41 protein-coding genes and 1 pseudogene are annotated in these 44,490 nt (G+C 68.4%); 22 read left to right on the top strand and 20 right to left on the bottom strand.

The features are described from left to right. The first annotated feature begins 233 nt into the window (after positions 1-233). The 5 genes from purL to AB5S17_RS21975 all read left to right on the top strand — a co-directional run bounded on the left by purL (position 234) and on the right by AB5S17_RS21975 (position 5,109). A complete protein-coding gene (gene purL / locus AB5S17_RS21995) occupies positions 234-2,459 on the top strand; it encodes a phosphoribosylformylglycinamidine synthase subunit PurL (RefSeq protein WP_369243340.1) in 2,226 nt (741 codons plus the stop codon). Between the two features lie 93 nt (positions 2,460-2,552). Further along, complete coding sequence (locus tag AB5S17_RS21990; RefSeq protein ID WP_369243339.1) at positions 2,553-2,786, top strand: BolA family protein; 234 nt, start codon at positions 2,553-2,555, stop codon at positions 2,784-2,786. Between the two features lie 9 nt (positions 2,787-2,795). Then, positions 2,796-3,065, top strand: coding sequence for a hypothetical protein (locus tag AB5S17_RS21985; protein ID WP_369243338.1), 270 nt, complete (start codon positions 2,796-2,798; stop codon positions 3,063-3,065). 245 nt (positions 3,066-3,310) lie between these two features. Continuing rightward, a complete protein-coding gene (grxD, locus tag AB5S17_RS21980) occupies positions 3,311-3,658 on the top strand; it encodes a Grx4 family monothiol glutaredoxin (protein WP_369243337.1) in 348 nt (115 codons plus the stop codon). A 173-nt stretch (positions 3,659-3,831) separates the two neighbouring features. Next, positions 3,832-5,109 carry a multidrug effflux MFS transporter gene (locus AB5S17_RS21975; RefSeq protein ID WP_369243336.1) on the top strand — a complete coding sequence of 426 codons (1,278 nt, stop codon included), beginning with the start codon at positions 3,832-3,834 and terminating at the stop codon, positions 5,107-5,109. 114 nt (positions 5,110-5,223) lie between these two features. On the opposite strand, the gene AB5S17_RS21970 is transcribed toward AB5S17_RS21975, so the two are convergent. The 6 genes and pseudogenes from AB5S17_RS21970 to AB5S17_RS21945 all read right to left on the bottom strand — a co-directional run bounded on the left by AB5S17_RS21970 (position 5,224) and on the right by AB5S17_RS21945 (position 9,376). Continuing rightward, a complete protein-coding gene (locus AB5S17_RS21970; RefSeq protein WP_369243335.1) occupies positions 5,224-5,976 on the bottom strand; it encodes a TOBE domain-containing protein in 753 nt (250 codons plus the stop codon). Positions 5,977-5,986: 10 nt separating this feature from the next. After that, positions 5,987-6,427 (bottom strand): annotated as a pseudogene (locus AB5S17_RS21965) (ATP-binding cassette domain-containing protein); the annotation flags it as partial. Between the two features lie 44 nt (positions 6,428-6,471). Next, positions 6,472-7,143, bottom strand: coding sequence for a molybdate ABC transporter permease subunit (gene modB / locus AB5S17_RS21960; protein ID WP_369243334.1), 672 nt, complete (start codon positions 7,141-7,143; stop codon positions 6,472-6,474). 7 nt (positions 7,144-7,150) lie between these two features. Continuing rightward, the gene (gene modA / locus AB5S17_RS21955) at positions 7,151-7,939 is read right to left on the bottom strand and encodes a molybdate ABC transporter substrate-binding protein (RefSeq protein ID WP_369243333.1); all 789 of its coding nucleotides are present in this window, start codon (positions 7,937-7,939) and stop codon (positions 7,151-7,153) included. Between the two features lie 41 nt (positions 7,940-7,980). After that, entirely contained in the window at positions 7,981-8,370 is a 390-nt protein-coding gene (locus tag AB5S17_RS21950; RefSeq protein ID WP_369243332.1) for a winged helix-turn-helix domain-containing protein, read from the bottom strand. Between the two features lie 34 nt (positions 8,371-8,404). Next, positions 8,405-9,376, bottom strand: a complete 972-nt coding sequence (locus tag AB5S17_RS21945) for a ribokinase (RefSeq protein WP_369243331.1) — start codon at positions 9,374-9,376, stop codon at positions 8,405-8,407. A 499-nt stretch (positions 9,377-9,875) separates the two neighbouring features. Here AB5S17_RS21945 and AB5S17_RS21940 point away from each other — a divergent pair, with 499 nt between their 5' ends. The 10 genes from AB5S17_RS21940 to AB5S17_RS21895 all read left to right on the top strand — a co-directional run bounded on the left by AB5S17_RS21940 (position 9,876) and on the right by AB5S17_RS21895 (position 19,090). Continuing rightward, positions 9,876-11,819, top strand: coding sequence for a methyl-accepting chemotaxis protein (locus tag AB5S17_RS21940; protein ID WP_369243330.1), 1,944 nt, complete (start codon positions 9,876-9,878; stop codon positions 11,817-11,819). A 17-nt stretch (positions 11,820-11,836) separates the two neighbouring features. Then, on the top strand, positions 11,837-12,121 hold the full coding sequence (locus AB5S17_RS21935) for an STAS domain-containing protein (RefSeq protein ID WP_369243329.1): 285 nt from the start codon (positions 11,837-11,839) through the stop codon (positions 12,119-12,121). After that, entirely contained in the window at positions 12,118-12,489 is a 372-nt protein-coding gene (locus AB5S17_RS21930) for a response regulator (protein ID WP_369243328.1), read from the top strand. Before AB5S17_RS21935 ends, AB5S17_RS21930 begins: the two co-directional genes overlap by 4 nt. Before the next feature lie 86 nt (positions 12,490-12,575). Continuing rightward, the gene (locus tag AB5S17_RS21925; protein ID WP_369243327.1) at positions 12,576-14,864 is read left to right on the top strand and encodes a chemotaxis protein CheA; all 2,289 of its coding nucleotides are present in this window, start codon (positions 12,576-12,578) and stop codon (positions 14,862-14,864) included. Between the two features lie 7 nt (positions 14,865-14,871). Beyond that, positions 14,872-15,363, top strand: a complete 492-nt coding sequence (locus AB5S17_RS21920; RefSeq protein WP_369243326.1) for a chemotaxis protein CheW — start codon at positions 14,872-14,874, stop codon at positions 15,361-15,363. Between the two features lie 101 nt (positions 15,364-15,464). Beyond that, on the top strand, positions 15,465-16,394 hold the full coding sequence (locus AB5S17_RS21915; protein WP_369243325.1) for a protein-glutamate O-methyltransferase CheR: 930 nt from the start codon (positions 15,465-15,467) through the stop codon (positions 16,392-16,394). 163 nt (positions 16,395-16,557) lie between these two features. Next, on the top strand, positions 16,558-17,598 hold the full coding sequence (locus tag AB5S17_RS21910; RefSeq protein WP_369243342.1) for a chemotaxis response regulator protein-glutamate methylesterase: 1,041 nt from the start codon (positions 16,558-16,560) through the stop codon (positions 17,596-17,598). Between the two features lie 94 nt (positions 17,599-17,692). Then, a complete protein-coding gene (locus AB5S17_RS21905) occupies positions 17,693-18,082 on the top strand; it encodes a response regulator (protein WP_369243324.1) in 390 nt (129 codons plus the stop codon). 5 nt (positions 18,083-18,087) lie between these two features. Next, positions 18,088-18,624 (top strand): chemotaxis protein CheD, encoded by a 537-nt coding sequence (locus AB5S17_RS21900; protein WP_369243341.1) that lies wholly within the window; start codon positions 18,088-18,090, stop codon positions 18,622-18,624. A gap of 106 nt (positions 18,625-18,730) precedes the next feature. Next, positions 18,731-19,090, top strand: a complete 360-nt coding sequence (locus AB5S17_RS21895; protein ID WP_369243323.1) for a hypothetical protein — start codon at positions 18,731-18,733, stop codon at positions 19,088-19,090. Positions 19,091-19,150: 60 nt separating this feature from the next. Here the strand turns inward: AB5S17_RS21895 and AB5S17_RS21890 are convergent, their stop codons facing one another. Then, positions 19,151-20,068 (bottom strand): LD-carboxypeptidase, encoded by a 918-nt coding sequence (locus tag AB5S17_RS21890; RefSeq protein ID WP_369243322.1) that lies wholly within the window; start codon positions 20,066-20,068, stop codon positions 19,151-19,153. 220 nt (positions 20,069-20,288) lie between these two features. After that, on the bottom strand, positions 20,289-20,771 hold the full coding sequence (locus AB5S17_RS21885; RefSeq protein WP_369243321.1) for a chemotaxis protein CheW: 483 nt from the start codon (positions 20,769-20,771) through the stop codon (positions 20,289-20,291). Positions 20,772-21,131: 360 nt separating this feature from the next. Between AB5S17_RS21885 and AB5S17_RS21880 the strand changes: the two genes are divergently transcribed. Both AB5S17_RS21880 and AB5S17_RS21875 read left to right on the top strand, forming a co-directional pair. Further along, the gene (locus AB5S17_RS21880) at positions 21,132-22,304 is read left to right on the top strand and encodes a GNAT family N-acetyltransferase/peptidase C39 family protein (RefSeq protein ID WP_369243320.1); all 1,173 of its coding nucleotides are present in this window, start codon (positions 21,132-21,134) and stop codon (positions 22,302-22,304) included. Between the two features lie 10 nt (positions 22,305-22,314). Then, entirely contained in the window at positions 22,315-23,769 is a 1,455-nt protein-coding gene (locus AB5S17_RS21875) for a RimK family protein (protein ID WP_369243319.1), read from the top strand. Between the two features lie 82 nt (positions 23,770-23,851). Here AB5S17_RS21875 and AB5S17_RS21870 read toward each other — a convergent pair whose 3' ends face one another. The 5 genes from AB5S17_RS21870 to AB5S17_RS21850 all read right to left on the bottom strand — a co-directional run bounded on the left by AB5S17_RS21870 (position 23,852) and on the right by AB5S17_RS21850 (position 27,210). Then, a complete protein-coding gene (locus AB5S17_RS21870; protein ID WP_369243318.1) occupies positions 23,852-24,679 on the bottom strand; it encodes an inositol monophosphatase family protein in 828 nt (275 codons plus the stop codon). Beyond that, on the bottom strand, positions 24,676-25,572 hold the full coding sequence (gene ttcA / locus AB5S17_RS21865; protein WP_369243317.1) for a tRNA 2-thiocytidine(32) synthetase TtcA: 897 nt from the start codon (positions 25,570-25,572) through the stop codon (positions 24,676-24,678). Before ttcA ends, AB5S17_RS21870 begins: the two co-directional genes overlap by 4 nt. Positions 25,573-25,795: 223 nt before the next feature. Next, positions 25,796-26,062, bottom strand: a complete 267-nt coding sequence (locus AB5S17_RS21860) for a hypothetical protein (RefSeq protein WP_369243316.1) — start codon at positions 26,060-26,062, stop codon at positions 25,796-25,798. Between the two features lie 150 nt (positions 26,063-26,212). Beyond that, complete coding sequence (gene rpsD / locus AB5S17_RS21855) at positions 26,213-26,830, bottom strand: 30S ribosomal protein S4 (protein ID WP_369243315.1); 618 nt, start codon at positions 26,828-26,830, stop codon at positions 26,213-26,215. Positions 26,831-27,051: 221 nt separating this feature from the next. Then, positions 27,052-27,210, bottom strand: coding sequence for a YqaE/Pmp3 family membrane protein (locus AB5S17_RS21850; RefSeq protein ID WP_369243314.1), 159 nt, complete (start codon positions 27,208-27,210; stop codon positions 27,052-27,054). 175 nt (positions 27,211-27,385) lie between these two features. Here AB5S17_RS21850 and AB5S17_RS21845 point away from each other — a divergent pair, with 175 nt between their 5' ends. Continuing rightward, the gene (locus AB5S17_RS21845) at positions 27,386-27,856 is read left to right on the top strand and encodes a hypothetical protein (RefSeq protein WP_369243313.1); all 471 of its coding nucleotides are present in this window, start codon (positions 27,386-27,388) and stop codon (positions 27,854-27,856) included. Between the two features lie 39 nt (positions 27,857-27,895). Here the strand turns inward: AB5S17_RS21845 and murI are convergent, their stop codons facing one another. The 3 genes from murI to AB5S17_RS21830 all read right to left on the bottom strand — a co-directional run bounded on the left by murI (position 27,896) and on the right by AB5S17_RS21830 (position 31,081). Continuing rightward, a complete protein-coding gene (gene murI, locus AB5S17_RS21840; protein ID WP_369243312.1) occupies positions 27,896-28,705 on the bottom strand; it encodes a glutamate racemase in 810 nt (269 codons plus the stop codon). Further along, positions 28,702-29,505, bottom strand: a complete 804-nt coding sequence (locus AB5S17_RS21835) for an RNA methyltransferase (RefSeq protein WP_369243311.1) — start codon at positions 29,503-29,505, stop codon at positions 28,702-28,704. Before AB5S17_RS21835 ends, murI begins: the two co-directional genes overlap by 4 nt. A gap of 94 nt (positions 29,506-29,599) precedes the next feature. Continuing rightward, positions 29,600-31,081 (bottom strand): carboxylesterase/lipase family protein, encoded by a 1,482-nt coding sequence (locus AB5S17_RS21830; RefSeq protein WP_369243310.1) that lies wholly within the window; start codon positions 31,079-31,081, stop codon positions 29,600-29,602. Positions 31,082-31,259: 178 nt separating this feature from the next. Here AB5S17_RS21830 and AB5S17_RS21825 point away from each other — a divergent pair, with 178 nt between their 5' ends. Next, positions 31,260-32,471: an NADP-dependent isocitrate dehydrogenase gene (locus AB5S17_RS21825; protein ID WP_369243309.1), complete on the top strand. Its 1,212-nt coding sequence runs from the start codon at positions 31,260-31,262 to the stop codon at positions 32,469-32,471. A 275-nt stretch (positions 32,472-32,746) separates the two neighbouring features. Here AB5S17_RS21825 and alaS read toward each other — a convergent pair whose 3' ends face one another. Beyond that, positions 32,747-35,407, bottom strand: a complete 2,661-nt coding sequence (gene alaS, locus AB5S17_RS21820) for an alanine--tRNA ligase (protein WP_369243308.1) — start codon at positions 35,405-35,407, stop codon at positions 32,747-32,749. 154 nt (positions 35,408-35,561) lie between these two features. Further along, positions 35,562-36,638, bottom strand: coding sequence for a recombinase RecA (gene recA / locus AB5S17_RS21815; protein WP_369243307.1), 1,077 nt, complete (start codon positions 36,636-36,638; stop codon positions 35,562-35,564). A gap of 163 nt (positions 36,639-36,801) precedes the next feature. On the opposite strand from recA, the gene AB5S17_RS21810 reads away from it, so the two are divergent. Continuing rightward, a complete protein-coding gene (locus tag AB5S17_RS21810; protein WP_369243306.1) occupies positions 36,802-37,770 on the top strand; it encodes a PfkB family carbohydrate kinase in 969 nt (322 codons plus the stop codon). After that, the gene (locus tag AB5S17_RS21805; RefSeq protein WP_369243305.1) at positions 37,767-38,690 is read left to right on the top strand and encodes a pseudouridine-5'-phosphate glycosidase; all 924 of its coding nucleotides are present in this window, start codon (positions 37,767-37,769) and stop codon (positions 38,688-38,690) included. Before AB5S17_RS21810 ends, AB5S17_RS21805 begins: the two co-directional genes overlap by 4 nt. A gap of 11 nt (positions 38,691-38,701) precedes the next feature. Here the strand turns inward: AB5S17_RS21805 and cckA are convergent, their stop codons facing one another. Then, on the bottom strand, positions 38,702-41,239 hold the full coding sequence (gene cckA / locus AB5S17_RS21800) for a cell cycle histidine kinase CckA (RefSeq protein WP_369243304.1): 2,538 nt from the start codon (positions 41,237-41,239) through the stop codon (positions 38,702-38,704). A gap of 168 nt (positions 41,240-41,407) precedes the next feature. Between cckA and AB5S17_RS21795 the strand changes: the two genes are divergently transcribed. After that, positions 41,408-43,432 (top strand): hypothetical protein, encoded by a 2,025-nt coding sequence (locus AB5S17_RS21795; RefSeq protein WP_369243303.1) that lies wholly within the window; start codon positions 41,408-41,410, stop codon positions 43,430-43,432. A 247-nt stretch (positions 43,433-43,679) separates the two neighbouring features. Here AB5S17_RS21795 and dksA read toward each other — a convergent pair whose 3' ends face one another. After that, entirely contained in the window at positions 43,680-44,096 is a 417-nt protein-coding gene (gene dksA, locus AB5S17_RS21790) for an RNA polymerase-binding protein DksA (RefSeq protein ID WP_369243302.1), read from the bottom strand. Positions 44,097-44,490 lie beyond the last annotated feature (394 nt).

The following is a 44,490-nucleotide window of genomic DNA, read 5'->3' as shown; positions in this document are numbered from 1 at the left end:
GCCTGGCTCGTCCACTACAACACCGAACGCCCGCACCTCGGCTACCGCAACATGGGCCGCAGGCCGGTCGAAACCGTCATGTCATTCGTTAGTCAAGAAGCTTAAGAGGACACGCAATGCCAATTCCAGCGGCCTTATCCACATCGATTGGCGCACGTGCCGGGCTTTGTCCCGCCGCGCGGCGGTGCTAACAGGCTCTGAAACCGCCCCGCTTGCCAGCAGGAAGCCCTTCCATGACCGCCGAGCCCGCCATCACCCCCGACCTCGTCGCGGCCCACGGCCTGAAGCCGGACGAATACGAGCGCGTGAAGGCGCTGATCGGCCGTGAGCCGACGCTGACCGAGCTCGGCATCTTCTCCGCCATGTGGAACGAGCACTGTTCCTACAAGTCGTCGAAGCGCTGGCTGCGGACGCTGCCGACCAAGGGCGAGCGGGTCATCCAGGGGCCGGGCGAAAACGCCGGCGTCGTCGACATCGGCGACGGGCTCTGTGTGGTCTTCAAGATGGAGAGCCACAACCACCCCTCCTATATCGAGCCCTATCAGGGCGCGGCGACCGGCGTCGGCGGCATCCTGCGCGACGTCTTCACCATGGGCGCCCGGCCGATCGCGGCGATGAACGCGCTGCGCTTCGGCGATCCGAGCCACCCGAAGACCAAGCACCTCGTTGCCGGCGTCGTCGCCGGCGTCGGCGGCTACGGCAATTCCTTCGGCGTGCCAACCGTCGGCGGCGAGGTGAACTTCCACAAGCGCTACAACGGCAACTGCCTCGTCAACGCCTTTGCCGCCGGTCTCGCGAAGACCGACGCGATCTTCTATTCCGAGGCGAAGGGCGTCGGCCTGCCGGTCGTCTATCTCGGCGCCAAGACCGGCCGCGACGGCGTCGGCGGCGCCAGCATGGCCTCGGCCGAGTTCGACGAGACGATCGAGGAGAAGCGGCCGACCGTGCAGGTCGGCGATCCGTTCACCGAAAAGTGCCTGCTGGAAGCCTGCCTCGAACTCATGCAGACGGGCGCGGTCATCGCGATCCAGGACATGGGCGCCGCCGGCCTCACCTGCTCGGCCGTCGAGATGGGCGCCAAGGGCGATCTCGGCATCGAGCTCGACCTCGACACCGTGCCGGTGCGCGAGGCCGCGATGACGGCCTACGAGTTGATGCTGTCGGAGAGCCAGGAGCGCATGCTCATGGTGCTCAACCCCGACAAGCGCGACGAGGCCGAGGCGATCTTCGTCAAGTGGGGCCTCGATTTCGCCGTCGTCGGCAGGACGACCGACGACAAGCGGTTCCGAGTCCTGTGGGAGGGCCGCGAGGTCGCCAACCTGCCGATCAAGGAGCTCGGCGACGAGGCGCCGGAATACGACCGGCCCTGGCTGGAGCCGAAGCCGGCGCGCGTTATCCACGCGAGCGAGATCGCCGAGCCGCGCGACTACGGCGCGGCGCTCCTTTCCCTCCTCGGCTCGCCGGACCTGTGCTCCCGGCGCTGGGTGTTCGAGCAGTACGACACGCTGATCCAGGGCAATTCGCTGCAGCGGCCGGGCGGCGACGCCGGGGTCGTGCGCGTCGACGGCCATGCGACCAAGGCGCTCGCCTTCTCCTCGGACGTGACGCCGCGCTATTGCGAGGCCGACCCCTTCCAGGGCGGCGCGCAGGCCGTCGCCGAGTGCTGGCGCAACCTCACCGCGGTCGGCGCCGAGCCGCTGGCGGCGACCGACAATCTCAATTTCGGGAATCCGGAGAAGCCGGAGCTGATGGGCCAGTTCGTCAAGGCCGTCGAGGGCATCGGCGCGGCGTGTTCGGCGCTCGCCTTCCCGATCGTCTCCGGCAATGTCTCGCTCTACAACGAGACGCAAGGGCAGGCGATCCTGCCGACCCCGACGATCGGCGGCGTCGGGCTGATCGAGGACCGCACCAGGACCGCGCGCGTCGACAATATGAGGCAAGGCGACGTTCTCTTCCTCGTCGGCCGCGACGGCACGCATCTCGGCGCCTCGGCCTATCTCGCGACGATCGAGGAGCGGGAGGACGGCGCGCCGCCGACGGTCGATCTTGCCGAGGAGAAGCGCCATGGCGACTTCGTCCGCGGCCTGATCCGGACCGGGCACGTTCGCACCTGCCACGACATCTCCGATGGCGGCCTCGGCGTCGCCGTGGCGGAACTCTGCATCGCGTCCGGCGTCGGCGCCAGCATCAGCGTCGGTGACGGCGCGGGGCACGCCCTCCTCTTCGGCGAGGACCAGGCGCGCTACGTGATCGCGGCCGAAGCTGCCGACGCCGATGCCGTCGTCTCCGAAGCGGCCGCGGCGGGTGTTCCGCTACGCCGGCTCGGCGTAGCCGGCGACGACCGGCTCGTGATCCTGAAACGGCTCGACCTGTCGATCCAGGCCTTGGCCGTCGCGCACGAGTCCTGGTTCCCGGCCTATATGTCGGGCAGCGTCATAGAGCCGTCCGCCGCCGCCTGACCGGCCGATCGTCGCCAATCGTTGATCGAGCCTGCTCCGGCGCCTATCATCCCGGCAATTCGGCGCGGATCGCCGGACGAAGGAGTGCTGCCCATGCCCATGAGTGCCCGTGACATCGAGAAGATGATCAAGGACGCCCTGCCCGACGCCACCGTCACCATTCGCGATCTCGCCGGCGACGGCGACCACTATGCGGCGGAAATCGTCTCGGAAAGTTTCCGCGGCAAGTCCCGCGTGCAACAGCATCAAATCGTGTATAAAGCGTTGCAGGGAAACATGGGCGGCGAGCTGCACGCGCTGGCATTGCAGACGAGCGCGCCGAAATAGGAGTCGGTCATGCTCGAGGATGCCGTCGAAAAGGCGATCGAGGATGTTCTGAGCGGCGCGGCGGGCGCCGAATTCGAGGACGGACTACCCTTCGCCGTCGCGACCAGCCGGCATTCGCGCAGGCTGACGAAGCGCCGGGCCTTGCGGCTCGCCAAGCGCCCCTCGACGATCGCCTGGACCGGGCGCCACCGGGGGAAGTGGACGCGCCGCATCCCCCGCACCAGCGCCGCCGCCAAGCTGCGGCTCAAATGGACCGGCCGCCGCGGCGGCGAGCGCTGAGAAGCGCCTGGCGCTCCGTCCTGCCGCTCCTTCAAATGCCGCTACCCAAGTGCTATCTAACGGCGGACGCGGCCGATCGGATGATGACGGGGCCTGTTCCCGTCCCGGTCTTGGCTGCTTGCGCGAGGCAAGGCGGTACCGAAAATCCTGGAGCCGCTGTGGTCGACGGTCGAATTCGCGGCGGCCGACCCCACGCACGGATTTGCAACCCCGGGCTTTGAACCCGGCGAGGAAAGGATAAGATCATGGCCGGCATCAACGACTGGATCGACAACGAGGTGAAGTCCAACGACGTCGTCCTCTTCATGAAGGGCACGCCGTCCTTCCCGCAGTGCGGCTTCTCGGGCCAGGTCGTGCAGATCCTCGACTACCTCGGCGTCGACTACAAGGGCGTCAACGTCCTCACCTCGGACGAACTGCGCCAGGGCATCAAGGAATATGCCCAGTGGCCGACGATCCCGCAGCTCTACGTCAAGGGTGAGTTCGTCGGCGGCTGCGACATCCTGCGCGAGATGTTCCAGGCCGGGGAGCTGAAGTCGCTGTTCGAGGAGAAGGGCGTCGCCACCACGGCGCCGGAAGCGGCCGCGGGCTGACCCCGGCGCCGGCTCCGCCGGCCGCGCTTCCACGGATTTCCATGAGGCTCGCGCTCGGCGCGGGCCTCGCCATTTTCAGCGAATATCGTTGAACCGTCCGTCTTCGCTCGAGGGCGGACTTGTTTTTGTTGCATCGCAAGATAAGTCTCGCGCCGACACCCGAAAGGCTCCAGATGTCGAACGCGTCCCAGAACAGCGAAACGCGCGGGCTCCCCTATTGGGAGCTGGTGACCATGGTCGCCTGCCTGATGGCGCTCAATTCGGCGGCGATCGACATCTTCATTCCCGCCCTGCAGGACATCGGCAAGGCGCTGGACGTCTCGGACGTCAACCAGCGACAGTTCGTCCTGACCGCCTACCTTCTCGGCTTCGGCGGCGCGCAGATCATCTACGGGCCGCTGTCGGACCGGTTCGGCCGCCGGCCGATCCTCCTGTTCGGCCTCGCCGTCTACGTCCTCGCCGACGCGTCCGCGACGTTCTCGCCGAGCTTCGACCTCCTGCTCGCGGCGCGCTTCGTGCAGGGAATCGGCGCGGCGGCGACACGCGTGATCGCGATCTCGGTGGTGCGCGACTGTTTCGGCGGCCGCCGGATGGCGAGCGTCATGTCGCTGGTGATGATGGTGTTCATGGTGATCCCGGTGATCGCCCCCAATCTCGGCCAGGGGATCATGCTGTTCGGCTCCTGGCGGGAGATCTTCGTGGCGGTCGCCATCTTCGGTCTGCTGGTGACGCTCTGGACCGGCTTCCGGCTTCCCGAAACGCTGCATCCCGAAGACCGGCGGGAACTGACCGGCCGGCGTGTCGCGCAGGCCTTCAAGATCGTCCTCACCAATCGCGTGGCCTTTGGCTACACCGTCGCGACGGCGCTGATCTTCGGCGTCCTGTTCGGCTTCATCAACCAGGCGCAGCAGCTCTATACCGAGGTCTACGGCATCGGTCCGATCTTCACCGTGCTGTTCTCGATCACCGCGATCTTCATGGCCGCCTCCTCCTTCCTGAATTCGCGGCTGGTCGAGCGGCTCGGCATGCGGCGGCTGTCGCACGGCGCGCTGATCGGCTTCCTGTCGCTCGCCGCGATCCACCTGGCGGTGGCGGTCGCGATGGGTGGGGCGGCGCCGATCTGGTTCTTCGTGCCGATCATGACGCTGAACTTCTGCCTGTTCGGCTTCATCGGCACGAATTTCAACGCCCTCGCGATGGATCCGCTCGGACATGTCGCCGGCACGGCCTCTTCGGTGCTGGGCTTCATGCAGACCTTCGGCGGCGGGCTGCTCGGGGCAGTGCTCGGCTATTTCTACAACGGCACCGTGCTGCCGCTGCTGCTCGGCTTCATCGCCCTGTCGGTCGCCTCGATCACCTGCGTCTTCCTGGCGGAAGGCCGGCTGTTCGAAGCAAAATACGATCCGCCGGAGCGGATCAGCCCGCGACTGGAGCGAAATCCGGCGGAATAGTCTCGCTGACAGGAGGCTATCGCCGCGACAGAACCGGACGGCAGCAAAGCGCGAAGCCGGCGGCCTGACGAGACTGCAATTGCTTCCCTGACGTCCTCTTGGAGTCTGACGGCTTCATCGGCTGATCGGCGGCGCCGTCGCGAGCGAGACGGACTTGATCTGCGCGAAAAGCTCGTCGCCCGGCTGCAGCGCCAGCCGGTTCGCCGAGCGTCGCGTGACCTTGGCCATGAAGGTGAACGCCCCCGCCGCGTCCAGAGCGAGCAGGACCGCGAGATTGGCCGACGCCGCGGGCTCGATCCGCAGGATGCGTACCCGCAGCGTGTTGAGGATGGTCGACAGGCCCGGCGTCTCGCGCGTCAGGCTGACGTCGCTCGCCTCGATCCTCAGGCGCCGCGCGTGGCCGATCTCCTCCGGCCCGCTGCCGTCCACGAAGACGCGCTGGCCGGCAAGCTCCAGCTCGGCGAGGCCGTCCGTCGCGTCGAAGGCGACCACCGTCGCCGGCAGCACGGAAGCGGCATGGGGATCGCGCACGAAGCCGAGGCCGACGTCGGTCAGCGCGGCGTTCAGCGGCCCCGCCGCCCGCACGCGCCCGGCTTCGAGGATGACGATGCGGTCGGCGAGCCGCTCGACCTCGGCGATGTCGTGGCTGACATAGAGGATCGGAACGTCGAGGACGCCGGTCAACCGCTCCAGATAGGGCAGGATCGCGTCCTTCGCGGCGCGGTCGAGGGCCGACAGCGGCTCGTCCATCAGGAGCAGTTTCGGCCGCGACAGGATCGCCCGGCCGAGCGCGACGCGCTGGCGCTCGCCGCCGGACAGCGCCACCGGCGCACGCTCGAGGAGCGGCCCGATGCCGAGCAGCGCCACCACCTCGTCNCAGTTTCGGCCGCGACAGGATCGCCCGGCCGAGCGCGACGCGCTGGCGCTCGCCGCCGGACAGCGCCACCGGCGCACGCTCGAGGAGCGGCCCGATGCCGAGCAGCGCCACCACCTCGTCGCGTCTCCCGGCGTCGACGCCGCCGGGCGAACGGCGGGCGCCATAGGTGAGGTTCCGCTCGACCGAGAGATGCGGAAAGAGGCTCGCCTCCTGAAAGACGTAGCCCAGCGCCCGCCGGTGCGGCGGGACGAAGCGGCTCCCGTCCTGCCAGACCTCGCCGCCGACCGAGACGCTGCCCCGCAGCCGGGTGAGGCCGGCGATGGCGCGCAGGACCGTCGTCTTGCCGGAGCCGGACGGGCCGAACAGTGCCGTGACCCCGCGCGCGGGGGCGTCGAAGGCGACATCGAGCGCGAAGGCGCCGACCTCTCCGGCCAGCGCCACCCCGACGCCGTCGCCGGGCGCCGTCGTCTCGTCCGCAGCGTCCCTCAAGGCTGCAACTGCCCCAGCCGCCGGCCGATCAGCGTCATCGCCAGGATGACGACGAAGGAGAACAGCACCATGCCGGCGGACAGGACATGCGCCGCGTCATACTGCAGCTGCTCGACATAGTCGTAGATCGCCACCGACAGCACCTTGGTCTCGCCGGGCACGTTGCCGCCGATCATCAGGACCACGCCGAACTCGCCGACGGTATGGGCGAAGCCGAGGATGCCGCCGGTGAGAAATCCCGTGCGCGCCAGCGGCAGCGCCACCGTCAGGAAGCGGTCGAGCGGCGAGGCCCGCAGCGTCGCCGCGACCTCCAGCGACCGCGGACCGATCGCCTCGAAGGCGGTGCGGATCGGCTGGACGACGAAGGGCAGCGAGTAGATCGCCGAGCCGATCACCAGTCCCTCGAAGGAAAACGCAAGGGTGCGCACGCCGAGGAGGCCGCCGATCCCCTGCGGGCCCAGCGCGATCAGCAGGTAGAAGCCGAGGACGGTCGGCGGCAGCACCAGCGGCAGCGCGACCAGCGCGCCGACGGCCTCCTTCCACCAGCGCGTCGAGCGCGCCAGCCACCAGGCGAGCGGCGTGCCGAGGACGATGAGGATCAGCGTCGTCACGCTGGCGAGTTCCAGCGTCAGCCGGACCGGTGTGATGATGTCCCCGAACTGGAGCACGCGCGCGTCAGCTTCCCGTGGCGTAGCCGTATCTGGCGATGATCTTGGCAGCCTCCGGGCCCTTCAGGAAGTCGACGAACGCCTTCGCCGCCTCGCTGCCTTCGCCCTTCTTCAGGAGGACCGCGTCCTGTCGGATCGGCTGGTAGAGATCGGCCGGAACTTCCCAGCGCGATCCGGCATCGGTCCCGATCACTTGCGACAGGGCGACGAAGCCGAGCTCGGCATTGCCGGTCATGACGAACTGGTGCGTCTGCGCGATGTTCTCGCCCTCTACGATCTTCGGCTTCAGCGTGTCGTAGACCTTCAGCGCCTTCATCGCCTGGACGGCCGCCGTCCCGTAGGGCGCGGTCTTCGGATTGGCGATCGCCAGCTTCTCGAAAGTCGCGTTCTTCAGCGTCTCGGGCCCCTTCACCAAAGCCGGATCGGTCGAATAGAGCACGATCTTGCCGACCGCATAGGTGAAGGTCGTCCCCTTCACGCCGAAGCCGTCCTTCACCGCCTTCTCCGGCCGCACGTCGTCCGCCGCGAGAAAGACTTCGAACGGGGCGTCCTGCGAGATCTGGGTGTAGAGCGTGCCGGTCGAGCCGAAGCTGAGCTGGGCCGTGTCGCCGGTCTTCTCATGGAACGCCGCGGCGATGTCCTTGGCCGCCCCGGTGAAGTTCGCCGCGACCGCCACGGACGTCGTCGTGGCATGAGCGGACAGAGACGCGAGGGCGGCGGCGAGCGCGATGCCGCAGGTCAGGGCGAAGCGGAATGAAACGGGCACGGCGGTCCTCCTGATGGCGATATGTCTCATCGAACATATCGCAGCATGACCGGGGGGCAAGGCCGCAAGCGTTATTTTTCATCGGACATATCGCCGAAGCCCGGCTCCGCCAGCAGACCGCGCAGCTCCGCAACTTCGGCGGCGATCGCCGCTTCGGCCGAGGCCTGCATCGCCCGGTAGGCGACGAGAACGCGTTCGCCCGTCGGCGTCAGCGCCGCGCCGCCGCCGGCGCTGCCGCCACGCGAGGACGCGACCAGCGGCTCCCGGAAGGCGGCGTTGAGGTCTTCGACCAGGCTCCAGGCGCGCTTGTAGCTCATCTTCATCCGCCGGCCGGCGGCGGCAATCGAACCGGTCTCGCCGATGGCTTCCAGAAGGTTCGCCTTGCCCGGGCCGAGGCTGGTGCCGGAGTCGAGTCTGATGCGCAGATGGCCGAGCGCCGGGCCGTGCCGTTCGCCCGTCAACCGGCCGTCCCTTGCAAAGGCTGCGCCGGGTGCCTCATCGGCCTGCATCGGCGAGCGCCGCGTCGATTTCCGCCGCGCGCGGCATGGCGGTCTGGGCGCCGACCTTACGGCAGGCAAGCGATGCGGCGACGGCGGCGCGCACGGCCGCCTCGCCTTCGGCCAGGCCTTCCGCAAGGCCGGCGGCGAGGACGCCGACGAAGGTGTCGCCGGCGCCGGTCGTGTCGACCACCTCCACCGGAAAGACCGGGATCGTCTGCGACCCGCGGTCGCTCGCCGCGAGGACGGCCCCCCTCGCGCCGAGCGTGGCGACGACGGTGAGGCCGGCATGGCGGGCGAGGTTCTCCGCGCTCGCCTCGGCCGTCTCCCCGCCCGCGCCGAGCAGCATTGCCGCAGCGGCAAGTTCGCTTTCGTTGACGACGAGGACCGTGGCGACGGCGAGGAGCCGGCGCAATTCCGCTTCGTCGAGATCGGCGGGAACCGGCGCGAGGTTCACCACGACCTTCGCGCCACCGGCCTGCGCCCGCTCGGCTGCGGAAAGGGTTTCGGCAAAGGGTGTCTCCATCTGCAGGACGAGGACCTTCGCCTGGAACAGCGCGGCCGGCGCATCCGCCGCCCGCACGTGAAGATTGGCGCCGCTCGCGACCGTGATGGCGTTCTCGCCCGTTCGGTCGATGCTGATGAAGGCGCAGCCCGTGCGCTCTGCCACCGTCTGCAGGGCGGAGACGTCGACGCCCTCGGCCCGGAGCGCGCTCCCGATGCCGGCACCGAAGGCATCGTCGCCGACGGCGGCGATCAGCGCGACGCGGCCGGTCCCGCCCATCGCGCGCGCTGCGGCCACGGCCTGGTTGGCGCCCTTGCCGCCGAACAGCTGCTCATAGCTCGGCGCGAGCGTCGTCTCGCCGGGCCGGGCGATCGAGCGCACCCGGCAGACCAGGTCGACATTCGCCGATCCGAAGACGAGGACGGCGGGTTCCTGTGGGGAGGGCGCAGTCGAATTGTCGCTCATGCCGTGTCGTCGCTCCTCCCCTGGCGCCGGATGAACCTGCCGATGCCCAGAACGTCAGGGCGAGCGGTCGCAAGGTTCACCGGGCGATCCTTCGATCCGTGCTGTCTTGTCGGGCAAAGCCCGCCGGTACTCAAGCCCGCCGGTCCGCTTCGCCGGCGAATTCGTCGCGGCGGGCGGGAAACGGCCGCGTCAGCCGGTTCGCTGCCGCACTCCGTGCGGTCCGCGGCTTTGACCCAGCACGAGAAACTTCCCCGCGGCCCTGCTGCATCGCGCACCGCATCGCCGGCCTTCGCCACGGCGACGCGGAGGTGTCGAGCCATTCCGGGCTCGTCTTCTGCGGCGTGATGTAAGCCGGGTTTATATTCATGCGCAAAGGGGATTCCTTCAAGAGAATCCGGGGCTTGATCTTCGGTCGCTAACCAACGGTTAGGAGGTTGGCATTAGGTGTGGACGAGAAGACCTGCATCTCCCCCCGAATCGCAAGAAGGACACTCGACCGATGCGCCTGTCCGACCTGAAACTGTCGCGCAAGATCACCGCCGCCTTCCTCGTCATGACGGTGGGCGCAGCCGGCATGGGCGGGGTGATGTTCTGGTCGATGGAGCGCCTGCAGGTGGCGGCGCAGGAGAAGGACCGGCATGTCGATCTCGGCAATGCCGCGGTGGCAGCCCGCTTCAAGCTGGCGCGCCAGGAAAACTCCATGCGCGGCTTCATGATCACCAAGGACGACTACTTCGCCAAGCGGGTGAAGGAGCACTACGCCGGTTTCGAGAAGGCGATGCAGGAGGTCCGCGACCTCGCGGGGCCGTCCTTCGCCGGGAAGTCCGCGGCCGCCGAGACCGCGATGAAGGCCTGGCAGGACGAGGTCGCCGATCCGGTCATCAAATTCGCTCGCACCGACGCGACCTATCCGAAGGCGCTGGACATCTTCAAGTCGGGCAAGGCGGACACCTTCATCTCGCCGATCGAGGACACGCTCGACGCGCTGCGCGACGGCGAGATGGCGGCGATCAAGGCGACGGCCGCCGAGGAGGCGTCCGCCATCCGGACGGCCAAGTGGGCGATGGGCCTCGGCATGGGCTTCCTCGTCCTCGCCGCGATGGGCCTCGGCTGGGCGCTGAGCCGCGGCATCGCCCGGCCGATCACCGCCATGTCGTCGGTGATGCGCCGACTCGCCTCCGGCGACAAGACGGTGGCCGTTCCGGGCGCCGACCGCGCCGACGAGGTCGGCGAGATGGCCGCGGCGGTCGAGACCTTCAAGCAGGCGGCGATCGAACGTGAGCGCCTGCAGGCGGAAGCGGAAGCCGCCCGCATCGACCAGGACGAGGCCAAGAAGCGGCAGGCGACTCTCGACAAGTCCAAGGCGGAGGACCTTCGGGCCTTCGTCGGTCTGGTCGAGGCCGGCTTCGAGCGGCTGTCGGACGGCGACCTCAGGGTGCGCATGACGGACAAGGTCGCGCCCGAGTTCGAGCCGATCCGCGCGAAGTTCAATGTCAGCGTCGAGAAGCTGGAAGCGGCGATCGGCCATGTCCTGCGGGCGATCGGCTCGATCCGCGGCGGCCTTGCCGAGATCAACACCGCGTCGAACGACCTCGCTCATCGCACCGAACAGCAGGCCGCGAGCCTGGAGGAGACCGTCGCTGCGCTCGGCGAGGTGGCCGGGGCGGTGAACCAGACCGCCGACGGGGCCGGCCACGCCCAGGATGTCGCGACGAATGCGCGCCGCAAGGCCGAGACCGGCGGCACGATCGTCGCCAGGGCGGTCGAGGCGATGGGGCAGATCGAGGCCTCTTCGCAGCAGATCAACCAGATCATCTCCGTCATCGACGAGATCGCCTTCCAGACCAACCTCCTCGCCCTGAACGCCGGGGTCGAGGCCGCCAGGGCCGGCGAGGCCGGCAAGGGCTTCGCGGTGGTCGCCCAGGAAGTGCGGGCGCTGGCCCAGCGTTCGGCCGATGCGGCCAAGGAGATCAAGGGGCTGATCCAGGCCTCGGGGCATCACGTGGCCGAAGGCGTCGAACTCGTCACGGCCTCCGGCAAGTCGCTGGAGGAGATCGTCGCGGAAGTGTCGGCGATGACCGAGGTGATCAGCACCATCGCGTCCTCCGCCCGCGAACAGGCGACGAGCCTGCGCGAGGTCTCCGGCGCCGCGGACCAGATGGACAAGGTGACGCAGCAGAACGCCGCCATGGTCGAACAGGCGACGGCCGCCAGCCAGACGCTCTCCCGCGAAACCGACGACCTGGCTCTCGCGATGGAGAAGTTCAGGACCACGGCCGCGAACGATGCCGGTGCAGCGGGCCTGAACCCGCGCCCGGCGCCGACACCACGCTCTGCAGGCCCGGCGCAGCGGCCTGTCGTGCAAATGCGCAACACCGGCAGGGGCAGTCTCGCCACCGCCGTGGTCGGCGAGAATTCCGAAGAAAGCTGGGAAGAATTTTAATGGCTAGGAGTGCAAGCATGGAAGGCACCGCATTCGTGCTACCCGCCGTTCTCGACCTGAAGGCGGCGGGTCCGCTGGCCGAGAAGTTTCTCGCCCTGCGCGGGCAGAACGTGGTGATCGACGCATCGAAGGTCGAACGCGTCGGCACCCAGTGCGTCCAGATCCTTCTGTCGGCAGCTGCCACCTGGAAGGACGACATGGCGCCGCTGGCGATCGCCGAGCCGTCCGACGCCTTTTGCGCCGGGCTGAGACTTTTGGGGCTGTCGCCCGAAACCGTGATGGAAAAGGACATCGCACAATGAGCCGCACCATTCTGACGATCGATGACTCGCGCACTATGCGCGAGATGCTTCGCGCCACTCTGTCGACGTCAGGCTTCACCGTCGTCCAGGCCGAGGACGGCCGGCACGGCATCGAAGTCCTGGAGGGCATGGCCGTCGAGCCGGACGTGATCATCACCGACATCAACATGCCGCGCATGGACGGCTTCCAGTTCATCGAGGAAGTCCGGGGCAATCCCGACCGTCGCGCCATCCCGATCCTGGTGCTGACCACCGAGAGCGACTCGGAGAAGAAGCAGCGAGCCCGGCTCGCGGGAGCGACCGGCTGGATCGTCAAGCCGTTCGATCCGACCAAGCTGGTAGACGCGATCAACCGCGTCGCCGCGTGATGGGCAGCCCACCGCAAGGGTGGGCAAGCTCAGGGCAACTTACCGGCCGTCATATGCCGGGCCGAGGGTGGGGATAGGATTGCATCATGGACGCGATGGCAGAGATTCGGCAGACCTTCTTCGAGGAATGCTCCGAACAGCTCGCAGAACTTGAGGCCGGGCTGCTTGCCATCGAGAATGGCGAGGCGGATTCGGACACCGTCAACGCGGTGTTCCGTGCCGTGCATTCGATCAAGGGCGGGGCCGGTGCCTTCTCGCTCGACGAGCTGGTGCACTTCGCCCACATCTTCGAGACGACGCTCGACGAACTGCGGTCCGACCGCCTGCCGGCGACCGACCGCGTCATCAAGATCATGCTGCGCTCGGCAGACGCGCTCGCCGATCTCGTCTCGGCCGCCCGCGACGGGGGCAAGGCGGATGCGGAGAAGAACGCAGGTCTTGCCGACGAGCTGAAGGCGCTCGTCGCCGAGGCCAAGGGCGAGGCGCCCCCCGCCGCCGGTTCGGGTGCCCCGTCCGGCCCGGAATACGACGACGGGATGGGCGATCTCGACTTCACCCCGATCGCCGTCGATCTCGACGACCTGCTCGGCGGCGTCGCCGGCGACAACCACTTCAGGATCGTCTTCAAGCCGCAGGCGCGCATGTACGCCAAGGCCAACGAGGCGACCCGCGTCCTGCGCGACGTGATCGACCTCGGCGAGGCGACGATCACCTGCCACAGCGGCGAGGTGCCGCTCCTGACCAGCCTCGACCCCGAGGGCGCCTATCTCACCTTCGAGATCGAGCTGAAGACCGAGCATGACGAGGACAAGGTCCGCGAGGTCTTCGAGTTCGTCGAGTTCGACAGCGAGCTGACGATTGAGCGCGTCATGGCCGAGAGCGGCCCGCTGGAGTTCGACCTCGACGGCGTCGATCCGGACATCGCCGAGCTCCTGGCGCGGATGAAGAGCACCGAGGATGCCGCTCCGCAGGAGGCGGAGACGCAGGACGCCGGAGCGAGCGACGACGCGCCGGCCGCGGCAGCGCCGGCCGAAGCCGTCGCCAAGCCGGCTGCGGCAGCACCGAAGCCGGCCGCCAAACCCGCCGCGCCGGCCAAGGCCGCGGCTCCCGCGGAGGCCAAGGCCGAGGCGGGCGACGCCAAGGGCGGCCCCGCCGCCGGCAGCCCGTCGCAGACGATCCGCGTCGATCTCGAGCGCGTCGACCGGCTGATCGATCTCGTCGGCGAGCTGGTGATCCACCAGGTCATGCTGTCGCAGCGCGCCTATCAGGCGGGCCTCGCCCGCGCCTCGGAGGTCGCCGTCGGCCTCGACGAGCTGGAGCAGCTGACCCGCGAGATCCAGGACAGCGTGATGGCGATCCGCGCGCAGCCGGTGAAGTCGGTGTTCCAACGCCTGCCGCGCCTGGTGCGCGAGGTCGCCGACATTTCCGGCAAGTCGGTGCGGCTGGTGACGGAAGGCGAGTGGACCGAGGTCGACAAGACCGTCATCGAACGCCTCGCCGATCCGCTGACGCACATGATCCGCAACGCGATCGACCATGGCGTCGAGAAGCCGGAGAAGCGGCTCGAATCCGGCAAGCCGGAAGAAGGCACGGTCAAGGTCGCGGCGATGCACCGCTCGGGACGCATCGTGATCGAGATCTCCGACGACGGCGCCGGCATCAACCGCAAGCGCGTCAAGGAGATCGCGATCAACAAGGGGCTGGTCCCCGCCGATGCGAACCTTTCGGACGACGAGATCGACAACCTGATCTTCCTGCCCGGCTTCTCGACCGCCGAGAAGATCTCCGAACTCTCCGGTCGCGGCGTCGGCATGGACGTCGTCAAGCGCTCGATCCAGGCGCTCGGCGGCCGCGTCTCGATCTCCTCCAGGCCCGGCAAGGGCTCGACCTTCACCATGAGCCTGCCGCTGACGCTGGCGGTGCTCGACGGCATGATCGTCTCGGTCGGCCAGCAGACGGTGGTCGTGCCGCTGACGGCGATCATCGAGACGCTGCAGCCGAAGCCGGGCGAGGTGAAGAACTTCGGCGGCGACGCGCGGCTGATCCAGGTCCGCGACGCCTTCCTGCCGCTCGTCGATGTCGGCCGCGAACTCGGCTATTCCTACGAGCCGGCCTCCGCGACGGCGGGCGTGGCGATCCTGGTCGAAGCCGAGAACGGTGCCCGCTCGGCGCTCCTCGTCGATGCGATCCAGGGCCAGCGGCAGGTCGTCATCAAGAGCCTGGAAGCCAATTACGGTCGGGTTCCCGGCATCGCGGCGGCCACCATCCTCGGCGACGGCCGGGTCGCCCTGATCCTCGACGTCGATGCGGTCGTCGCGACCTCCCGGGTCGAGGGCAATTTCTTCAACAGCGGTATGCAGCACGCAGCGGAGTAACCGGATCATGACGACGCCTCAGCCGACCTCGGCTCCCCAGAACGACAACCGTCACGACAGCGGCTTCGCCCGGGAACTGATCGCCTTCCGCATCGGCGAGCAGGAGTTCTGCGTCGACATCATGTCGGTGCGCGAGATCCGCGGCTGGGCGGCGGCGACGCCGCTGCCGCATGCGCCGTCCTACGTGAACGGCGTGATCAACCTGCGCGGCGCGGTCCTGCCGATCGTCGACCTCGCCGCCCGGCTCGGCTTCCCGCGCACCGAGCCGACCGCGCGCAGCGTCATCATCGTCGTCCGGGTCGATCAGCAGCTCTTCGGCCTCTTGGTCGACGCGGTGTCCGACATCCTGACGGTGACCGACGATCTCCTGCAGCCGACGCCCGATCTCGCCTCTGACCTCGCCAAGACCTTCGTGCGCGGCGTCATGGCGATCGAGGGCCGGATGATCTCGCTGATCGCCACCGACAACGTCCTGCCGCAGCTCCAGTCGGCGGCCTGACATCACCAGCCGGCAGCCGGTCCATCGACCGGCGCGCCGACGACCAGACTGCCTCGACGGGCCGCCATCCGCACAGCGCGGGCGAAGTGGGAGAAGACGACGTGAATGCTTCGCGCGAACAGGTGAAGCGGGACGCGACGACGGCGCGGCCGGCAGCGAAGACGCCGGTGGTCTCCGGCGAGTTCCCGATGACCGATGCCGATTTCACCGCCATCGCGCGGATGCTCTACGAGGACGCCGGGATCTTCCTCGCGGAGACCAAGGCGACCTTCGTCTATTCCCGCCTGTCGAAGCGGCTGCGCAGCCTCGGCCTGCAGAGCTTCAAGGAGTACTGTTCGCTGGTCGGCGAGACGCGGGGCGGGAGCGAGCGCATGGCGATGCTCGCCGCGCTGACGACCAACGTCACGCACTTCTTCCGCGAGCAGCACCACTTCGATCACCTGCGCCAGCATCTGCTGCCGCCGCTGCTCGCGAGCGCCAAGAAGGGCGGCCGGGTGCGCCTCTGGTCGGCCGGCTGCTCGATCGGCCACGAGCCCTATTCGATCGCCATGACGATCCTGTCGATGATGCCGGACGCGGCCGATCACGACGTGCGGATCCTGGCGAGCGACATCGATCCCAACGTCGTCGCCACCGGGCGGGCCGGCGTCTACGGCGCGAGCGCGCTGGAAAGCGTGCCGGCGGAGTTCCGCCGCAAGTATTTCCGCCCGAGCCTCGACGACGCCGCGGCCCGCGGCGCCGGCGGGGCGGCGGAGATGCAGTACGAGGTGGTGGACGCGATGCGCGACCTCGTCGCCTTCCGCGAGCTCAACCTCGTCGGCGAGTGGCCGATGCGCGGCATGTTCGATGCGATCTTCTGCCGCAACGTGACGATCTATTTCGACCAGCCGACGCGGGAGAAGGTCTGGAAGCGGTTCGCCGAGCGGATCGAACCGGACGGCTTCCTCTATGTCGGGCATTCCGAGCGGATTTCGGGGCCGGCGCTGCAGGTGCTGCGGTTCGAGGTCAATACGTCGTACCGCAAGGTATGACGATGCGGGACCCGCTCCACGCCTCTTCCCGGACACCATCGCCGATCCGCACCGCCCTCCCCGCTCCGGCCGGCCGGCGCCGTCTTTCGGCCGTCGTCACCTGCCTTGGGCGCGACGACGGGGCAGTCGGCGACCGCGTTCGCAGCGCAAGCAAGGAGACGTGCTGATGCCGCAGGCAAGCGTACTGGTCGTCGACGACTCCGTGACCATGCGGGCGCTGATCCGCCACGCCCTGAGCCGCGACCCCGAGATCAACGTGGTCGGCGAGGCCTCGAATCCGTACGAGGCGCGCGACAAGATGAAGGCGCTCGACCCGGACGTGGTCACGCTCGACGTCGAGATGCCGAACATGAACGGCATCGAGTTCCTGGAAAAGATCATGACGCTGCGCCCGACGCCGGTGATCATGGTCTCCAACCTGACCGCGCCCGGCGCTGCGGCGACGCTCGCGGCGCTGGAGATCGGCGCCTTCGACTGCATCGCCAAACCGAGCGCCCGCGAAACCATGTTCGAGACCCTGCCGGGCCTGATCAAGGAAGCGGCGCGGGCGAAGGCGGGTCTCGTGAAGCGCCGTAAGACCGCGCCCCAGCGCCGCGCCGACTCCGCCGAAGCTGCGCCTCAGCCCGCCGACCACGGCAGCGCCGCCTGGCCGGAACTCGTCGCCATCGGCTCCTCCACCGGCGGGGTCGAGGCACTGATGCAGGTGCTGGCGGACTTCCCGCGCAACTGTCCGCCGACGGTGATCGTGCAGCATCTGCCCGCCGCCTTCACCGCCTCCTTCGCGGCGCGCCTCGATCGGGCGTGCCCGGCGACAGTGACGGAGGCCAAGGACGGCGAGCCGCTGCAGCGCGGCCATGTCTATCTGGCGCCGGGCGGCGAACGTCACATGATGATCCGGCCGGGGACGCGGCCGTTCATCTCGCTCGTCGCCGACGCTCCGGTCTCGGGACACCGTCCCTCCGTGGACGTGCTGTTCGCCTCCGTCGCCAAGAACTTCAAGGGCCGCTCGACCGGCGTGATCCTGACGGGGATGGGCCGCGACGGCGCGCAGGGGCTTCTGGAAATGCGCCAGGCCGGGGCGCACACGCTGGGCCAGGACGAGGAGACGTCTCTCGTCTACGGCATGCCGAGGGTGGCCTACGAGATCGGCGCGGTGGAAAAGCGCCTGCCCCTCTCGCGGGTCGCCCGGCAGATCTTCACATGAACCGCCCGAAGCAGATGTCGCTCAAAGACACCAATGAAATGAGAGACTTCGTTCATCAAATTCGTGTCTATTGGGCCTCGGAAGGAACGACGCCATGAGTATCAAAGATCAACTGAAAGTCATGATCGTGGACGATCATCGGACCAGCCGCATGCTGATTCGCGATGCTCTGGAACAGTTGGGCATCAAGCAGATCGTCTTTGCGGTCGACGGCGAGGAAGCGCTGAAGGCGATGATGGCGACGCCCTGTCACATCATCATCTCGGACTTCAACATGCCGAAGCTCGACGGCATCCAGCTGCTCAAGGCGATCCGGACCTATCCGCCGACCAAGAAGACGCCGTTCATCATCCTGACCTCGAAGGGCGACCGCGAGCTGGTGCAGAAGGCGGCACAGCTCGGCGTCAACAACTTCCTGGCGAAGCCGATCACGGTTCCCGTCCTCAAGAAGACGATCGAAGCGGTCGTCGGGCGACTGCAGTAATGTCCCTGTTGCAGGCGCGCTCGTCGCGCATCCACGTCATGCAGGGAGAGGCGAAGGTCGACAGCGGCCCCGACACGACCCTGACGACGCTGCTCGGCTCCTGCGTCGCGGCCTGCATCCGTGATCCGGGCGCCGGCGTCGGCGGCATGAACCACTTCCTGCTGCCGGGCTCGAGCGGCCAGGAGGGCGGCCGGGCCGAAAGCTTCGGCCTCTACCTGATGGAGCTGCTGGTCAACGGCCTCTTGCAGAAGGGCGCCCGGCGCGGCCATCTCGAGGCCAAGCTGTTCGGCGGCGCGCGCACGGTCGACGGCCTGTCGGACGTCGGCGCCAAGAACGCCGCCTTCGCCGAGCGCTTCCTGCAGATGGAGGGCATCCGCTATCTCGGCGGCAGCCTCGGCGGCGACCGCGGCCGGCGAATCGAATACTGGCCGCATTCGGGCCGGGCCCGCCAGATCTTCTTCGAGCAGACGACGATGCCGCAGATCCCGGTCGCCAAGCCGACGCGCGCGCCGCAGTCGATCGGCGACGTCGACCTGTTCTGACGTCCGTCGAAGCGGTGCCGAGCCTCGCGATGATCGTCTCCCTCTTTCTCCTCCGCGGTCCCCGATCCCGGGGCTCAGGCCGCACCAGCACAGCAACGGGTGACGCATGAGCGCACGGTCCCTCTCCGATCTGATCCATTCCGTGGCGCAGGAGCTTCGGGTTCTGGCCGATTCCACCGAGGATCTGCACCGGGTCGTCTGCCACGACCATCTCGCGCACGACACCGACTACATCCAGACGGTGCAGAGCATCGACCGCACCACGCAGATCCTCGACAATCTCGCCACCTTCCTCGCCGTCGTCGGCCAGGAGGCCAACGAGGAATGGGCGGTGGCGCTGGAGACCGCTCTCGATACGGTCCGCCTGTCCGAGCTGAAGCACCGCCTGCATCCGAACCTCGCGGCGAACGCGCCGGCGCAGATCGCGCCGCCGACGGACGACGGGGATCTGGAGCTGTTCGGCTGAGGCCCTCCCCGACAGCTTGACGCGGGATGCGCTCGGCGGGCTTTGCCCGCCGGTTTCACGTCACGCTGAGGTCCCTTTCGTGCCGTCGATCGAGGCGCGCCGGCCGGTACGCACGGCGACCGGCGCCCGGCCATGGCCGATCGGCGGTCCGCCGAGGACAGGCACGTCCATCTCGGACAGATGGTCCGCCAGGATGGCGAGGATCGTGTCCGTCTGCCGCGGCGCGGGGCCCTCCAGCTGCCCGACGGCGACTCCCGCCAGCCCGTCCAGATGCCCCGCCTTGCGCAGCATGGTCAGCGGCCGGTCGATCTGCCCGGGATGAGCCTGAGGCTGTTCGATCAGCAGGATCGCGCCGGCGAGATCCGGAAGGGCCCACCCCGCAGCCGTCGCGATCATCTCCAGATTGCCGCCGACAAGCGGCCCCTCGGCGACGCCACCTGTCGTCAGCCGGGCCGTCGGCTCCTCCGGACGGGACAGAACGACCTGCGGCTCGCCCGAGAAGAGGGCGTGGCGGAGCGAGGCGGTCGTCTCCTCTGCAGGCCGGCCCTCCCCGCCGGGATAGAGCGCGCCGTGGACGGAGGCGATGCCGCCGTGCCGGAAGAGAGCGAGCTGCAGGATGGTGATGTCGGAAAAGCCGACCAGCCACTTCGGATCACGGACGGCCGCAGCGAAGTCGAGGCTGTCGGCGATGCGGTAGGAGCCCTTGCCGCCGCGCGTCGCGACGATCGCGCGCACAGTCGGATCGCGCAGCGCGGCGTTCAGGTCCGCGAGGCGGTTGTCGTCGGTCCCTGCGAGGAAGCCGTAACGGTCGAACACGTGGTCGCCGAGCGTGACGACGAGGCCCCAACTCCGCAGGATGTCCGCGGCTTGTTCGACCGCCTCGCGCTCGGGCGGGCTCGCCGGCGAGACGAGCCGGACCGTGTCGCCGGGAGCGAGCGGTCGCGGCGTTCGAAGGGGACGCGTGTCGCAGGTCTGCATGGTCCGCCCCCCCAAGGTGTGGGCCGACCATATCGATCCTCTGGCCCTGCCGCCATCCGCCGCCGACCGTCCGCAAAGCGTCAACGGTTCACCGCCGGCCGCCATGGGCGCATCGTCAGGGGGCGGCCCCGCCGGTCGACGCCGTATTCACCTGATGCAGGCGAAGCCCGACGGGGCGTCTCCCGTTGTCGCCGGCGAGGTTGCGCCACAGGCCCGAGCCTCAGGCGGCGAAGTCCTGCCAGACGGTCTGGGCGAACATGCGTTCGAGGTTCAGGAAGCAGACCATGTCGCCGGAATGGGCGATGATCCCTTCGACATAGGCGCGGTCGAAGCCTGCGGTCATTTCCGGCACCGGCTGCACCATCGTCTGGTCGATGGTCAGGATGTCGGAAACCTTGTCGACGAGCAGGCCGAACACCGAGCCGCCGATCTCGGCGACGACGATGGCGCTGCGCACGTTCGGCTCCGACCAGCCGAGGCCGAGCTTGCGGGCGAGGTTGATGACCGGAATGATCGCGCCGCGCAGGTTGATCATGCCCATCACCTCCGGCGAGGCGTGCGGCAGGGGGGTCGAGCGCGACCAGCCGCGGATCTCGCGGATCGAGGTCGTGCGCACGCAGAACTGCTGCTCGCCGAGGCAGAAGGCGATGATCTCGATCGGCGAGCCGACCGGCATCGGATTGGGCTGGACCTGGCCTGACATCTCGTTGCGTCCCAATGGTGATGAGTGACGGCGGTCGCGCCGCCGGTTGCGCCTGCCTTCGGCCGGCCTCCGCCACCCGGGGTGCGACGGCTCGTCGCCATCGCATGGCCGCCGCGCCGCCGGGACGATGGGTCGTCGGGGAAGGTTTCGCAGTATTGCGCCGGGCCGATTAAAAATCCGTCGCTGGCGACGCTGCGCGACTGCCATTCCGGGCCGAAGGGGCGTCCCCTACCCGCAGGTTTTCGCGCCCCTTCGGCGCGATTGCGGTCGCTTCCGGCGAGACGCTGTTGCATAAGAAGGTCTGCGGCCGCGCACGGCCGCCCGGGGCCCGGCGGGTCCCGCGAACGCAGGCATTTTCCGATGCGACACGCGACTGCCCGACTGCCCGATCCGATCGGCTCCGCCCCGCCGGTCGAAGAGCTGACCATCCGGCCTGCGGAGCCCGGCGATCTCGACCGGCTGGTGGCGCTGGAAACCGAAGTCTTCGAAGCCGACCGGATTTCGCGGCGCTCCTTCCGAAACCTCATCGGCGCGCCGAGCGCCGCGGTCATCGTCGCCGTGGGACCGGGCGAGGGCTCCGGGCGCCCCCTGCTCGGCTATGCCGCGCTCCTGGTGCGTCGGGGCACGGGCCTTGCCCGCCTCTACTCGCTCGCGGTCTCGCATGCAGCCGCCGGGCGCGGCGTCGGCCGTGCCCTCCTGAAGGCGGCGGAGGCGGCGTCCTTCGAGCGCGACCGCATCGCCATCCGGCTCGAAGTGCGCGAGGACAACGAGCGGGCGATCCGCCTCTACCGCTCCGAGGGTTACCGGCCGATCGGCCGCTATCTCGACTACTATGCCGACCACATGCCGGCGCTGCGCTTCGAGAAGACGCTGCGCGGCGACAAGCCGATCGAGACGGGCGTGCCCTATTACGAGCAGACGACCGACTTCACCTGCGGCGCCTGCTGCCTGATGATGGCGATGGCGCGGGACGTGCCGGGCTTCACGCTCGACCCGGTGATGGAGATCCGGCTGTGGCGCGAGGCGACCACGATCTTCATGATGTCCGGGCCGGGCGGCTGCGACCCCTACGGCCTTGCGGTGACGGCGCACGAGTTCGGCCTGAGGTCGGAAATCCACGTCTCGCAGGCCGGCGACCTGTTCCTCGAAGGCGTGCGCAGCGCCGAGAAGCAGAAGGTGATGGCGCTGGCGCAGGAGGATTTTCGCCGCCGGGCCGCACAATACGACATTCCCGTCGTGATCCGGCCCTTCGCGCTGTCCGACGTGCGCGGGGCGATCGCGTCCGGGCAGACGGTGGTGGTCCTGATCTCCGGCTACCACATGTTCGCCAAGAAAGTCCCTCACTGGGTACTCGCACATGGCGACGACGGACGGCACATCATCATTCACGATCCGTGGGTCGCCGACGAACGCGGCGAGACCATCGCCGACGCCGCCAGCCTGCCGATCCCGTACGACACCTTCGACCGCATCGCCCGTTTCGGAAAAGTCGGCCTGAGGGCCGCCGTCTTCCTGTCCCAACGCAAGGACTAAAGCGCTCTCAATGTCCCAGTGGGTCGTGCTCGTCGGACGCGCGTCCGATCTCGACAATGGCGCAACGCCGCACAAGATCATGACGAGCCGCGACTATCTCGCGCGGCCGAACCTGTTCCGGGGGCAGCGGCCGAAGATCATCAATCTGTCGCGCTCCTACGCCTATCAGAGCCGCGGCTACTACGCCTCGCTTCTCGCCGAGGCGCGCGGCCACCGCATCATCCCCTCGGTCGAGACGATGATCGACCTGTCGGAGAAGAAGCTCTACGAGAACGCCCTGCCGGAGCTCGACGCGGCGCTGCGCAAGGCGATCGACAAGGGCGAGCGGCCGGCTTCGCCGATCCGAATCTATTTCGGCTATGCCGACGATCCGCGGCTGGAGCGCTTCGCCAAGCTGGTGTTCGACTGGTTCCGCGCTCCTGCGCTGGAGGTCCATCTCGACCCGCATGCCGAAGTGCCGACGATCCGGCGCATCGCCTTTGCCGCGATCGGCAAGCCGGGCGCGCCGGACACGCAGCGCCTGCTCGCGGCGATGGAGCGCTACACCGCGCGCGAATGGCGGGCGGCGAAGAGCAAGACGCCGGCGAAGTATTCCTTCGCAACGCTCTACGACCCGAAGGAGGAACTGCCGCCGTCCTCGGTCGACACGCTGAAGCACTGGGCGCGCGTCGCCGCTCGGCTCGGCGTCGACGTCGAGCCGATCACCCGCAAGGACCTGCCGCGGCTCGCCAATTTCGACGCGCTGTTCATCCGCGAGACGACCTCGATCTCCAACCACACCTATCGCTTCGCAAGGCGCGCGATGCAGGAGGGCATGCCGGTCATCGACGACCCGATCTCGATGATCCGCTGCACCAACAAGGTCTATCTCGACGAGCTGATGACCGGCAACGGCGTGCCGACGCCGCCCTCGGTGATGGTCGGCGGCAAGGAGGACCTGCAGCGCGCCGCCGATGTTCTCGGCTTCCCGATGGTGCTGAAGATCCCCGACGGCTCGTTTTCGCGCGGCGTGAAGAAGGTCGAGACCGCCGCCCAGCTGACGGCGCTCGCCACCGCCTGGCTGGAGGACACCGACCTCCTGATCGCCCAGAAGTTCATGCCGACGAACTTCGACTGGCGGATCGGCGTGCTCGGCGGCGAGCCGCTCTTCGCCGTCCAGTATCTGATGGCCAAGAGTCACTGGCAGATCATCAACCACGAGACAGGGGGACGCCCGATGGAGGGCGGCTTCAAGGGCTTCTCGCTGGGCGATGCGCCGCCGCAGGTCCTGGACGCGGGGCTGCGCGCCGCCCGCTGCATCGGCGACGGGCTCTACGGCGTCGACCTGAAGGAGACCGACGACGGCGTCTTCGTCATCGAGGTCAACGACAATCCGAACCTGGAGCACGGCGTCGAGGATTCGATCGAGAAGGACGAGGTCTGGACGCGCCTGACCCGCTGGTTCATCGACCGCATCGAACGCTGAACGGTCCGCCGGGCGGCCGGCCGCGCCAGCGCGCGCGCCGGCTTTCTCGCCGCTGACGCGACCCCAGTCCCCGCGCCCTCGCCTACTGCGGGAACAGCGCGTTGCGCGCGTCCGTCCAGAACTCGGCGGAACAGGCGGCGATCACGATGCCGCCACGGTCGCGCGCGGTGTAGGGAGTGCCGTCCGCCTTCGCGACGTGGCCGCCTGCCTCCTGCGTGATCAGGCAGCCCGGCAGATGATCCCAGGGCATCAGCTTGGAATAGGCCGCGAACTGCGCGCCGCCGGATGCGACGAGCCGGTACTCGTGACCGGCACAGCGATAGTTGCCGAAGATCTTGACCGCGGCGAGGCGCGGCAGCAGCGCCGCCTTCTCCTGCGGCGGAAAATAGGTCGCGCTGACGCAGCCGACGGATTCGGACAGTGGCAGCGAGGCCGCGACGTTGAGCTTTGCCTCCGCGCCGGCCGGCGTGCGGCGGACGGCGCCGGCCCCCTTCTCGGCCAGCATGAAGTCGTCGCCGAGCGGGTCGTAGATGATCCCGCCGACCGTCTCGCCGCGCCGCACCACCGCCGCCATGACCGCAAACAGCGGCACGCCGGCGGCGAAGTTCGCCGTGCCGTCCACCGGGTCGACGACGACGGCGAGATCGGCGTCGTCGAGGCGCCCGAGCAGCGACGGGTCGGCAGCGACGGATTCTTCACCGACGAACAGCGCATCCGGCGCGATCATGCGGACCTCGCGCGCGACGAACCGTTCGGCCGCCTCGTCGGCTTCGGTGACGAGATCGGTCGCGGAGGTCTTTTCCCGGATGTCGCCGGCCGACAGATTGCGAAAGCGCGGCATGATCTCGGCAAGCGCCGCCTCGCGCAGGATTTCGGCAAGGCGAAGGATGTCGATGGAAGAACTGGTCACGCGGTAGACGTCCTGTTGGTTGCAAGGGCGGCGAAGTCGAAGACGCCGGGGTCGAGGAGGTGGCCGGGCCGCACGTTCGACAGCGCCCGCATCATCACGTTCTTGCGGCCGGGGAAGCGGCGCTCCAGATCGTCCAGCATCTGCTTCATCAGATTGCGCTGCAGCCCGTCCTGGCTGCCGCAGAGATCGCAGGGGATGATCGGGAAGGCCATCGCGGCCGAGAACTTCGCGATGTCCTCCTCGGCCGAGCGGATCAGCGGGCGCAGCACCATCAGGTCGCCCTCGTCGTTGACGAGCTTGGCCGGCATCGCCGACAGGCGGCCGCCGTGAAACAGGTTCATGAAGAACGTCTCGAGGCAGTCCTCGCGGTGATGGCCAAGCACCAGCGCCTCGCAGCCCTCCTCCCGCGCGACCCGGTAGAGATGGCCACGGCGCAGGCGCGAGCAGAGCGCGCAATAGGTGGCGTTCTCCGGCACCTTCTCGGTGACGACCGAATAGGTGTCGCGATACTCGATCCGGTGCGGGATGCCGTATCGCGTCAGGAAGTCCGGCAGGACGTGCTTGGGGAAGTTCGGCTGGCCCTGGTCGAGATTGCAGGCGAGGAGATCCACCGGCAGGAGGCCGCGCCACTTCAGGTCGTGCAGCAGCGCCAGCAGCGCATAGGAGTCCTTGCCGCCGGAAATGCCGACCAGCCAGCGCGCGCCCGGCCGCACCATGGCGAAGTCGGAAAGCGCCTCGCGCATCTCGCGCAGCAGACGCTTGCGCAGCTTCTTGAACCCGACGCTCGACGGCACGTCGCGGAACAGCGGGTGCGCGCCTTCGCACGCCTCCTGGTTATCCGGGCCGATGGCCTCGTCCGAAAGGGATGATGTCGCGTCCGCCGCGTCGAGCATGCCGGCCTCTTCTCGCTCGTTCGCGGCGAGGTTTAGCGGCTGGGCAGGCAAAACAAAAGGGCGCGCGCGGGGCGTCCGATCGGTGGCTCCAACCGCAGGGATGATCCCTATCTGCGAACCGGACGTCGCTTGGGCGGATGGCGTTTGTCGTCCCAGTAGGACAGGGCCAGAAGCCCCAGGGCACTCAGCGGAAGAACCGACAGCAGGACGATCTGATAGAAGTTCATCGATCCAGCTCCCTCAATTTCGCTGCTGCGCGGATATGTAAGACCCAGGAAATCGAAAAACAAATAACCCCGACGGCGAATGATCCGATGAATGAAGTGAACGTCGGGACGGGATCGAGCACCGCGCGCGTCGTTGATGACAGCGTTCCCACAGCGAAGGTGGCGACGGACAGGCCGTTGAGCCAGTTCGCCCGAAGCTTGACCTGTTCCCTTGCCGCTTCGGTCAACTTCGTCGGCACAGGTCGCTCAGCCTCAGCCTCCATAGCCCACCCGTGTCTCCTGCAACGCCTCGGCTCAGTCTATTCAGCACGAGAGAGGCATGACGGCTTGCGCCTATAGCCTCCGTTGCACCCAAACAAAAAGGCCGCCCCGAGGGACGGCCTTCCGAATGTCTTGCGGTCGTCTCGACCCGATCAGCGCGAGTAGAACTCGACGACGAGGTTCGGCTCCATCTGAACGGGATAGGGCACGTCGTGCAGGCCCGGCACGCGGGTGTAGGTCGCGACCATCTTCTGGTGATCGACCTCGAGATAGTCCGGCACGTCGCGCTCGGCGAGCTGGACCGACTCCAGGACGATCGTCAGCTGCTTCGACTTCTCGCGCACCTCGATGACGTCACCCGGCTTGCAGGTGTAGGACTGGATGTTCGTGCGCCGGCCATTGACGTTGACATGGCCGTGGTTGACGAACTGCCGCGCCGCCCAGATCGTCGGCACGAACTTCGCCCGATAAACGACCGCGTCGAGACGGCTCTCGAGCAGGCCGATCAGGTTCTCGGACGTGTCGCCCCGGCGGCGGGCCGCTTCGTCATAGGTGCGGCGGAACTGCTTCTCGGAGACGTCGCCGTAATAGCCCTTGAGCTTCTGCTTGGCCCGCAGCTGCAGGCCGAAGTCGCTCATCTTGCCCTTGCGGCGCTGGCCGTGCTGGCCCGGGCCGTACTGGCGGCGGTTCACCGGGGACTTCGGACGTCCCCAGATGTTCTCGCCCATGCGGCGATCGATTTTGTATTTCGCGGATTCGCGCTTGCTCATCGCATTTCCTTAAAGCGAAAGGCCTAGACGGACCCATTCCGCCAGGCAAGGAAACGCGCCCTCCTCTGCCCGCCTCGGCGGACTGACAGGACGGCATTGGCACGAGGCGATACCGTCCACGGGACACGTTGAAAACCGGCGAGGGTCGCCCCAAGCCGGTTGCCCACTCCCTAAGTCCCCCGCCCCCGCATGTCAACAGCATGACGGGCTGGGGAACCGGCTCAGTACTTCGCGATCACCCAGACGGCATGGATGATGCCAGGGAAGTAGCCGAGCAGGGTCAACAGGATGTTGATCCAGAAGTGCTTGCCGAAACCGACCTGCAGGAAGACGCCGACCGGCGGCAGGATGATCGCGACGATGATGCGGATGAGGTCCATCACAAGTCAAACTCCTCGTTTCAGAAGAAACCAACGCGATCGCGCGGCGCCTGTTCCTGGGACGCCATGGCGGCTGGTCATGAAGTGGCCGCAACTCGCGGCGATGCATTATTTCTCTGAGACTTAGCTGGGTGCTCCGATGGCTCTTCGCCAACCTCTTCTGCTTGGACTCGCAATGCTGGCCCTCGTCCAGCCCACCCTCGCGGCGACGTCCTCCCCCTTTGCGGGCTATTCCGGCCAATGGCGGGGCGGCGGGTCGGTGCGGGTGCATCAGTTCCCCGTGCCGCTGAACGTCTCGTGCAGCGTCGAGGGAAGTTCCTCCGGCAAGCGCAGCTTCTCGCTCGACGGCACATGCCGGGCGATGGTCTTCATGAGCCGCAAGATCCGCGCCGATCTCACGCTCGACCCCAGAACCGGCGTCTACCGCGGCGTCTATATCGGCTCGAGCACCGGACCGGCGAAGCTCGCCGGCCGCATGCGCGGCGACACGTTGGACCTGCAGGTGACCTGGGCCAAGGTGATCTACGACGACAACAAGGCGCGCATGGTGATCCGCAATCCGAACGGACGGAACTTCTCGATGCAGGTGATCGAGAAGATCAATGGCAAGCGGACGATGATTTCCAACCTCGCCTTCCATCGCTGAACCTTCGCGCGGCTTGCCGCCGCGCGAGGCGCTCGAGGCTCAGGCGGTCAGGCCGAAGCCGTGCATCAGGCGGCGTGCGACGGCGTCGGGCGCCCCGCCGGTGAAGACCGCCAGGTCCGGATGGCGCTTCGGCTCCTCGGGCGTCTCGCCCGGCGGCAGGACGGACAGGATCCGCCGCGCGATCGCCTCGGCCGGGTCCAGCCAGTCGACCGGCCAGGGCGCCATCTTGCGCATGCGGTTGACCAGGAAGGGGTAGTGCGTGCAGGCGAGGACGACGATGTCGGTCCGCCGTCCGTCCGCCGTGACGAAGCACGGCGCGATCTCCTCGCGCACGGCCGCCTCGTCGACGAAGCCGCGATACATGTAGGCTTCCGCCAGCGCCGCGAGCGCGACGCTGCCGACCAGCGTCACCTCGCATTTCGTCGCCCACTGGGTGATCAGGTCACGGGTGTACTGGCGCTTCACCGTGCCCGGCGTCGCCAGGACGGAAACGAGGCCTGAGCGGGTGCGCTCGGCGGCCGGCTTGATCGCCGGAACGGTGCCGACGAAGGTCATGCCGGGATGGGCGGCGCGCAGCGCGTCCAGCGCGAGGGTCGAGGCGGTGTTGCAGGCGACGACGCAGGCGAGCGGGTCGTGATCCTCGATCAGCCGGCCGAAGAGCGCGACGAGGCGTTCGCGCAGGGCTTCCTCCTCCCAATTGCCATAGGGAAAGCCGGCGTCGTCGACGACGTAGACGAAGCGACGGTCGGGCATCAGCACCCGCGCCTCGCGCAGGACGGTCAGGCCCCCGACCCCGCTGTCGAGCATCAGGATCGGCCGCTCGCCCCCCATCCCGCCGCCGCCGCTCATGCGCCCTCGTCCTCCGACGTCTCCTGCCTGGCGTCGCCGAGACGCCGCGCCTCGTAGTCGAAGGCCTTGATCACCCCGCGCAGCGTGTGGATCTCCGGCTCGGAGAAGTTCGCCTTGGTGAGCATGGTGCGCAGGTTCTGCGTCAGCACCTCGCGCTTGGCCTCCGGGAAGAAGTAGCCGGCCCGGTCGAGCGAGGCCTCCAGATGATGGAACAGGCGGAAGAGATCGTCCTTCGTCGCCGGCGGCGCCTCCGGCGCGGAAAAGCGCGGCGCGGTATTGCCGGCGGCGCCCGCGACCTGCCAGGCATAGCTCATCAAAAGCACCGCCTGCGCGATGTTGAGCGAGGCGAAGGAGGGATCGACCGGGAAGGTGACGATCTCGTCGGCGAGCCCGACCTCCTCGTTGTTGAGGCCCCAGCGCTCGCGGCCGAACAGGATGCCGGTGCCCTGCTCCGCGGCCGCGCGAGCGCGCAGGTCGGCCGAGGCCTCCTCCGGTCCGCGCACCGGCTTGAAGCTGTCGCGCGGACGCGCCGTGGTCGCCAGCACGAAGTTGAGATCGGCGATCGCCGCCTCAACGGTCTCGAAGAGCCGCACCGCGTCGATCACGTGATCGGCGCGCGAGGCTGCCGCGCGCGCCTTCTCGTTCGGCCAGCCGTCGCGCGGGTTGACGAGGCGCAGGTCGGTCAGGCCGAAATTCGCCATCGCCCGGGCGACCATGCCGATGTTCTCGCCCAGCTGCGGCTCGACGAGGACGATGGCGGGTCCCGTCCCCCGCTTCTGGGAATCGTCGCTGTTCGACACGCTCGTATCCTTGCCGTTTCTTCAGCCTGATAGCGCGCCGCGATGCCTCGGCCAAGCGCAGCGGGCGATGCCGGCAGGTGCGTCCTCTGCCTTGTCAGTCCATGAAGCCGTCGACGCCCTGCCAGGCGATGCGGAAGACGGCATCCGGATCGGCGGCGACATGGTCCTCTTCGCCGAAGACCATCGTCTGGCGCGTCTGCGTGTCATAGGCGGGCCAGTCGGGGCCCGGTCGGCCGTCGCGGACGAAAGCCAGCCAGTGGCGGCGCATGCGCGACGCGAGATCCTGCCGCCGCGGATCGGGCAGGATGCCGAGATAGACCGACTGAAACGGCTTCATGAAGTCCTCGAACAGCAGCGCCAAGTCGACCGAGTGGGTCGCGCCGAGCGGCGAAAGCAGGCCCTTCGCCTCCCAATCGAGCCGATACATGAAGGTCTGCCGCTGGCGCTGCGCGTTGGCTTCGGCGAGATGGATGGCGCTCATGCGGAACAACAGGTCGGTGCCGAAGGCGACCCGCCCGCGCCGGTCGTCGTGATAGAGGCCAGCGATCCGCTCGGCCGCCTTCGGCCCTGCCGCCTTCTCCACCCAGTTCCGCATGTCCGCCCTTTCCGTCTCGGCCGGGATGACCGGCAGGTCCGAGAAGAAGGTGAACTCGTCGCGGTTCGTCCCGACGTTCATCGGCACCGGCTTCATCATCGCATGAAGCTCGGGGATCGTGGCGACCGGCATCTCGCGGCCGTCGAGATAGGGGCGCGCGAGGATGCCGGAGTGCTTGTGCGTCAGCCGCCGCATCGCGCGGCCGAACTCGCGCGGCTGCACCTCGAACAGACGCTGCGGCGAGTCGCCGATCCGCATGAAGTCGAGGATGCTCTCGTTCACCGCGATCGCCCGCTCGCGCGGATAGAACAGGTTGAAGGCGCCGGACTGGAGGACCGCCTGGGAGAACAGCGGCCGCGATCCTTCGGAGACGAGATGGAAGGCGACGGACGCGGCGCCCGCCGATTCCCCGGCGACGGTGACGCGGCCGGGATCCCCGCCGAAGGCGGCGATGTTGTCGCGCACCCATTGCAGCGCCAGGCGCTGGTCGATGAGGCCGGCATTCGGCTGAAACCGCTCGTCACCCGGGAACATCTCGGCGAAGGCGTTGAAGCCGACGAGGCCGAGCCGATAGTTCAGCGTGACGACGACCACGTCGCCGCGCCGGGCGAGGTCGTCGCCCGGATATTGCGACCCCGAGCCAATGATGAAGGCGCCGCCGTGGATGAACACCAGCACCGGGCGCTGGCCGCCCGGATCCGGCGTCCAGACGTTGAGGTAGAGGCAGTCCTCGGAGAATTCGCTCGCCGCCCCGGCGATCTTGGCGAGCGGCGTCGGCATTGAGCGGCGCTGCGGCGCGGCGGGACCGTAGCGGTCCGCATCGAAGGTCTCCGCGAAGTGTCGGCGCGGCACGGGGGCAGCAAAGCGCCGCTCGCCCAGCGGCGGCTCCGCGTAGGGGATGCCAAGAAATTGGACGATCCGCCCGTGCTCATAGCCGCACACCGGCCCGCAGGCCGCCTCGACGCGTACTGGTCTTCCCATCGATTGCTCCGGGATGGCTGACGATGTCACGCAAGCGGCGCCGGTCCGCGGGCGAGGCCGGCGCGCTGCTTTGCGTCTGCGAGGACGGGTGTTATAGGGCGCGCTGAGTGTCGGGCAGCACGCCGCGCCCGAAGCCGCGCGGCCGAATGCCGCGATTTCATTTCCTAGGAAGGCACCGATGGCAAAGATCAAGGTCGCAAACCCGGTCGTGGAGATCGACGGGGACGAGATGACGCGGATCATCTGGCAGCTCATCAAGGACAAGCTGATCCATCCCTATCTCGACATCGATCTCGAATATTACGACCTCGGCGTCGAACATCGCGACGCGACCGACGACCAGGTGACCGTCGATGCGGCCAATGCCATCAAGAAGCACGGCGTCGGCGTCAAATGCGCCACGATCACGCCGGACGAGGCCCGCGTCGAGGAATTCGGCCTGAAGAAGATGTGGCGCTCGCCGAACGGCACGATCCGCAACATCCTCGGCGGCGTCATCTTCCGCGAGCCGATCATCTGCAAGAACGTGCCCCGCCTGGTGCCCGGCTGGACCAAGCCGATCATCGTCGGCCGCCATGCCTATGGCGACCAGTACCGCGCCACCGACTTCCGCTTCCCCGGCAAGGGCAAGCTGACGATCAAGTTCGTCGGCGAGGACGGCCAGGAGATCGAGCACGAGGTGTTCGACGCGCCGGCCTCCGGCGTCGCGATGGCGATGTACAATCTCGACGAGTCGATCAAGGACTTCGCCCGGGCCTCGTTCAACTACGCCCTGCAGCGCGGCGTGCCCTGCTATCTCTCGACCAAGAACACCATCCTGAAGGCCTATGACGGCCGCTTCAAGGACCTGTTCCAGGAGATCTTCGACGCCGAGTTCAAGACCCAGTTCGAGGCCAAGAAGATCACCTACGAGCACCGCCTCATCGACGACATGGTCGCGGCGGCGCTGAAGTGGTCGGGCGGCTATGTCTGGGCCTGCAAGAACTACGACGGCGACGTGCAGTCGGACATCGTCGCTCAAGGCTTCGGCTCGCTCGGCCTGATGACCTCCGTGCTGATGACGCCGGACGGCCAGACCGTCGAGGCGGAGGCCGCGCACGGCACCGTCACCCGGCACTATCGCCAGCATCAGCGCGGCGAGCAGACCTCGACCAACTCGATCGCCTCGATCTTCGCCTGGACGCGGGGCCTTGCCCACCGCGCCAAGCTCGACGGCAACGACGACCTGAAGACCTTCGCCGAGACGCTGGAGAAGGTCTGCATCTCGACCGTCGAGAGCGGCTTCATGACCAAGGACCTGGCGCTCTTGATCGGCCCGGACCAGCCGTGGCTCTCGACCACCGGCTTCCTCGACAAGGTCGACGAGAACCTGCAGAAGGCGATGGCGTAAGCCTTCGCGCGATCAGCGCAATCGAGGAGACGCCCGGCCATTGCGCCGGGCGTTTTCGTTTTGGCGGTTCGCGGCTGAGCGCGGACGGCCCCGTCTCCACGCGCAGCGCCTGCCGCCGCGGCCTTCGATGCCGGACCGTTTCAGGACCGGCCGCACGGCACCGGCCCCAACGGCGATTACGCCGGACGCGGGGCTGCGGCCGGATAGGAAAAAGGCGCGGCCGGAAATCCTCCGCCGCGCCCCTCGCTTGGGTAATGTCCGTCGGCTGGAACCGGTCAGGCGGCCAGCGCCGCCTCGACCGCTGCCACTGCGCTGTTCGCCTTGTCACCGTCCGGACCGCCGGCCTGCGCCATGTCGGGCCGGCCGCCGCCACCCTTGCCGCCGATCGCCGCGCTCGCCTCACGCACCAGGCTGACCGCGTCGAAGCGACCCGTCAGGTCGTCGGTGACGCCGACGACGACGCTCGCCTTGCCGTCCGCCACGCCGACGAAGGCGACGACGCCCGAGCCGATCTGCGCCTTCGCCTCGTCGACGAGGCCCTTCAGGTCCTTGCCGGAGACGCCGTCGAGCACGCGGCCGAGGAAGCTGACGCCGGCGACGTCCTTCGCCTGCGGACCCGCGGCCTCGCCACCGCCCCCGCCGAGCGCCAGGCGCTTCTTCGCCTCGGCGAGTTCGCGCTCCAGCCGGCGGCGTTCCTCGACCAGCGTCTCCAGCCGGTCGGCGACCTCGGCCGGCGCGGCCTTCAACACTGCCGCCATGCGCCGAACCCGCGCGTCCTGCTCCAGGAGATAGTCGCGCGCCGCCTTGCCGGTCAGCGCCTCGACACGCCGTACGCCAGCCGCGACGGCGCCCTCGGAGACGATGTGGACGAGCCCGATGTCGCCCGTCGCGCGCACATGTGTCCCGCCGCAGAGCTCCACGGAGAAGGTCTTGCCGGCCTTCTCCCCCTCCTCGGCGGTTCCCATGGACACCACGCGGACCTCGTCGCCGTACTTCTCGCCGAACAGCGCCATTGCGCCGGAGGCGATCGCGTCGTCCACCGCCATGATGCGGGTCTCGACCGGCGCGTTCTGCAGGACGATGCCGTTGGCGAGCCGCTCCACTTCCGCAAGCTCGCCGGCCTCGATGGGCTTGGGATGCGAGAAGTCGAAGCGCAGCCGGTCCGGCGCCACCATCGAGCCCTTCTGCGCAACGTGGCTGCCCAGCACCTCGCGCAGCCCCTCATGCAGGAGATGCGTCGCAGAATGGTTGGCGCGGATCATCGTCCGGCGCCGGTGATCGACCTCGAGGTCGAGCGGCGTTCCGACCTTGACGACACCCTTCGTCACCCGCGCGCGGTGCACGAACAGCCCCTCGGCGAACCTGCGGGTGTCGGTGACCTCCAGTTCCACGCCGTCGCCGCGCATGGTTCCGGTATCGCCGAGCTGGCCGCCGGATTCGCCGTAGAACGGCGTCTGGTTCAGGACGACGGAGACCTCCTCGCCTTCTCCCGCGCTCTCGACTTCCTTGCCGTCCCTGACCAGCGCGACGACCGCGCCCTCCGCACGCTCGGTGTCGTAGCCGAGGAACTCGGTCGCGCCGACGCGCTCGCGGATCGGGAACCAGACGTTCTCTGCGGCCGCCTCGCCGGACCCCGCCCAGCTCGCGCGGGCCTCGGCCTTCTGGCGCTGCATCGCGGTGTTGAAGGCATCGAGATCGACCTCGATGCCGCGCTGGCGCAGCGCGTCCTGCGTCAGGTCGAGGGGGAAGCCGAAGGTGTCGTAGAGCTTGAAGGCGGTCTCGCCGGAGAGCTTGGCGCCGGCCGACATGCCCTCGGTCGCCTCCGACAGAAGCGACAGGCCGCGATCGAGCGTCTGCAGGAAGCGCTTCTCCTCGAGCTTCAGCGTCTCGGCGATCAGCGCCTCGGCGCGCACCAGCTCCGGATAGGCCCGGCCCATCTCGGCGACCAGCGTCGGCAGGATCTTGTAGAGCACCGGCTCGCGCGCGCCCAGCATCTTCGCGTGGCGCATGGCGCGGCGCATGATGCGGCGCAGGACATAGCCCCGGCCCTCGTTCGAGGGCAGCACACCGTCGGCGATGAGGAAGGCCGTCGCGCGGATGTGGTCGGCGATGACCCGGTGGCTCGCCAGCGAGGCCCCGGACGCATGCGAGCCGATCGCCTCCTCGACCGCGCCGATCAGCCGGCGGAAGAGGTCGGTCTCGTAGTTCGAGGTGACGCCCTGCAGGATGGCCGCCATGCGTTCGAGACCCATGCCGGTGTCGATCGACGGGCGCGGTAGGTTCAGGCGCGTCTCGGCGTCGACCTGATCGAACTGCATGAAGACGAGGTTCCAGAACTCCAGGAACCGGTCGCCGTCCTCGTCGGGGCTCCCCGGAGGGCCGCCGGCAACGCCCTCGCCCTGGTCGAAGAAGATCTCCGAGCACGGGCCGCAGGGGCCGGTCTCGCCCATCGTCCAGAAATTGTCTGAGGTCGGGATGCGGATGATCCGGTCGTCGGACAGGCCGGCGATCTTCTTCCAGAGGCTTGCCGCTTCGTCGTCCTCGGAATAGACGGTGACGAGAAGCCGGTCCTTCGGCAGACCGAACTCCCGCGTCGTCAGGTTCCAGGCGAGCTCGATCGCGACGTCCTTGAAATAGTCGCCGAAGGAGAAGTTCCCCAGCATCTCGAAGAAGGTGTGATGGCGCGCCGTATAGCCGACATTGTCGAGATCGTTGTGCTTGCCGCCGGCCCGGACCACCTTCTGCGCCGTCGTCGCGCGCGAATAGGGACGCTTCTCCAGTCCGGTGAAGACGTTCTTGAACTGCACCATGCCGGCATTGGTGAACATCAAGGTCGGGTCGTTGCGCGGCACAAGCGGCGAGGAGGCGACACGCTCATGTCCGTTCTTCTCGAAATAGCCGAGAAAAGCCGACCGGATTTCGTTGACGCCACTCATAGACGAGACCTTCGCAAATGCGGATAGACACGGGAGAGCCGGCGCCGCAAGCTACGGACGGCGCCGGGAGAACGGCTTTTTACAAAGGCGCGCGACACGTGTCCATCTGACACGCGCGCGACCGGTGCCGCACCCGTGGCAAGTCGCCCGCCGATCAGTCGTCGAGCGACTCCTGATCGTCCCGCCCGTCGTCGAGCAGCTGTTCGGCGATCAGGCCGGCGTTCTGGCGGATCGCCGTCTCGATCTCCGCCGACACGGCCGGATTGTCGCGCAGGAACTGCTTGGCGTTCTCCCGTCCCTGCCCCAGCCGCTGACTGTTGTAGGAGAACCAGGCGCCGGACTTCTCGACGATCCCCGACTTGACGCCGAGGTCGACGAGCTCGCCCATCTTCGAGACGCCCTCGCCATACATGATGTCGAACTCGACCTGCTTGAAGGGGGGCGCCAGCTTGTTCTTGACCACCTTGACCTTGGTCTGGTTGCCGGTGACCTCGTCGCGCTCCTTGATCGAGCCGATGCGGCGGATGTCGAGACGCACGGAGGCGTAGAACTTCAGCGCGTTGCCGCCGGTCGTGGTCTCGGGCGAGCCGAACATCACGCCGATCTTCATGCGGATCTGGTTGATGAAGATCACCATGCACTTCGAGCGCGAGATCGAGCCGGTCAGCTTGCGCAGCGCCTGGCTCATCAGCCGCGCCTGCATGCCGGGCAGCGAGTCGCCCATCTCGCCCTCGATCTCGGCGCGCGGCGTCAGCGCCGCGACCGAATCGACCACCAGCACGTCGATCGCGCCGGAGCGCACCAGCGTGTCGGTGATCTCCAGCGCCTGCTCGCCGGTATCCGGCTGCGAGATCAGGAGATTTTCGAGGTCGACGCCCAGCTTGCGGGCATAGACCGGGTCGAGCGCGTGCTCGGCGTCGACGAAGGCGCAGATGCCGCCCTTCTTCTGCGCTTCCGCGATCGTATGCAGCGCCAGCGTCGTCTTGCCCGAGCTTTCCGGTCCGTAGATCTCGACGATACGGCCCTTGGGCAGACCGCCAACGCCCAGCGCGATGTCGAGCCCGAGAGAACCCGTCGAGACCGTCTCGATCTCGACGATCTGCTCGTTCTGGCCGAGCCGCATGATCGAGCCCTTGCCGAACGCCCGCTCGATCTGCGACAGCGCGGCATCGAGAGCCTTGTTCTTGTCCAACGAATTATCCTCGACGAGACGGAGTGTGTTCTGTGCCATGGAGACGGGACCTTATTCCACGCGTTGGATGGGGGTGCAATGATGCCGTGTCTTTCCCTAATGTACTCTTTTTGTTCGCGCCCTACAAGAGGATATTCCTGATTTGTTCCGTTCTGACGGGCATCGCGAATCGGCCGCGGCACCTGAGGCTCGTTAAAGTTTTATGAAGATCGCAGAAACTGCTTCGACGCCGCGGCGCGTCTTCGTCGCCGGCGCGGCTCACCTCGACCGCCGCGGCAAGGCCGACGGCCCCTTCATTCCGGCAGCTTCCAATCCCGGACGGCTGACCGCCACGGCCGGCGGCGCGGCGTTCAACGCGGCGGTGGCGCTGCGGGCGTTCGGCTGGGACGTCGCCTTCCACGGCGCGCGCGGCGGCGACAGCGACGGCAGCCGCGTGGCGGCCGCCATTCAGGACGCCGGGATCGAGGACGGAAGCGTGACGTGGCTCGATCGCGGCACGCCGAGCTACACCGCGATCCTCGACGATCGCGGCGAACTCGTCGCCGGCATCGCCGACATGGCGCTCTACGATCTCCTCTCGCCGCGCGTCCTCTCGCGGCGCCACATACGCGCGTCGATCGCCGGCGCCGACGCCCTGCTGGTCGACGCCAACCTGCCGCCCCCGGCGATCGAGGCGCTGGTGGCTACAGCCGGCCCCCGTCCCGTCGCCGCGATCGCGGTCTCGCCCGCCAAGGTGCGCCGGCTGATCGGCGTGCTCCCGGCTCTATCCGCTCTCGTGCTGTCGCGCGCGGAGGCTGCCAGCCTGACGGACGCGCCGCCGGCAACGGATCTTCCCCGCCTCGCCGAATTGGTCGCCGAACGCGGCGCGAGCCGGGCGGTCGTCACGGACGGTCCGCGCGAGGCCGCCATCGTCGAAGCGGGCAGCGTCCTGATGCAGCGGCCGCCCACCGTGCGCCCACGCGACGTGACCGGCGCCGGCGATACGCTGGCGGCCGCCGCGCTCACCGGCCTCGCCGCCGGGCTCGGCTGGACCGACAGCGTTCGCCGCGGTGTCGTCGCCGCCTCGCTCCGCATCTCGCTCGAACACTTTCCGCCTGCCGATCTGCCGCAACGGATCGACGACGGCGTCGCGGCGCTCGAAGCGCCGGTTCAACCAGAAAGGACTTCATGATGACTGCCGCAAACGCCTTCACCCCGTCCGCCGAGGTCGCCGAGGCGCTCCAGAGCGGGCGTCCGGTGGTCGCGCTGGAATCCACCATCGTCACGCACGGCATGCCCTTCCCGCAGAACCTCGAGACCGCGCAGCGCGTCGAGGCGACGGTGCGCGAGCGGGGCGCGGTGCCGGCAACGATCGCCGTCGTCGGCGGCGACCTCCGGGTCGGTCTGACGTCGGACGAACTGGAAGCGCTGGCGAAGGCCGAGGACGTGATGAAGCTGTCGCGCGCCGATCTCGCCTTCGCCATCGCCGGCGGGCGCACCGGCTCGACGACGGTGGCGGCGACGATGATCGCGGCGGAGCGCGCCGGCATCGCCGTCTTTGCCACCGGCGGGATCGGCGGCGTGCACCGCGGGGCCGAGACCAGCTTCGACATTTCCGCCGACCTCGAGGAACTGGCGCGCACGGGGGTGATCGTCGTCTGCGCCGGCGCCAAGGCGATCCTCGACATCGCCAAGACGCTGGAGTTCCTGGAGACCAAGGGCGTGCCGGTCGTCGGTTACCGGACGGACGAGTTCCCGGCCTTCTGGTCGCGCGAGTCGGGCCTGCCGGCGCCGCTGCGGCTGGACGACGCCGCTGCCATCGCGGCCTTCCAGAAGGCGCGCGACCGGCTGGAGCTTGGCGGCGGCATGCTGGTTGCCAACCCGCTCGCCCCCGACAAGGCGCTTCCGGCCGACCGCGTGGAGGGATGGATCGCGCAGGCGATCGCCGAGTCGCGCGAGCGCGGAATCGCGGGCAAGGACGTCACGCCATTCCTGCTGCAGCGGATCGTCGAGCTCAGCGACGGCCGCTCGCTCGCGACCAATATCGACCTGATCGTGTCGAACGCCGCACTCGCGGCCGACATCGCCGTCGCCCTGTCGAAGGAAGACTGAGGGTCCCGCCCTCAATCGTTGTCGATCGCGGTCTTCACGGCGACCGCGAGGTCGCGCAGCGAGAAGGGCTTTGCCAGGAAGCCGAACTTCTCGCCTTCCGGCAGGTTCTTCGCAAACGCGTCCTCCGCATAGCCGGACACGAAGATGAACTTCAGGTCCGGACGGGTCTTGCGCATCTCCTTGAGCAGCGTCGGCCCGTCCATCTCCGGCATCACGACGTCGGAGACGACGAGGTCGATCTTGCCGTCGACCTCGTCGAGAATCTCCAGCGCCTCCTGGCCGGAGGCCGCCTCGTGGACCTCGTAGCCGCGCATCTTCAGCGCCCGCACATTGCCGGCCCGCACGTGGTCCTCGTCCTCGACGAGCAGGATGGAGGCCGTGCCCGACAGGTCCTTGATCGCCTCGCCCGTCGCCGGCCCCGCCTCGCTGGGAGCGACCTGGGTCGAGACGTGGCGCGGCAGGAAGATGCGGAAGGTCGTGCCCTGGCCGGGCGCCGACTCGACGAAGATGAAGCCGCCGGACTGCTTGATGATGCCGTAGACCATGGAGAGGCCGAGGCCGGTGCCCTTGCCGATCTCCTTGGTGGTGAAGAACGGCTCGAAGATCCGCTCGGCGACATCCGGCGGCATGCCGGTGCCGGTGTCGGCGACCTCGACGAGGACGTAGTCGCCCTCCGTCAGCTCGGCATAGCCCATGGTCGCGGCTTCGGCTGCGGGGACGTTGCGGGTCGAGATGGTGATCTTGCCGCCGTCGGGCATGGCGTCCCGGGCGTTCTGCACGAGATTGGTGATCACCTGCTCGAACTGGCCGATATCGGCCATGACCGGCCACAGGTCGCGGGCGTGCTGGCGCTCCAGCGTCGCGTGATCGCCGCTCACCCGCTTCAAGAGCAGGTGCATGTCGGCGATCACGTCGGTGAGGTTCAGCATTTTCGGCCGCATCGTCTGGCGGCGGGAATAGGCGAGCAGCTGGCGCACCAGCGAGGCGGCGCGGTTGGCGCTCTGCTTGATGAGGAGGAGATCCTGGAAGGACGGGTCGCCGGTGCGGTGGTTGAGGAGCAGGAAATCGACCGAGGCGGTGATGATCGTCAGCACGTTGTTGAAGTCATGGGCGATGCCGCCGGCGAGATTGCCGATCGCCTGCATCTTCTGGCTCTTGGCGAACTGTTCCTCGAGCACCCGCTGCTGCGTGATGTCGACGCCGTAGAGGATCGCCACCTCGTCGGTTTCCGGCCCGGTCCGCGGCACGCCGCTGACATAGAGGCGGACGGACCGCGTCTTCTCGCCCTCGACTTCCGCGTCGACCGGCGGAATTCCGGCCCGTCCGGCGGTGGCCGAGCGAACCGCGGACCGCAATGCCGCGCGTCCGCTCTCGCGGATCGCGTCGGCCATGTCCGCCTCGCCGGTCGCCACCTTCGACCCGAACAGCTGCCGGAAGGCGGCGTTCGAGCGGACGATCCGGCCGTCCTCGTCGAGCGCCGCGATCGCCATCGGGGAGGAGTTGAAGAACCGCGTGAACCGCGCCTCGGCGACCTCCAGCGGCGTTGCCGCATCGCTCTCGCCGCTGCGGTTGAGAACCAGCGTGCGCACGATGCCGGGGGCGGCGAGATCGTCGGCGACGGGCTTGCGCAGCAGCCGCACGGGCAGGCTGCGACCGCTGGCGGTGATCAGGTCGAGGTCGACGACGCTGGTGCTCTCGGTTCCGGTCTGGTCGTCGTCGGAGCGCAGAAGCGCACGGGCGGCGGGCGGCACGAATTCCAGGATCGAGCGGGCAAAGGGCTGGAAGTCGCCGAGGTCGAGCCCGAGCCAGTCGGCCAGCGTCGCGTTGATATAGGCGATGCGATGATTGGCGTCGGCGGCGAAGAAACCGGCCGGCGCCTTGTCCAGATAGTCGATCGCATGCTGCAGGTCCTGGAACGAGCTCTCCTCATGCTTGCGGTCGGCGGTGATGTCGAGGATCTGCCAGGCCTGCATCGTGCCCCCCGCCGTCGGCAGCGGACGCACCGAGGCGCGGTACCAGCAAGGGGAGCCCTCCTGCCCGGCCGCGCCGGAGAGGCTTCGCGCCAAGCGGAATTCGCGCTGACCCGCGCGGTTTTCCCGCGCGAGATTGGCGAGATAATAGATCGCCTCGCGGGCCTCCGGCTCGCGTCCGAGCAGCCGCTCCAGCGCTCTCACGTCCGCCGCCTTCGCCGCCCCGGTGATCTCCCCATAGGCCCGGTTGGCGTAGACGATCTGGCCCTTGCGATCGAGGATGATCGTGCCGTTGCGCGCGGTGTCGAGGAAGTCGCGGGCGATCGATCCCTCGCCCGAGCGCCCGCCCACCCGCATGAAGCCGAGTGCCGTCGCGAAGATCGCGCCGATGCCGATCGCTGCGAGGATGCCGAAGATGACGAGCAGCGCGATCCCCCCATAGGCCTGCCCGAACAGCGCCAATGCGGCCGCGATCAGAAGCAGAGCCCCGCCGAGCACCAGAAGCCGCCGGACGCCCGACGCCGCCGTTGCCCGGTCGATCAGCGGCTTTTCGACCGATCCCGTCGCGGTTCCGCTCATTCCGAATCATCCTTGCTCGTTGTCGCCGCCTCGGCCGATTGTGAAACAAAACCTTTCGCGAGACGAGAGCCGCGCGCCCGGGTTTTGCTCGCCCGGCAGCCGGAATCGCCACCTCGCCCTTCGCGGAAGACCCCAAACGCACTATGAAGGAGCTGACTGGCCTTGCGCTTGCGAAAGGCGCAGGCGCCCGGTCAAGTCGTATCCGCACGGATCCGACCATTGCGAACAGAATTGCAGGAGGTCACCGCCCGCATGCCACAATGGATCATCGATCTCTTCGGAGAAGGCGTGGCACAGATCGTCTGGGTCGCCTTCGTGGCTGCGGTCGTCTGCATCCTGGCGATGCTCGTCATCATTCTCGCCAAGAAGGCGCTCGGCGGCGGACGGATCGGCACCGGCCCGAAATCGCGGGCACCGCGGCTCGCGGTGATGGACGTCGCCCGGGTCGACGAGAAGCGCAAGCTCGTGCTGGTGCGCCGCGACGAGATCGAACATCTGGTCCTGATCGGCGGGCAGAACGATCTCCTGGTGGAAGGCAACATCCTGCGCGTCCCGGCGGCCGCGAACGCACGCCATCACGACTGGCCGGCGGAGCCGACCCTCGCCCTCGAGCCGGACGAGCGAGTGGTTCCGCAGGGCGCCGCGGCGCCGGCGCGCCCCCTCGCCCGCTCCGCAAGCGCAAATCGCGCGGCGCCAGTCCCGGGCACGCCCGGCCCGCAGCCGCAGCCCGAGAGCCGCCGCGAGCCTGCCGCTCCTGCGCAACGGCGCGCCGCCACCGCCGCTCCGCGGCCGAGCGACGTCCCGCGGCCGGCGCCGGTTCCGCCCATGTCGGCGCCTGAACGACCGGTCGCCAAGCCCGACCACCCGCCACGGGACGCGAGCCCGCGCAAGACAGACGGTCCGGCCGCCATCGCCGCCAACATCGTGCGCCAATATGCGGCGCGCATGCAGATCCCCGGCGGCGCCAGGGCGGAGCCGCCGCCTGCGGCAGCGCCTGCGGTGCAGCCGCGATCGCGTGCGACGCCGACGCTCGCGCCGCAGCCGCGCGAGGACGCGTCGGATCGGGCGCCCAAAGGTGGCGAGAGCGCGGCGCCCGGTGGTTCCGCCCGGCGCGAGCCGGCAGACAGCCGGCGGGAACCGAGCCTCACGATGCCGGAGCCGAAGCCGCAGCCGCCGATAGCGCCAGCCGCCGACGAACAGGGCAGCGAGCGTGCGGCGCTGCGGGAGCAGATGAATCGCTCGCAATCGGCTCTCGGCGCGCATGTCGGAGACGCGACGGCAGCTCCGGTCGAGACCGGATCCGGCAGGGTGCAGCCCCAGCCACGTCGACCCCTGTCGGTGAAAAGCTTCGCGATGGCGATCCAGAACCGTGGCACCCCCGCGGCCTCCACCGAGCCGCAGGAGGCGAAGGCGCCGCCGGCCCAGGTGCACAGTTCTCAGTCAGCTACGGCCGCGAACGAGCCGAGCCTGGAGGATTTCCTTTCGGCCCAGCTGGATTCCGATTTCAGCGACGCCGCATTCTTCGATCCGGACCGGCAGGCCGGCCCGTCGCTGTCGCCCTCCCTTTCCGGATCGCCCGTCTCCGCCGACCCGGACCCTTCGTCAGCCGGTGCGTCCGGCCCGGCGAGCTCCTCGTCCGGGAATCCAGGAGCCGAAGCGCCCTTCGCATCGCCCGAGCCTGCCGCCCCAGAGGCTGCGGAGCCGGCGGCGGAAGCCGGAACGGTTCAGCCGAGAGCCGAGGATCGCCGCACGCTGTCGGAAGAGCCTGACCTCCCCGCGCCCTTGGCTGCGTCGCAAGCCACGCCGGCACGCCGCGAACCGCCGGAGCTGCCTGAGGCCGAAACGCCGCGGGCGGATCGCTCCGGGCCGGTCGACGCCGGCAGGACCGATGAGCGACGCGCGAGCCCGGACGCCGCCGCGGCAGATCGCGGATCGGCTGATGAAGTGGCTGCGCCGGCAGCGGGCGACGCGAGCCCGCGGCGCGAGCGGCAGACACCGGTGATGCCGCCGCCGGGTGGCGGGGCCCCGGGACGCATGTCACCGCGCGCAGCCCCGCCCCCGCCGGCGCGTCCGGTATCCGGAAAGCCCGACGCGCGACCCGAAGTGCGCAACGAGCTGACGCTCGAGGAGGAAATGGAACGGCTGCTCGGCGATCTCAGCTTCGCCACGGGTTCCGAAGACCGGCCAGCTTAGCGGCTGGAGGGTCGGATAGCCGCACGGCGGGAATTCTGCTTTGGTCCTGGCGAGGCGCCGCCGAGCGTCTCGCCCTCGGCGGCGGCAGGGTTTGAAGGCAGGCCGGACATGAGAGGATCGCCGCCGTCATTGGCCGCCACGGGCCAAAAGCCGTGCCTCGTTATTCGCCGCAGCATACCGGTGGGACCGTTACCTGCGGAGGCGAAGGCGAGAATCCCGCCTTCGCCGGATATCGGTCCGCAGACGCCTATTCGTCGCGGTAGACCTTCTCGCGGCGCTCGTGCCGTTCCTGCGCTTCCAGGGAGAGGGTGGCGATGGGGCGAGCGTCCAGGCGCTTCAGGCTGATCGGCTCGCCGGTCTCCTCGCAATAGCCGTAGGAGCCGTCCTCGATCCGCTCCAGCGCCGCATCGATCTTGGCGATCAGCTTGCGCTGGCGGTCCCGGGCCCGCAGCTCGATGGCGCGGTCCGTCTCGGAGGAGGCACGGTCGGCGATGTCGGCGAGGTTGCTGTTGTCGTTGGCGAGCGCCTCCAGCGTCTCGCGCGACTCCCGCAGGATCTCCGCCTTCCAGGCGAGCAGCTTCTTCCGGAAATATTCTTTCTGACGGTCGTTCATGAACGGCCCGTCTTCCGAGAGAGTCAGATCGCTGTTCATGGTCTCACTCATCACGCACCTCCATTCCCGCCAGGCGGCTTATAGCGGCGGTTCGACACCCGAACAAGTTACGTTCGTCCCTACAACCGAACTTTGAACCGATCTCTAAGACCCGGTTTTGCCTCGCATTTTCGGTCAGCCTTTTGGGCGGCGCGTGTAACAGCGCGATGACGGTGCGTGTCCTGCGCAAGCTTCGGGTGGGGGTTCTGCGGTCTCGCGTCCGGGTTGGGGCGTTAGGCGAGGCGCGCTTTGGCCTGCGCGTTGGGCGTTAGAAGGCGCCGCGTCCCACCCTTGGACGCGCGAAAGCCCCGCCGGGGGTGCCGAGCGGGGCTTTGAGGTGGGAATGGTGAGAGAAGAAGACGCTTGGTGTTTTTTGCGATTGGCAGACCTGGCAGCGACCGACTTT

This window comes from Jiella sp. M17.18 (genome assembly GCF_041027365.1).
GTDB lineage: Bacteria > Pseudomonadota > Alphaproteobacteria > Rhizobiales > Rhizobiaceae > VKMB-3413.
The sequence above is the reverse complement of the archived record's forward strand: the minus strand, read 5'-3'. Positions and strand labels throughout refer to the sequence as shown.

Bases quoted from the DNA above. Each gene is read 5' to 3' on its own strand.
- AB5S17_RS21890 (WP_369243322.1), bottom strand. From the start codon at position 20,068: ATGCAGACCTGCGACACGCGTCCCCTTCGAACGCCGCGACCGCTCGCT.
- AB5S17_RS21825 (WP_369243309.1), top strand. From the start codon at position 31,260: ATGGCAAAGATCAAGGTCGCAAACCCGGTCGTGGAGATCGACGGGGAC.
- purL (WP_369243340.1), top strand. From the start codon at position 234: ATGACCGCCGAGCCCGCCATCACCCCCGACCTCGTCGCGGCCCACGGC.
- AB5S17_RS21810 (WP_369243306.1), top strand. From the start codon at position 36,802: ATGAAGATCGCAGAAACTGCTTCGACGCCGCGGCGCGTCTTCGTCGCC.
- ttcA (WP_369243317.1), bottom strand. From the start codon at position 25,572: ATGCTCGACGCGGCGGACGCGACATCATCCCTTTCGGACGAGGCCATC.
- AB5S17_RS21930 (WP_369243328.1), top strand. From the start codon at position 12,118: ATGAGCCGCACCATTCTGACGATCGATGACTCGCGCACTATGCGCGAG.
- AB5S17_RS21880 (WP_369243320.1), top strand. From the start codon at position 21,132: ATGCGACACGCGACTGCCCGACTGCCCGATCCGATCGGCTCCGCCCCG.
- AB5S17_RS21885 (WP_369243321.1), bottom strand. From the start codon at position 20,771: ATGTCAGGCCAGGTCCAGCCCAATCCGATGCCGGTCGGCTCGCCGATC.
- AB5S17_RS21860 (WP_369243316.1), bottom strand. From the start codon at position 26,062: ATGGAGGCTGAGGCTGAGCGACCTGTGCCGACGAAGTTGACCGAAGCG.
- AB5S17_RS21875 (WP_369243319.1), top strand. From the start codon at position 22,315: ATGTCCCAGTGGGTCGTGCTCGTCGGACGCGCGTCCGATCTCGACAAT.
- AB5S17_RS21920 (WP_369243326.1), top strand. From the start codon at position 14,872: ATGACGACGCCTCAGCCGACCTCGGCTCCCCAGAACGACAACCGTCAC.
- AB5S17_RS21990 (WP_369243339.1), top strand. From the start codon at position 2,553: ATGCCCATGAGTGCCCGTGACATCGAGAAGATGATCAAGGACGCCCTG.
- rpsD (WP_369243315.1), bottom strand. From the start codon at position 26,830: ATGAGCAAGCGCGAATCCGCGAAATACAAAATCGATCGCCGCATGGGC.
- dksA (WP_369243302.1), bottom strand. From the start codon at position 44,096: ATGAGTGAGACCATGAACAGCGATCTGACTCTCTCGGAAGACGGGCCG.
- AB5S17_RS21830 (WP_369243310.1), bottom strand. From the start codon at position 31,081: ATGGGAAGACCAGTACGCGTCGAGGCGGCCTGCGGGCCGGTGTGCGGC.
- AB5S17_RS21905 (WP_369243324.1), top strand. From the start codon at position 17,693: ATGAGTATCAAAGATCAACTGAAAGTCATGATCGTGGACGATCATCGG.
- AB5S17_RS21895 (WP_369243323.1), top strand. From the start codon at position 18,731: ATGAGCGCACGGTCCCTCTCCGATCTGATCCATTCCGTGGCGCAGGAG.
- modA (WP_369243333.1), bottom strand. From the start codon at position 7,939: ATGAGACATATCGCCATCAGGAGGACCGCCGTGCCCGTTTCATTCCGC.
- AB5S17_RS21945 (WP_369243331.1), bottom strand. From the start codon at position 9,376: ATGAGCGACAATTCGACTGCGCCCTCCCCACAGGAACCCGCCGTCCTC.
- AB5S17_RS21850 (WP_369243314.1), bottom strand. From the start codon at position 27,210: ATGGACCTCATCCGCATCATCGTCGCGATCATCCTGCCGCCGGTCGGC.
- AB5S17_RS21925 (WP_369243327.1), top strand. From the start codon at position 12,576: ATGGACGCGATGGCAGAGATTCGGCAGACCTTCTTCGAGGAATGCTCC.
- AB5S17_RS21935 (WP_369243329.1), top strand. From the start codon at position 11,837: ATGGAAGGCACCGCATTCGTGCTACCCGCCGTTCTCGACCTGAAGGCG.
- AB5S17_RS21985 (WP_369243338.1), top strand. From the start codon at position 2,796: ATGCTCGAGGATGCCGTCGAAAAGGCGATCGAGGATGTTCTGAGCGGC.
- alaS (WP_369243308.1), bottom strand. From the start codon at position 35,407: ATGAGTGGCGTCAACGAAATCCGGTCGGCTTTTCTCGGCTATTTCGAG.
- murI (WP_369243312.1), bottom strand. From the start codon at position 28,705: ATGAGCGGCGGCGGCGGGATGGGGGGCGAGCGGCCGATCCTGATGCTC.
- AB5S17_RS21805 (WP_369243305.1), top strand. From the start codon at position 37,767: ATGATGACTGCCGCAAACGCCTTCACCCCGTCCGCCGAGGTCGCCGAG.
- AB5S17_RS21940 (WP_369243330.1), top strand. From the start codon at position 9,876: ATGCGCCTGTCCGACCTGAAACTGTCGCGCAAGATCACCGCCGCCTTC.
- grxD (WP_369243337.1), top strand. From the start codon at position 3,311: ATGGCCGGCATCAACGACTGGATCGACAACGAGGTGAAGTCCAACGAC.
- recA (WP_369243307.1), bottom strand. From the start codon at position 36,638: ATGGCACAGAACACACTCCGTCTCGTCGAGGATAATTCGTTGGACAAG.
- cckA (WP_369243304.1), bottom strand. From the start codon at position 41,239: ATGAGCGGAACCGCGACGGGATCGGTCGAAAAGCCGCTGATCGACCGG.
- AB5S17_RS21975 (WP_369243336.1), top strand. From the start codon at position 3,832: ATGTCGAACGCGTCCCAGAACAGCGAAACGCGCGGGCTCCCCTATTGG.
- AB5S17_RS21845 (WP_369243313.1), top strand. From the start codon at position 27,386: ATGCTGGCCCTCGTCCAGCCCACCCTCGCGGCGACGTCCTCCCCCTTT.